This window comes from Streptomyces sp. NPDC042336 (assembly GCF_055581985.1).
This window is the reverse complement of record NZ_JBVJEA010000022.1, coordinates 1-57,229: the sequence shown is the minus strand read 5'-3', so window position 1 is coordinate 57,229 and position 57,229 is coordinate 1. Positions and strand designations below refer to the sequence as shown.

49 protein-coding genes and 6 pseudogenes (1 of these 55 cut by a window edge) are annotated in these 57,229 nt (G+C 69.2%); 31 read left to right on the top strand and 24 right to left on the bottom strand.

Annotated features, from left to right (window positions below; translation table 11 throughout):
- Positions 1-498 carry the 3' portion of a TetR/AcrR family transcriptional regulator gene (locus tag ACZ6IM_RS33160; protein ID WP_311584972.1) on the top strand. 99 nt of this gene lie to the left of the window's left edge, so the window shows 498 of its 597 coding nt (coding positions 100-597); its start codon lies beyond the left edge, outside the window; it ends in the stop codon at positions 496-498.
- A 135-nt stretch (positions 499-633) separates the two neighbouring features.
- Here ACZ6IM_RS33160 and ACZ6IM_RS33155 read toward each other — a convergent pair whose 3' ends face one another.
- The 3 genes from ACZ6IM_RS33155 to ACZ6IM_RS33145 form a co-directional block, all read right to left on the bottom strand.
- Complete coding sequence (locus ACZ6IM_RS33155; protein WP_469561728.1) at positions 634-1,248, bottom strand: TetR/AcrR family transcriptional regulator; 615 nt, start codon at positions 1,246-1,248, stop codon at positions 634-636.
- Complete coding sequence (locus ACZ6IM_RS33150; RefSeq protein WP_469561725.1) at positions 1,248-2,096, bottom strand: oxidoreductase; 849 nt, start codon at positions 2,094-2,096, stop codon at positions 1,248-1,250. Before ACZ6IM_RS33150 ends, ACZ6IM_RS33155 begins: the two co-directional genes overlap by 1 nt.
- Positions 2,097-2,501: 405 nt before the next feature.
- Entirely contained in the window at positions 2,502-3,068 is a 567-nt protein-coding gene (locus ACZ6IM_RS33145) for a TetR family transcriptional regulator (protein ID WP_402678245.1), read from the bottom strand.
- Positions 3,069-3,174: 106 nt separating this feature from the next.
- On the opposite strand from ACZ6IM_RS33145, the gene ACZ6IM_RS33140 reads away from it, so the two are divergent.
- Entirely contained in the window at positions 3,175-4,119 is a 945-nt protein-coding gene (locus tag ACZ6IM_RS33140) for an NADP-dependent oxidoreductase (RefSeq protein WP_469561722.1), read from the top strand.
- Positions 4,120-4,122: 3 nt separating this feature from the next.
- On the opposite strand, the gene ACZ6IM_RS33135 is transcribed toward ACZ6IM_RS33140, so the two are convergent.
- Both ACZ6IM_RS33135 and ACZ6IM_RS33130 read right to left on the bottom strand, forming a co-directional pair.
- On the bottom strand, positions 4,123-4,818 hold the full coding sequence (locus ACZ6IM_RS33135) for a hypothetical protein (RefSeq protein ID WP_469561720.1): 696 nt from the start codon (positions 4,816-4,818) through the stop codon (positions 4,123-4,125).
- Positions 4,819-4,913: 95 nt separating this feature from the next.
- Positions 4,914-5,117, bottom strand: a complete 204-nt coding sequence (locus tag ACZ6IM_RS33130; protein ID WP_469561717.1) for a hypothetical protein — start codon at positions 5,115-5,117, stop codon at positions 4,914-4,916.
- Between the two features lie 336 nt (positions 5,118-5,453).
- Here ACZ6IM_RS33130 and ACZ6IM_RS33125 point away from each other — a divergent pair, with 336 nt between their 5' ends.
- The 5 genes from ACZ6IM_RS33125 to ACZ6IM_RS33105 all read left to right on the top strand — a co-directional run bounded on the left by ACZ6IM_RS33125 (position 5,454) and on the right by ACZ6IM_RS33105 (position 11,582).
- Positions 5,454-6,149 carry a TetR/AcrR family transcriptional regulator gene (locus ACZ6IM_RS33125; RefSeq protein WP_469561714.1) on the top strand — a complete coding sequence of 232 codons (696 nt, stop codon included), beginning with the start codon at positions 5,454-5,456 and terminating at the stop codon, positions 6,147-6,149.
- A 228-nt stretch (positions 6,150-6,377) separates the two neighbouring features.
- Entirely contained in the window at positions 6,378-7,520 is a 1,143-nt protein-coding gene (locus tag ACZ6IM_RS33120; protein WP_402678241.1) for an FAD-dependent oxidoreductase, read from the top strand.
- 73 nt (positions 7,521-7,593) lie between these two features.
- The gene (locus ACZ6IM_RS33115; protein ID WP_469561711.1) at positions 7,594-8,346 is read left to right on the top strand and encodes an alpha/beta fold hydrolase; all 753 of its coding nucleotides are present in this window, start codon (positions 7,594-7,596) and stop codon (positions 8,344-8,346) included.
- 1,424 nt (positions 8,347-9,770) lie between these two features.
- Positions 9,771-10,442, top strand: coding sequence for a hypothetical protein (locus ACZ6IM_RS33110; protein WP_469561709.1), 672 nt, complete (start codon positions 9,771-9,773; stop codon positions 10,440-10,442).
- Between the two features lie 6 nt (positions 10,443-10,448).
- Positions 10,449-11,582, top strand: a complete 1,134-nt coding sequence (locus tag ACZ6IM_RS33105; RefSeq protein WP_469561707.1) for a hypothetical protein — start codon at positions 10,449-10,451, stop codon at positions 11,580-11,582.
- Positions 11,583-11,759: 177 nt separating this feature from the next.
- Here the strand turns inward: ACZ6IM_RS33105 and ACZ6IM_RS33100 are convergent.
- A pseudogene (locus ACZ6IM_RS33100) lies at positions 11,760-12,083 on the bottom strand (transposase); the annotation flags it as partial.
- 413 nt (positions 12,084-12,496) lie between these two features.
- Positions 12,497-13,030, bottom strand: a complete 534-nt coding sequence (locus ACZ6IM_RS33095) for an EF-hand domain-containing protein (RefSeq protein WP_402678237.1) — start codon at positions 13,028-13,030, stop codon at positions 12,497-12,499.
- A gap of 330 nt (positions 13,031-13,360) precedes the next feature.
- Here ACZ6IM_RS33095 and ACZ6IM_RS33090 point away from each other — a divergent pair, with 330 nt between their 5' ends.
- From ACZ6IM_RS33090 to ACZ6IM_RS33075, 4 genes are all read left to right on the top strand, one after another.
- Positions 13,361-14,116 carry a (5-formylfuran-3-yl)methyl phosphate synthase gene (locus ACZ6IM_RS33090; protein ID WP_402678236.1) on the top strand — a complete coding sequence of 252 codons (756 nt, stop codon included), beginning with the start codon at positions 13,361-13,363 and terminating at the stop codon, positions 14,114-14,116.
- A 14-nt stretch (positions 14,117-14,130) separates the two neighbouring features.
- On the top strand, positions 14,131-15,234 hold the full coding sequence (locus ACZ6IM_RS33085) for an NAD(P)-dependent alcohol dehydrogenase (RefSeq protein ID WP_402678298.1): 1,104 nt from the start codon (positions 14,131-14,133) through the stop codon (positions 15,232-15,234).
- Complete coding sequence (locus ACZ6IM_RS33080; RefSeq protein ID WP_469561702.1) at positions 15,231-16,151, top strand: class I SAM-dependent methyltransferase; 921 nt, start codon at positions 15,231-15,233, stop codon at positions 16,149-16,151. The genes ACZ6IM_RS33085 and ACZ6IM_RS33080 overlap by 4 nt, the downstream gene beginning before the upstream one ends.
- A gap of 337 nt (positions 16,152-16,488) precedes the next feature.
- Positions 16,489-16,860 carry a transposase gene (locus ACZ6IM_RS33075; protein ID WP_402678234.1) on the top strand — a complete coding sequence of 124 codons (372 nt, stop codon included), beginning with the start codon at positions 16,489-16,491 and terminating at the stop codon, positions 16,858-16,860.
- An 80-nt stretch (positions 16,861-16,940) separates the two neighbouring features.
- On the opposite strand, the gene ACZ6IM_RS33070 is transcribed toward ACZ6IM_RS33075, so the two are convergent.
- From ACZ6IM_RS33070 to ACZ6IM_RS33055, 4 genes are all read right to left on the bottom strand, one after another.
- Positions 16,941-17,507 (bottom strand): IS5 family transposase, encoded by a 567-nt coding sequence (locus tag ACZ6IM_RS33070; protein ID WP_469561699.1) that lies wholly within the window; start codon positions 17,505-17,507, stop codon positions 16,941-16,943.
- 319 nt (positions 17,508-17,826) lie between these two features.
- Entirely contained in the window at positions 17,827-18,729 is a 903-nt protein-coding gene (locus tag ACZ6IM_RS33065) for an SDR family NAD(P)-dependent oxidoreductase (RefSeq protein ID WP_469561696.1), read from the bottom strand.
- Positions 18,730-18,802: 73 nt separating this feature from the next.
- Positions 18,803-19,366 (bottom strand): TetR/AcrR family transcriptional regulator, encoded by a 564-nt coding sequence (locus tag ACZ6IM_RS33060; protein ID WP_469561693.1) that lies wholly within the window; start codon positions 19,364-19,366, stop codon positions 18,803-18,805.
- 326 nt (positions 19,367-19,692) lie between these two features.
- Positions 19,693-20,028, bottom strand: coding sequence for an EthD domain-containing protein (locus tag ACZ6IM_RS33055; RefSeq protein ID WP_469561690.1), 336 nt, complete (start codon positions 20,026-20,028; stop codon positions 19,693-19,695).
- 67 nt (positions 20,029-20,095) lie between these two features.
- Here ACZ6IM_RS33055 and ACZ6IM_RS33050 point away from each other — a divergent pair, with 67 nt between their 5' ends.
- Both ACZ6IM_RS33050 and ACZ6IM_RS33045 read left to right on the top strand, forming a co-directional pair.
- Entirely contained in the window at positions 20,096-20,470 is a 375-nt protein-coding gene (locus tag ACZ6IM_RS33050; RefSeq protein WP_469561687.1) for a MerR family transcriptional regulator, read from the top strand.
- Between the two features lie 39 nt (positions 20,471-20,509).
- Positions 20,510-20,629, top strand: a pseudogene (locus tag ACZ6IM_RS33045) (DUF475 domain-containing protein); the annotation flags it as partial.
- 266 nt (positions 20,630-20,895) lie between these two features.
- Here the strand turns inward: ACZ6IM_RS33045 and ACZ6IM_RS33040 are convergent.
- The 6 genes from ACZ6IM_RS33040 to ACZ6IM_RS33015 form a co-directional block, all read right to left on the bottom strand.
- Positions 20,896-21,864, bottom strand: a complete 969-nt coding sequence (locus tag ACZ6IM_RS33040) for a carbohydrate kinase family protein (protein ID WP_469561684.1) — start codon at positions 21,862-21,864, stop codon at positions 20,896-20,898.
- Between the two features lie 180 nt (positions 21,865-22,044).
- Complete coding sequence (locus ACZ6IM_RS33035; protein ID WP_469561681.1) at positions 22,045-23,511, bottom strand: glycoside hydrolase family 32 protein; 1,467 nt, start codon at positions 23,509-23,511, stop codon at positions 22,045-22,047.
- 76 nt (positions 23,512-23,587) lie between these two features.
- A complete protein-coding gene (locus ACZ6IM_RS33030; protein WP_402678499.1) occupies positions 23,588-24,460 on the bottom strand; it encodes a carbohydrate ABC transporter permease in 873 nt (290 codons plus the stop codon).
- 1 nt (position 24,461) lies between these two features.
- The gene (locus ACZ6IM_RS33025) at positions 24,462-25,397 is read right to left on the bottom strand and encodes a carbohydrate ABC transporter permease (protein ID WP_402678498.1); all 936 of its coding nucleotides are present in this window, start codon (positions 25,395-25,397) and stop codon (positions 24,462-24,464) included.
- A gap of 65 nt (positions 25,398-25,462) precedes the next feature.
- Complete coding sequence (locus ACZ6IM_RS33020; RefSeq protein ID WP_469561677.1) at positions 25,463-26,767, bottom strand: ABC transporter substrate-binding protein; 1,305 nt, start codon at positions 26,765-26,767, stop codon at positions 25,463-25,465.
- Between the two features lie 146 nt (positions 26,768-26,913).
- Positions 26,914-27,948: a LacI family DNA-binding transcriptional regulator gene (locus tag ACZ6IM_RS33015; RefSeq protein ID WP_193777900.1), complete on the bottom strand. Its 1,035-nt coding sequence runs from the start codon at positions 27,946-27,948 to the stop codon at positions 26,914-26,916.
- Positions 27,949-28,217: 269 nt separating this feature from the next.
- Here ACZ6IM_RS33015 and ACZ6IM_RS33010 point away from each other — a divergent pair, with 269 nt between their 5' ends.
- From ACZ6IM_RS33010 to ACZ6IM_RS32985, 6 genes and pseudogenes are all read left to right on the top strand, one after another.
- Positions 28,218-31,151, top strand: coding sequence for a glycoside hydrolase family 32 protein (locus tag ACZ6IM_RS33010; protein WP_469561675.1), 2,934 nt, complete (start codon positions 28,218-28,220; stop codon positions 31,149-31,151).
- A gap of 105 nt (positions 31,152-31,256) precedes the next feature.
- Positions 31,257-34,142, top strand: a complete 2,886-nt coding sequence (locus tag ACZ6IM_RS33005) for a GH32 C-terminal domain-containing protein (RefSeq protein WP_469561673.1) — start codon at positions 31,257-31,259, stop codon at positions 34,140-34,142.
- A gap of 646 nt (positions 34,143-34,788) precedes the next feature.
- On the top strand, positions 34,789-37,002 hold the full coding sequence (locus ACZ6IM_RS33000; protein WP_469561670.1) for an MMPL family transporter: 2,214 nt from the start codon (positions 34,789-34,791) through the stop codon (positions 37,000-37,002).
- Positions 37,003-37,097: 95 nt separating this feature from the next.
- Positions 37,098-38,339 carry a sensor histidine kinase gene (locus ACZ6IM_RS32995; RefSeq protein WP_469561667.1) on the top strand — a complete coding sequence of 414 codons (1,242 nt, stop codon included), beginning with the start codon at positions 37,098-37,100 and terminating at the stop codon, positions 38,337-38,339.
- Positions 38,336-39,064, top strand: coding sequence for a response regulator transcription factor (locus ACZ6IM_RS32990; RefSeq protein ID WP_469561665.1), 729 nt, complete (start codon positions 38,336-38,338; stop codon positions 39,062-39,064). The genes ACZ6IM_RS32995 and ACZ6IM_RS32990 overlap by 4 nt, the downstream gene beginning before the upstream one ends.
- Before the next feature lie 246 nt (positions 39,065-39,310).
- Positions 39,311-39,388, top strand: a pseudogene (locus tag ACZ6IM_RS32985) (5-formyltetrahydrofolate cyclo-ligase); the annotation flags it as partial.
- Between the two features lie 101 nt (positions 39,389-39,489).
- On the opposite strand, the gene ACZ6IM_RS32980 reads toward ACZ6IM_RS32985, so the two are convergent.
- Positions 39,490-40,023: a hypothetical protein gene (locus ACZ6IM_RS32980; RefSeq protein WP_469561822.1), complete on the bottom strand. Its 534-nt coding sequence runs from the start codon at positions 40,021-40,023 to the stop codon at positions 39,490-39,492.
- Positions 40,024-40,213: 190 nt separating this feature from the next.
- Positions 40,214-40,423: pseudogene (locus ACZ6IM_RS32975) on the bottom strand (transposase); the annotation flags it as partial.
- A gap of 439 nt (positions 40,424-40,862) precedes the next feature.
- Here ACZ6IM_RS32975 and ACZ6IM_RS32970 point away from each other — a divergent pair.
- The 3 genes from ACZ6IM_RS32970 to ACZ6IM_RS32960 all read left to right on the top strand — a co-directional run bounded on the left by ACZ6IM_RS32970 (position 40,863) and on the right by ACZ6IM_RS32960 (position 43,161).
- Positions 40,863-41,204, top strand: a complete 342-nt coding sequence (locus ACZ6IM_RS32970) for a PadR family transcriptional regulator (protein WP_469561662.1) — start codon at positions 40,863-40,865, stop codon at positions 41,202-41,204.
- Positions 41,201-42,157: a hypothetical protein gene (locus tag ACZ6IM_RS32965; protein ID WP_469561660.1), complete on the top strand. Its 957-nt coding sequence runs from the start codon at positions 41,201-41,203 to the stop codon at positions 42,155-42,157. Before ACZ6IM_RS32970 ends, ACZ6IM_RS32965 begins: the two co-directional genes overlap by 4 nt.
- A gap of 197 nt (positions 42,158-42,354) precedes the next feature.
- Complete coding sequence (locus tag ACZ6IM_RS32960) at positions 42,355-43,161, top strand: phosphatase PAP2 family protein (RefSeq protein ID WP_469561657.1); 807 nt, start codon at positions 42,355-42,357, stop codon at positions 43,159-43,161.
- Between the two features lie 145 nt (positions 43,162-43,306).
- Here the strand turns inward: ACZ6IM_RS32960 and ACZ6IM_RS32955 are convergent.
- Positions 43,307-44,298 (bottom strand): annotated as a pseudogene (locus ACZ6IM_RS32955) (aldo/keto reductase).
- A 117-nt stretch (positions 44,299-44,415) separates the two neighbouring features.
- Here ACZ6IM_RS32955 and ACZ6IM_RS32950 point away from each other — a divergent pair.
- The 9 genes and pseudogenes from ACZ6IM_RS32950 to ACZ6IM_RS32910 all read left to right on the top strand — a co-directional run bounded on the left by ACZ6IM_RS32950 (position 44,416) and on the right by ACZ6IM_RS32910 (position 52,999).
- Positions 44,416-45,036, top strand: a complete 621-nt coding sequence (locus ACZ6IM_RS32950; RefSeq protein WP_469561654.1) for a TetR/AcrR family transcriptional regulator — start codon at positions 44,416-44,418, stop codon at positions 45,034-45,036.
- Positions 45,037-45,396: 360 nt separating this feature from the next.
- On the top strand, positions 45,397-46,413 hold the full coding sequence (locus tag ACZ6IM_RS32945) for a zinc-dependent alcohol dehydrogenase family protein (RefSeq protein WP_469561651.1): 1,017 nt from the start codon (positions 45,397-45,399) through the stop codon (positions 46,411-46,413).
- A 26-nt stretch (positions 46,414-46,439) separates the two neighbouring features.
- Positions 46,440-46,850, top strand: a complete 411-nt coding sequence (locus ACZ6IM_RS32940) for a cupin domain-containing protein (RefSeq protein WP_469561648.1) — start codon at positions 46,440-46,442, stop codon at positions 46,848-46,850.
- 146 nt (positions 46,851-46,996) lie between these two features.
- On the top strand, positions 46,997-47,680 hold the full coding sequence (locus ACZ6IM_RS32935) for an SDR family NAD(P)-dependent oxidoreductase (RefSeq protein ID WP_469561645.1): 684 nt from the start codon (positions 46,997-46,999) through the stop codon (positions 47,678-47,680).
- The gene (locus ACZ6IM_RS32930; protein WP_469561642.1) at positions 47,677-48,213 is read left to right on the top strand and encodes a cyclophilin-like fold protein; all 537 of its coding nucleotides are present in this window, start codon (positions 47,677-47,679) and stop codon (positions 48,211-48,213) included. Before ACZ6IM_RS32935 ends, ACZ6IM_RS32930 begins: the two co-directional genes overlap by 4 nt.
- A 39-nt stretch (positions 48,214-48,252) precedes the next feature.
- Positions 48,253-49,515: an MFS transporter gene (locus ACZ6IM_RS32925; RefSeq protein ID WP_469561639.1), complete on the top strand. Its 1,263-nt coding sequence runs from the start codon at positions 48,253-48,255 to the stop codon at positions 49,513-49,515.
- A 44-nt stretch (positions 49,516-49,559) separates the two neighbouring features.
- Complete coding sequence (locus ACZ6IM_RS32920) at positions 49,560-50,327, top strand: glucose 1-dehydrogenase (RefSeq protein ID WP_469561636.1); 768 nt, start codon at positions 49,560-49,562, stop codon at positions 50,325-50,327.
- Between the two features lie 410 nt (positions 50,328-50,737).
- Positions 50,738-51,443: pseudogene (locus tag ACZ6IM_RS32915) on the top strand (IS701 family transposase); the annotation flags it as partial.
- Positions 51,444-51,763: 320 nt separating this feature from the next.
- The gene (locus ACZ6IM_RS32910) at positions 51,764-52,999 is read left to right on the top strand and encodes a SpoIIE family protein phosphatase (RefSeq protein WP_469561633.1); all 1,236 of its coding nucleotides are present in this window, start codon (positions 51,764-51,766) and stop codon (positions 52,997-52,999) included.
- A 445-nt stretch (positions 53,000-53,444) separates the two neighbouring features.
- On the opposite strand, the gene ACZ6IM_RS32905 is transcribed toward ACZ6IM_RS32910, so the two are convergent.
- The 4 genes from ACZ6IM_RS32905 to ACZ6IM_RS32890 form a co-directional block, all read right to left on the bottom strand.
- Complete coding sequence (locus ACZ6IM_RS32905) at positions 53,445-53,669, bottom strand: hypothetical protein (RefSeq protein ID WP_469561630.1); 225 nt, start codon at positions 53,667-53,669, stop codon at positions 53,445-53,447.
- Between the two features lie 764 nt (positions 53,670-54,433).
- Positions 54,434-55,324, bottom strand: coding sequence for a hypothetical protein (locus ACZ6IM_RS32900; protein WP_469561627.1), 891 nt, complete (start codon positions 55,322-55,324; stop codon positions 54,434-54,436).
- A gap of 230 nt (positions 55,325-55,554) precedes the next feature.
- On the bottom strand, positions 55,555-56,319 hold the full coding sequence (locus ACZ6IM_RS32895) for an IS5 family transposase (protein ID WP_469561624.1): 765 nt from the start codon (positions 56,317-56,319) through the stop codon (positions 55,555-55,557).
- Positions 56,320-56,470: 151 nt separating this feature from the next.
- On the bottom strand, positions 56,471-57,004 hold the full coding sequence (locus tag ACZ6IM_RS32890; RefSeq protein WP_469561621.1) for a VOC family protein: 534 nt from the start codon (positions 57,002-57,004) through the stop codon (positions 56,471-56,473).
- Positions 57,005-57,229: the final 225 nt, after the last annotated feature.

Genomic DNA, 57,229 nt, shown 5'->3' with positions numbered 1-57,229 from the left:
GTCGGCTACGGGAAAATGTCATTGGAAGCCGTCGCCCGCCGCGCCGGCACCGGCAAGGCGGCCATCTACCGGCGCTGGTCGTCCAAGGAGGCCATGACCGTCGACCTCCTCGTCCAGGTCTCGGTGACCGCCGCCGACACCCCCGACACCGGCAGCCTGCGCGGCGACGTACTGGCTTACCTCACCAAGACCGAACAGGCACTGCGTCATCCGCTGGTGTCCCGCATCCTGCCCGACCTGCTCGCCGCTCGTGCATACCACCCGGGCATCGCCGCCACGTTGGGCGAACGCATCGGCGAAGAGCGCCGCGAGAAGGTCGGTACGATCCTGCGCCGGGCCGTCGAACGCGGCGAGCTGCCCGCCGACACCGACCTGGACCTCGGCCTCGACTTCCTGGCGGGCCCGCTGTACTGGGCCACCGCAGTCCGGCAGGCCCCCACCGAACCGGGCCTCCTCGACCGTATGACCGACAAGGTCATTGCCGCCCTCGCTGCATAGCCGCACGATTCCCATCAGCGGAATCGCTGCCCGGTTCAGATCTGTGGCCACTTGACCGGGACCGGTGTCCACTTCACGGGGTGAGGGCCGACCGGGAATGAACGGTCGACCCTCACCGTGTCCATGGCAGATGCGTCAGGCGATCAGGCCGGCGCTGGTCAGCCAGATGTGTTCGCAGGTCGCCGACGCCTCCTGAAGCTTCTCGCGGGATTCCTGCGAGGCGTGGTAGAAGGTCCGCTCGATCATCCAGCACAGGGCGCGCGCCATCGCCGGGGCCTGGTCCGGAGCGGCGCCGGCCTGGACGCCGGCGCGCTCCAGGACGGCAGTGATGGCCGCGATGAACAGGTCGGCCGTGTGCTTCCACAGCTCGCCGATCTCCGGCACGGTCAACGACAGGTCGATGGCCGTGCGCATCACCGGGCCGTGCTCGTTCCACAGCTCGACCGTGCGTTCCAGGGCCGCTGCGATGGCCTGGCGCGGCTCCTCGGTCCGCGCGGTGGCTTCGGACCGTTTCCACAGGTGCTCGACAGTTCGGGCCACGAGCGCCGTGACCACTTCCTGCTTGGAGCCGAAGTAGAAGTACAGAGCACCCCGGGTGATGCCCGCGCCCTGGGCGATGTCTCCGACGGTCATGGCGTCGTAGCCCTGTTGCACCAGCAGAGCCTCGCAGGCGTCGAGGATGGCCCGCTCCCGAACGTCGCCCTTGCGTTCGGTGGTACGACGGCTCCGCCCGGGCTGGTCACCGGCCATCAAAGCTGAGCACCCTCGGCAAAGTCGGTCGTACGCGAGAGCGTCTCCCACGCACGGATGTCGTCGTCCACTGCCGTGCGCGCGGTGGTGACCAGTCGCAGCGCGTCCGAGCCCAGGAGGAGGTGGGCCGGCGGCTTCTCGACCGACGCGATGTGCACGACCGCTTCCCCTGCCTTGGCCGGATTGCCCAGCTGGTTCCCGCTGGCCTTCTGCCGCGCCTCGCGGATGGGGGTGAACAACTCGTCGTAGTCGTCGATGGACTGCGCGGCGCGTGTCATGGACCGTCCGGCCCAGTCAGTGCGGAAGGAGCCGGGCTCGATCGCCGTCACGTGGACCCCGAACTGCGCGACCTCCTTGCCCAGCGCCTCCAACATGCCCTCCAGGGCGAACTTGCTGCCGCAGTAGGCGGACATGCCGGGCACCGCCATCAGCCCGCCCATGGAGGTGACGGCCATCAGGTGTCCCCGGCGGCGCCGGCGCATGTGGGGCAGCGCCGCCCGCAGAGTGGCCGCCGCCCCGAACACGTTGACCTCGAACTGCCGCCGCACCTCGGCCAGCGGGGTTTCCTCGAAGGTCCCCTCCAAGCCGTACCCGGCATTGGCGATGACGACATCCAGCGGGCCGACACTGCTCTCGACCCCGGCGACCACGCCGGATACGGCGTCATCGTCCCTCACGTCCAGGATGCGGCCGTGAGCGCGCCCTGGCCTGAGCTCTTCGAACGACCGCAAGTCCTTCTCGGAACGGACGGTACCGACGACGGTGTGCCCGACTGCCAGGGCGGCCTGGGCGAAAGCGCGCCCCAGGCCCGTGCTGACGCCGGTGATGAGCCAATTCTGCTTCGCCACTGTTCCGCCTCCAGGGAGGTACCGAGGGAGCCAGTCTCCCTCTTCAGCAAAAGTCTACACGGTGTCGATTTTTATAGTCGCGACGTCGATTCTGGTAGTACCTGCAGAAGCGGCCCCTGGCGGCGAGCCTGGCCCACGAACGGGCGTCGACCACCCGACAGAATTTCGACCTGGACGAGGCCGGGGGCGCGCACCATCGTGGAGCCCACCGAGACGGCCCAGCCGGGGCGCTCGCGGGCTCCGCCTGGCCGTGAGTGCGGTGAAGACCCTCCTCCACGCGCCATCGATGGCACCCGCGGCCGAGCGAAACCGCCCAGCCGCATCGGCCACGAGCCTTGTTGACAGATGACGGGAAGGGCTGGGTGGGCTGTTCGACGTCGACAGGTGGGCGGACCGGTATGTGGTTCAGCGATCGGCGGCCAGGGTCCGCAGCCGGTCCAAGGTCTCGCGGATGACGTATTGCAAGTCTTGATCGTCAGCGGCGGTGACCCATCGCGAGAAGGCGACGCGGAACACGGCGATGCTGGTCTCGGCGGCCAGGGCGGCCTCGATGTCGCCGACGCCTCGCCGGCGCAACCTGTCGGCCAGGGCGGCCGACAGGGACGTGAGCTTGATCAGCTCTCGTTCGCGGAGATCTGCGTTGGCCATGATCACGGCCTGTCGCTTCCGGGCGAGCTCCCGGTCACCGCCCACCATCCGGGCCACGCTGTCGAGTACGGCCGCGACAGAAACCAGCGCCGACGCCGTGGTCGGCACCCCCTCGAGAGCAGCCAGCGACTTCTCTTCCAGCACGGAGGAGGCGTCGAAGAGGACCTCGCGCTTGTCGGCGAAATACCGGAAGAACGTGCGGGCAGTGACGCCCGCCCGCTCGGCTATGTCCGCCACCGTCGTCTGCTCGAAGCCGCGCTCCAGATAGAGCGACAGCGCTGCCTCGCGCAGCCGGTCACCTGCCCCAGGCTTCCACCGTCCCATGCCGAGAGTGTAGGTGACGTCATCTCGTGACACCCCGCTCTACTTGCCGTGATGTCACTCGATGACATCATGATGGTAGAGTCATGTCGCTCGATGACATCACTTAGTGGAGGCCCTGATGAAACGCATTCAGTACCACCAGTACGGCGGACCCGAAGTCATGCGCCTGGAAGATTTCGAGCCCGCCCGTCCTGGCTCCGGCGAGGTCCTGGTACGCGTGCGGGCAGCCGCGGCCAATCCGATGGACTGGGGTATCCGCAGCGGCGCCATGAAGATGGTTACGGGGCGGAAGTTCCCGCGCGCACTGGGCTACGACTTCGCGGGCATCGTCGAGGCGGTCGGCAAGGACGTCACCCGGCTCGCCGTCGGCGACGAAGTGCTGGGCGGGGCGTCCATCAAGGCATCGGGGGCTTTCGCCGAGATGGTCCTCGCCGAGGAGCGGGGCGTCGTGAAGAAGCCCGCGCACCTCTCCTTCGAGGAGGCCGCCGCCACCCCGACCGTTGGCCTCACCGCACTCCAGGCCGTGGTCAAGAAGGGAAAGCTGCAGCGCGGCCAATCGGTCTTCGTCAACGGCTGCCTCGGTGGAGTCGGCCGAGCCGGCGCCCAGATCGCGCTGGCGCACGGCGCCTCGGTGGGAGGCAGCTGCCGAGCCACCGCCACGCACGACGCGCGCGACCTCGGCCTCGACCCTATTGTCGAGTTCGGCTTCGACCCGACGGGGCTCAGCGGGCGATTCGACCTCGTCCTCGACACCGCGGACACGCTGCCGACTGATGCCGCCAAGAAGATGCTGAAGCCGGGCGGGCGCATCGTCAGCATCCACCCCACACCCGCGAACATGGCGAAGAGCGCACTGCCCGGCCCGTACAACGTCTTGATCACCAGGCCCGTCACAGCGGATCTCGAGGAGGTCGCACGCGCCGCCGGACGCGGCACCCTGCGGGTGCCGATCGCTCGCACGGTGCCGCTCATCGATGCCATCGAGGCGCTGACCGAGCTTGAGCGCGAGGGCACACCCAAGGGCGGCAAGCTCGTCATCACGACCGGCTGACCCTCACATCCGCCCGACCCTCGCCTCTCGATCAGAGGAACTCTTCGAATGACTGCACAGATACGGTTGCTCGGCGGCACCGGGCGCAGCGCCCGTACCATCGCAGCGCAGCCGGCCCGGCTCGGCCTGACAGCCGTCCTCGTCGGCCGGGACGCGAATCGCCTGCACGCCACAGCACAGCAGACCGGCAGCGAGTCCCTGCCGGCCCCGTCCCTTACGGCCGCTGCCGCGGAGATCCGGCAGCGACACCCCGCCGTGGTCATCAACACGGTTGGCCCGTTCACCACGACGGCCCCGGGGGTCGTCGACGCCTGTCGCGCCGTCGGCAGCCACTACACCGACCTGGCGAACCATGTCGCGGCGCTCCGCCGCGTACGAGACGCACGACGCGGCCGTCCAGGCGGGGCATACGGTGATCACGGGTGCCGGGTTCGGCGTGACCGCCACCGAGAGCGTCGTGGTGAAGCTCTGCGAGGGACGGCCCGCTCCCCTGCGGGTCCGGGTCGACATGGCGCCCTCGATCGCGATGGAGGAAGGCACCGCTGGTGAAGCCTTGATCGGCACCCTCTTGGCAGTCTCCAAGGCCGTCGGATCACCGATGGCCACCTGGCACCCGCCCAGATCTTCAGCGACGCGGAGCGCCTCACACTGCCGGACGGCTCGCAGGTCACCACCGCGAGCATGCACCACCGCGAGCATGCCCGTCGGGCGAGCTGCTTGCGGCCCACCGAGCGAGGCGACGCCCGCCGGGGGCTCCGCTGTCCTCCGCGGGTGCGGGCGGGCTGCTGTGGTGTCTAGAGGTCCTGGACGGCACGGAGGGCGGCGTCCACACGGGTCATGACCGCGGCATCGACCGGGCCGAGGAGCTTGGCACCGTCGAACCGGTCGACGCGCAGCTGTGCGATGTTGACTGCTACGGCGGTGCACGGGAGCGGGTCGCCGATGACGACGGACATGGCGGTGCCGGGGTAGCGGCCGCTGTCGTGCAGGACGATCACGAGGACGGCACCGTAGGCCTCTTCGAGGCCGGTCAGGCTGATGATCAGGACGGTGCGGCCGTCGGGGAGCGACTAGACCTCGCCTCCGTTCACAGGGCGTCGCCCTCGCCCGCCAGGTCGTCGCCGAGACCGATCGTGGCGAGCTGCTTCACGGCATCGAGCGTGGCGGCTCGGCCGGCGGCGCGCACGACATACGCGTTCACGCTCAGGCCAAGCCGCTGGGCGACGGCGCGGTGAAGGCGCAGCGCAGCGCCGTCCCGCGGTGGCGAGGAGGGGCGACGACAGAGGGCTGTCGGGGCAGTCCCACTCAGCGAACATGTTCGTTACGATCGGCTTGTGACTGTGGAAAGAGAGCCGATCAGCCGCCGGGACCGTCCGGCCAAGCCCGCCTTGTCCCGGCGTTGGATTGTGGATACCGCCGTGCGGATCATGCGGGCGGAGGGCTTGGGGAAGGTCACGATGCGTCGCCTGGCGCAGGAGCTGGACACCGGCCCCGCGTCGCTGTACGTATACGTCGCCAACACCGCCGAGTTGCACGCGGCCGTTCTGGATTCCCTGCTCGGCGAGGTCGACCTGACCGGGCGGGACTGCGGTGGGGGCTGGCGCGAGCAGCTCCGAGCCGCCATGGCGTCGTACACCCGGGTGCTGTTCGAGCACCCGCAGCTCGCGCGGGCCGCGCTCGTCGCCCGCCCGAGCGGTGAGAACTACCTGCGCCTGGTGGAGCGCATCCTTGATCTCCTCTCGCAAAGCGGCGCCGACCGCGAGCAGGTCGCCTGGGGGGTGGACAAGCTGCTCCAGGATGCAACAGCCACGGCTGCCGAGCACTCCGCCCGTGAGCACGACCCCGCCTCTGAGGACGACTGGAACGCCACCGTGCGTGCCCTGCACGCCGTGGACCCCGCCACACATCCGGCGATCACCGCGCACATGCCCGCCCTGATCGGCGGCTCAGTGCCGGACAGGATCCGCTGGAGTTTCGACGTCCTCGTCAACGGCATCACGCACACACCCGTCCCGGGCGCAGGGAGCTGAACCCGGCGCGAGGGGCGCGCCTGACGCCTGACGCCTGACGCCGGCAGAAGACAGAGAAGTCCTCCTCGCCGGCTGCCGCTACCTTGCAACGAACTTGTTCTTAACGAACATGTTCGTTACGGTGGCAGTGGCCGAGGTACTCCTTGCCGCCCCGGCAAGGAGCCTTGCGGCGTCGGCGGCGATGACCCGACGCACCGAGGTATTCCCTTACTGTCTCCGGAGGCTGCCTTGAGCACCAGTCATGTCCCGATAGCGATCATCGGCGCGGGGCTGGGCGGCCTGACCGCCTCCCGCGTCCTGCACGTCAATGGCATCGAGTCGGCGATCTTCGAGTTGGAGGCGTCGGCGGCGGCCCGTACGCAGGGCGGGATGCTCGACATCCACGAGATCAACGGGCAGAAGGCCCTGCACGTCGCTGGCCTCCACGACGACTTCCTCAAGATCGTCCACGAGGGTGGTCAGGCCATGCGCCTGCTCGGCCCCGACGGCACAGTGCACGTGGCCGAGGAGGACGACGACACCGGCGGCCGGCCGGAGGTGGACCGCGGCGACCTGCGCGACCTGCTGCTGGGCTCCCTGCCCGACGGCACGATCCACTGGGGCCGTAAGGTCACCGGGGCCCGGGCGCTGGGCGACGGGCGACATGAGGTGACGTTCGCCGACGGCTCGGCCATTACCACCGATCTCCTGATCGGTGCGGACGGCGCCTGGTCCCGGGTCAGGCCGCTGGTCTCCAGCACCTGGCCTACATACACCGGCATCTCCTTCGTCGAGACCGACCTGTTCGACGCCGACATCCGCCACCCGCGCAGCGCCGCGGTCATCGGCAGCGGGTTCTTCATCACCCTGGGACACGAGCGCGGTGTCCTCGCCCACCGGGAGACCGACGGCAGCCTCCACGTCTACACCGCACTCAAGGCCGACGAAGGCTGGCTGGACACGGTTGACTTCACCGACCAGGCCGCCGCCAAAGCCGCGGTCCTCGCCCACTTCGAGGACTGGGACGAGGGCCTGCGCGCCCTGGTCGCGGACGCGGACACGATCACCCCGCGCCGTATCCACGCCCTGCCCGTCGGGCACCGCTGGGACCGCGTCCCGGGCGTGACCCTGCTCGGCGACGCCGCCCACGTGATGTCTCCCTTCGCCGGGGAGGGCGCCAACCTCGCCATGCTCGACGGTGCCGAACTCGCCCTGGCCATCGCCTCCCACCCCGGTGACACCGAGGCCGCCCTGGCCGCATACGAGGAGGCCCTCTTCCCGCGCAGCGAGAAGTCAGCCGCCGAGTCCGCCGCCAACCTGGACACGATGTTCGGCGAGCGGGGCCTGGAGCAGATGGTCGCCTTCTTCACGTCCGGCCCGGCAGCCCAGTGAGGCCCGCCCCGACGGCCACCGTTCCCTCAGCCACCGGCCCCCTCAGCCCTCTCCCCGCATCCAGGAGCACCTCATGACCGCACCCCTGCAGCGCACCGTTCCGATACGGCCCGGCCTCGACCTCGAAGTGCGCGAGGCCGGAACCAGCGGCAGCCCGGTCCTCGTCCTGCACGGCGGCCCTGGCCCCTCCAGTATCACGCCCCTGATCGACCACCTCGCACCGGATCACAGGGTGGTCGCGCCGACCCATCCGGGCTGGGCGGGCACCGTACGGCCCGAAGACCTGGACTGCGTGCCCGCCCTCGCCGCTGCCTACCTGGATCTGCTCGGCAACCTCTCGCTGACCGACGTGACGGTGATCGGCACGTCCTTCGGCGGCTGGGTCGCCACCCAGAGCGTCCTGGAGGACCGCGAAGGCCGGATCTCCCGGCTCGTCCTCATGGACGCCATCGGCCCCGTCATACCCGGCCAGCAAATCACCGTGCCCCCCGAGCCACCGGCTCCGGCGGCCGGAGGACCGGCGCCGCAGGGCAGACCCTCCGCGCAGTCGATGGCCGCTCTGCGCGTCTTCGCCGGGCCGGCCATGGGAGATGCTGGCATGCTCCCCCGCCTTTCCACCGTCACCTGCCCGGTCCTGGTGATCTGGGGCGCCGACGACACAGTCGTCACCCCCGACTTCGGCCGCGCCTACGCCGCGGCGTTCTCCCACACGCGGTTCGAACTCATCCCCGGCGCAGGACACCTGCCCATCCGCGAGCAGCCCGATGCTGTCTTCGCCCATCTCGACTCCTTCCTCGCCCCCCGACCCCCGGCCACCAGCCGCTGAACCCTGCCCTCTGGTTCCCCGTCCGCGGTCGGGACAGCGTCCGCACACGCAGCACCTCGCCCAGCCGGTGTGTCTCGCTCCCGTGGTAGCGCAAGCACGGCGCGTCCCCGGCCCAGCTCGAACCCGCACCAGCGCCGCCCGCACTGCGCGAGGAGACGCGAGAGCGCGGGTCTGGAATCAGAATTTCCGGCGCTGTCCCTGACGGCCGGCGACGCCGAACGCCCTGGACTGCTGGGCTACGTCAAGAGACTGCGGTTCATCCGGATCGATGCGTTCGACACCGACGCCGCGGTCACCGCCACCGAACTGCTGCGCTTCGCACTCCTGGGCCGCCGTCCACGCCATCCACGCCGCCCGCCCCTCCGCCACTCATCCCGCCGGGCGGTACCTGCTCACTTCAACGCCGAAGGCGTACGGGGGAACCGGCGTCGAAACGGCGGTAAAGGTGCGGCACGTGAGTCCCCCAGAGCTGATCGAAGTTCTCAAGGCATCATCCGGCTACGTGTAGGCGTCGTGAAGGGCCTGCCGCCGACCTGTGACTGGTCAGCGGGATCCCAAAGTGGTGGGGTGATGGCCGTACCATCGCACCACCAGCAGCAGCCTCGTCGGGCAGGGAGTACAGCTCTGCCCGAAACTCCTTCGGCTCCCCACCCCCCAGACGAAGCAGTCCGTGCCGCGCCAGCCGCCCCGCGGGACGCAGGGCTGCATCGTCGGCCTCTACGCCCTGGCGCCGAGCGTCTACCCGGCACCGCTGCGGGCGACAGGTACGGGAGCAACGATCAGGGTCGGCCGCGTAGGTGCCATCATCGCACCCACCACGGCGGGCCGGCTGCTGAACGCGGGCTGGACACCGCTGGGCTTGTCACCGGACACGTCTTTGACGCGGGTCACAACCACGCGGAGAAAGTACCCGACGAGATGGCCGACGTGGGTCCTGCCGTTCCTGGCGGCCCTACCACTGACCGACGTCCGACCGCCGCCGCAGAAGCCCCTCCCCCGGCCTGCCTCCACCCGTGCGGGGACAGACGGCGAAGCGGATCGATTGCTCCTGTCCGAAACCGTGCGCGCCGGTGTCCGCCGCGCCGCGGAGGGTGGTGCAGCACCCTTCGGGGTTCTCCGACGTCCCAGTCAGGCCGTCGACACAGCGGCACAGTCGGAACTGCTGTCCGCGCGCTGCTACGCGACTGCAGCGCCCTGTCAACGATGAGGCAGGCGGTCACGCCGGCGTGTACCGGGCGCTTCATGACCGTAGCCCAGGAGAGGTTAGTGGCGATGCCTGAGTCAAACGCCGGGCCGGCAGGGCGACGGGCAAACACCTGAATGCTCCGGTGACGGGTGAGCACGTGATCAGCAGTCGCCTGGCATGAACGAGTTTGCGCGATTGGGCAGACTGAACAGTCGATAGGACAGTACGGTCGTGCCCCATGGAAGCAGAAGAAGCTGGGCGTGCAGTTCGAACCGTCCATGAGGCTGCTGGCCACGCGTTAGAGCAGCTCAAAGATATCGACGTCTCGAGAGAGGAAGCGGATGCCAAGTTGGCCTTGCTCGGCGGCGTGATAGACGAATTCAACGCCAGCATGCGGAGCGTTCTGCCCGTTTGGGCCGAGATGACCTCCGGTGGTTTCAGTTCTTCGTACCCAGGAGACCCCTCACACCTATGGGTTGCTCTCGGCGCGTTCCTCGCACTAAACGAAGACCGCTCCGGGACGCTCGCTGACAAACGCTTCCGGATCTGGGATCTTATGGGCTGTCTCAAGAAGGAACTCGCCGTCGCGCTTGCCGAACTCGATCCGCCCTTCCCGCAGCCTGACGCCAGCGCCCGTGAGAGTGCCGGTTCGTCGGGGTTGATCGGCTCGCGCCCCCCTGGTCCGGCGTTCCATGAATATGTACCGGAGGGCCAGAGGCACCGATGGCGTAAATTGAGAGACAGTGGACGAGATTACGCCGAGGCTGTCGCCGAGGAGCAGCGTGAGGTCCCAGCGCCGCCAGGATTGAATTCGGCACACTCGGTTCCCGGGAACATCTCCGGCCCTTACGACGATCTGCGCGAACCGTGGTATCGCCGTCTAGTGCGCCGCAACCGAGGCCAGCGGTAGTCAGCGGTGACCGGGCTGATTCAGAGCGCCCTCGGCGGTGGGCGTGCGTTGCTGGTCGGCTGGATCCTGCCCAGCCTGATCAACGTACTGGTGTTCGGGTTCGTGGTGGTGCCGAACCTGAGCAGGTTCGCAGCGCTCGGAGCTGAGACGGGCCGGGCTGCGATCTTCGGACTGGTTGCCACTGCGGTCCTCGGCCTGGTCCTGGCTGCGTTGCAGACGCCGCTGTACCGCGTTCTCGAGGGTTATCTCGGTTGGCCCCAACGGTTGGCCGCGGCGCGACGTCGGCATCATCTGGCCCGCAAGCACCTTCTGCGCAACCGCGTGGACGCCGTGACCTTGGCCGGGCAGGAACGTGCTGGCTGTCTGGCCGTTGCCGACCAGCCCGTGCTCGCTGCCTTCCGCGCCCACCCGATCATCAGCCGCCACCTCGCCACGGACGTCAACAAGGGCGAGGTCTGGTTCGCACTGCTCAACGAGCGGCTGCACCGTTACCCGTTGGATGATCGGCAGGTCGCCCCGACGCAACTCGGGAACGCCATTCGGCGTTTCGAGGAGTACGGTTACGACCGCTTCCGGCTCGACTCACAGGTGCTCTGGCACGAACTGAACGCTGCCGCCCCGGATTCGGCACGCCAGCAGACCGATGACGCCCGCATGAGCGTCGACTTCTTCATCAGCTTGCTCTACGGGCACCTGATCGTCGTCGCGGCCGCCATAGTGGACCTCGCCGTCGGCAGCGCGTCGCATCCTTGGCTGGTCGCAGTGATGATCGCGGGCCTGCTGCCGCTGACGATGCTCTGGTATCGCCTGGCGGTCGTGGCCACCGACGAGTGGGCGGGCGCAGTCCGGGCCATGGTCAACCTCGCGCGACACCCGCTTGCCGCAGCGCTCGGACTCACCCTTCCCCAACGGCTCGAGGACGAACGCGCCATGTGGCGCCTCGCGAGCAGTCTTGTCGACACCGGCTTCCGTCCTGGGCTGTCCGCCCTGGACGCCTACCGAACTGCCCCCTCGGAACCGAGCGCGGCACCCACCCCGCCCCAGACCCAGTCCACGCTACCGGCGGCGCGTTCATCTCCAGCGGCGCCACCAGCCGCTGCCGACACACCACCCAGCGGCGGCGAGCCCGCAGGGCCGTGATATCGCCTTCGTCGTCTGGCGAGGTCCGATCGCATGCCGGTGTCATGGGGTGCTGGTCGTGGCCTGAAGTACGCCGAAGGCGTTTCCCCCTGGAGCGTCAGTAACCGCGCGGCCTCGCGAACGCCGCTCGGCGGTCCGTATGAACAACCGGCACCCGGCGGATCAGCCGGGCGATCTGTGCTGATGGGCCCGGCAGATGGTGGAGTCCACCGAGACCGTCCACTCCACGTCGTCATCCGCGTCGGCGGTGGCCGGGGCTGCGGCCAGGATCCGTGCCCAGGTGCCGTCGACGGCCCGCCTGATGAGACGTTTGTAGGCCGTCCGGAAGGAGCCGAGCTCCTCCGGCAGGTCCCGCCAGGGCGGACAGGTGCGGTACTTCCACGCAATGGCCTCAAGGGTGGGGCGGTGATCGGCCCATCGCCGACCGCGGACCGGATCGGCCGGCATCAGCGGCTCGATCCGGCCCCACATCGCATCAGTGATCACTAACCGGATGGACACATCCGATCAACTGACCAGCCCACCAAAGAGACACGCTCTAGTCGCGCCTGTCTCCCGCCCGCACGCAACCCCGGGCGCACTCGGAGGGGCACGCACCCTCACGCGGACGGACGAGCGCGTGCGATCCCGAATCAGGCACCCGGGAACGTCATGTCCATACGGACCGCGACCGCTGGCGCGCTCTGGTCAGCGCACGAGAGGACCGTCTCCATGCCGGGCCTTGAAGCAGCGCGGGTCAGGCGTGGTGCAGCGGAGTGATGTCCGAAGCCGAGTGCCGCTCGGGCTGTTCTGTCATCGCCCTCAGAGGGCGGTGCGGTGTGCCCGAGGACAGGTATCTCGGCGGGACGTGTCGTCTGCCGTGTCAGACGTCCTCGGGGGCTCGGGGTACGGCACGCAGCGGGCCACGGGCCGGGTCAGGCTGTCGGGGCGGCTGCCAGCAGGTCCGCGGGGACACCACCCTTGTCCGGCGCGTAGTAGTTCTTGATCTCGGCCTCCCAGACGTCCACCCGGATCCGGTCGGCGGCGTCGGGGCCGAACGCGTTGAAGAGGGCTTCGATGTTGGGCAGGTCGAAGCCGACTCCCCTCATCATTCCGATGAACACCGGGCGCGTGACGGTCCCGCTGCCGTCCACGTCGCCGAAGCGCGCGAAGCCCGCCGCGAACGCGTCCACGGCGCCGCTGAAGCGTTCCGGTGACAGGACGCACTCCTGGAACTCGTCGTAGGTGATCCGGCCGTCGCGGTTGGTGTCGAGTTCCTTGGCCAGCGTCTCCCAGTAGCGCTGGAAGCCGGCGCGCATCGCCTTGGTGCTGGCCTCGTCGGCGTCGGGCACCGCCGCGGCCACCCGGTCGCTCATGAGCGTGAAGTCGTCGGCTTCCAGGACCCCGTTGCCGTCGGCGTCGAACAGGGTGAAGACCAGTTTCACGCGTGTGACTGCTTCGGTGCGCATGTGTGTGCCTCTCTTGAGTCCGGGAGACGGCCGTGTGTGCCAGCCGGGCAGCAACTATGCGGGCCTGCGGACCCGGTGTCCCGGGAAGACTGGCTGGTCAGCATAAAGAGTGAAGATGGCGCGACGTCGGCATGAACGGGACGCGGAGCCGGTTGAACCGGCGCGCACGGCGCATTGGTCCGGGGTGTAGCACCTCCCTCGGTTCTCGCGCGCCCTACCGGTGGTCGCGGGCGGCCGCTGATGATGAGCGGACCGCAAAAGACGCAAGCGCGTTCGCACACTCCCGCCTGCTCCCCCAGGCGCTGAGGGGTGTGCGGGAAGGAGCACACGTTGTTACTTCTGATCTCCCCGGACAGCGTCGAGGAAGCCCTCGAGTGTGCGAAGGCGGCGCAGCATCTCGACATCGTCGACGTGAAGAGACCCGCCGAGGGCTCGCTCGGCGCCAACTTCCCGTGGGTCATCAAGGACATCCGGGGAGTGGTCCCCTCGGACAAACCGGTGTCCGCCACCGTCGGAGACGTGCCGTACAAGCCGGGCACCGTGGCGCAGGCGGCCCTTGGCGCGGTGGTCTCGGGCGCCACGTACATCAAGGTCGGGCTCTACGGGTGCACGACGCCCGCGCAAGGTGTCGAGGTCATGCAAGGGGTCGTCAGGGCGGTGAAGGACCACCGGCCGGACGCCTTCGTCGTCGCCTCGGGCTACGCCGACGCCCATCGCATCGGCTGTGTCAACCCGCTCGCGCTCCCCGACATCGCTCTGCGCTCGGGCGCCGACGCGGCCATGCTCGACACCGCGATCAAGGACGGGACACGGCTGTTCGACCATGCACCGGTGGAGGTCTGCGCGGAGTTCGTGCGGCGGGCCCATGAAGCCGGACTCCTCGCCGCTCTCGCGGGCAGCGTGAAGGCCGCCGACCTCGGTGAGCTGACCCGCATCGGCACGGACATCGTGGGTGTGCGGGGAGCGGTCTGCGAGGGCGGTGACCGCAACGCCGGCAGGATCCGGCCGCAGTTGGTCGCCGCCTTTCGCGCGGAGATGGACCGGCACGCCCGGGAGCACGCGGCCCCCGCCGTCACCGCGGGCTGACCGCTGACATGGCGATGAAGTTCGACGCGGCGGTTCTGCGTTCCCCCGAAGACCGCTTCACGGTCGAGGAAGTGCTGCTGCACACCGGACCGGCCGACGACGAAGTACTGGTGCGGATCGCGGGCTGTGGGATGTGCAGGACCGATCTCGCCGTCCGGCGACCGGGCGGCCGCTCACCGCTGCCGGCGGTGCTCGGCCACGAGGGTGCCGGGACCGTGGTGGAGTCGGGCGGGCCGCACACCGGCCTGACCACCGGCGACCACGTCGTCCTGAGCTTCGACTCCTGCGGCCACTGCCCGAACTGCCGGGGCGCCGCCCCCGCGTACTGCGACTCGTTCGCCGAGCTCAACCTGTTCGGCGGGCGCAAGCAGAACGCCGCCAGGTTCACCGACGCGGCGGGGGAAAGCCTGGCCCCGCGCTGGTTCGGCCAGTCCTCGTTCGCCGAGTACGCGCTGGTACCGGCCCGCAACGCCGTACGGGTCGACCCCTCCCTTCCTATCGAACTGCTAGGACCGCTTGGCTGCGGATTCCTCACCGGCGCCGGGGCAGTCCTCAACTCCTTCGGCGCGGCGCCGCACGAGACCGTGGCCGTCTTCGGCGCGGGTGCGGTGGGCCTGGCCGCGATCATGGCCGCCACGGCGGCCGGAGCGGTGACCGTGGCGGTCGACCACTACCCCGAACGGCTGGCCCTCGCCGAGCGCTACGGCGCGATACCTCTGCCCGTCACGACATCCGACCTGTCCGCCCGCATCCGCCGACTGACCGACGGCGGCGCGCACTACGCCCTGGACACCACGGCAGTCCCCTCACTGATCAACGACGCGCTGCGGTCCCTGCGACCGACCGGCCACCTCGGCCTGATCGCACGGCTGCACACCACCTTGCCGATCGAGCCGGGAGCGCTGGACCGCGGCAGGCGCATCTCACACATCTGCGAGGGGGACGCGGTGCCGGGCCTACTGATCCCGCGGCTGATCGCCCTGTGGCAGGCAGGCCGGTTCCCGTTCGATGAGCTGATCCGTACGTACCCGCTCGCAGCCATCAACGAAGCCGAACGCGACTGCGAAACGGGTCGTGTCGTCAAACCCGTCGTGGTCCCGCGGGAGCGGAGCCGATGAGCACATCCGTCAACGGAGGAAGCGTGGTCGGAACAACGAAGCACGATGCCGGCGTCGCGAGCGGGGTGGGGAGGACCGCGCTCCTGGTCGCCGCCGCGCGAGCCATCGAAACACATCGCGACGACAGTCTCGCCCAGGATGTCTTCGCGGAACACTTCGTGCTCGCCGCGCCGGCCTCACGCGGCTGGCCGACCCGCTCGTGCCAGGTACCGGACGGGGACGCGAACCCTCTGTGGGGACGCTTCGCCCGCTACTTCGGCCTGCGGACGAGGGTCCTCGACGACTTCCTCCTCCAGTCGGCGCACACGACCGACGCCCGTCAGGTCGTCCTGCTCGGGGCAGGGCTGGACACACGTGCCTTCCGGCTCGACTGGCCCGCCGGCAGCGTCTTCTTCGAGATCGACAGGGAGGAGGTGCTGGCCTTCAAGCACAAGGTGCTCGACGGCCTGTCGGCCACACCGAAGGCGGCGCGCATCCCGGTCCCGGTGGACCTCCGCGCCGACTGGGTCGCGGCGCTCGCCGCCTCCGGCTTCAACCCGGACGCACCGAGCGTCTGGCTCGCGGAGGGGCTGCTGTTCTACCTCCCCGCCGTCGCCGAGTCAGCCCTCATCGCACAGGTGGACCGGTTGAGCGCGCGGGGCAGCGCCCTGGCTTACGAGGTGAAGCTCGAGCCTGACCTGATGACCTACCGCGACAGCCCCCTCTACACCGCGACGACCCAGCAGACCGGCATCGACCTGCTCGGCCTGTTCGCGAAGGAACCGCGCCCCGACTCCGCCGGCGCGCTGGCGGGCAACGGCTGGTCCACATCGATCCACACGCCCTTCGAATTCACCCACCGCCACGGACGCGGCCCGCTCCCCGAGGAGAACGACGCCTTGGCGGGCAATCGGTGGGTGTTCGCGAACAGACCCTGAGCTTGTTCCTTAACCTCTTGCTGGTCTGGCCAGTCTCCGACGAAGACCGGGTAGCTGCCGGGAGTCGTGGCACAGTCCTGCAGGTAGTGGCTAGGTCGCGGACCGCATTGGCTTGGACGTCGTCAGTACAGCGGTCCAGGAGGTCTGGGATCTCGCGAAGTGCGGCTTCGGCCCCTTGCTCGGACGTAGAGGCGGCCTTCGTCTGACCATGTGCTCCGACCAAGGTGCACGTGACCACGACGAAGGCCGTGAGGGTGAGCCTGCTACCTGAAGCTGTTCCAGAGGAGCGTTCGCGAAAGCGTCACGCTTTCGGGACGAGTTGTACGCGTGTCTGACCATGCGGAGCGATGAACTGTTCGTCCTGGCGGACGCGGTGTTGTGTGCTCCGGGTGCGGTGCACTCGGCAGTGGAGCTGACGTTGGCGCCCGAGCACCGGCGTGGGCATGGCGCGATGTACGACGGCCTCAACGAGGGACGGATCAAAACCGACCGGCTGCGGCAGGTGCTGGCTGGCCCGCCACTGCCCCGGTTCCCGGACGGGCGCCTGGTGCTAGCGGTGGACGTCTCGCCATGGCTGCGGTCGGACTCGCCGTGCTCGCCGGACAGGTTGTTCTGGCACGTCTACGCCCATGCGAAGACCGCCTCCCAGTGCATTCCGGCTGGCCGTACTCGTTCGTCACCGACGCCGGATACGCCGTCACCCGTTTAGAGGCCCTGACAAAGGCGTTGGACGTGGCGGTGGGTGATCAGGCAGGTGGCGAGGCCGAGGAACGCTTCATGGATGTCGTCTTAGCGGAAGATACCCAGGCCGGTGCCGTGTGGCTCGCCCCGCCTGGCGATCACGGGCCGGATGCCGATCGGCCAGAGCAGACGGCGGTTGATGTCGTGGTCGTAGCCGCGGTCCGCCAGCAGAGCGTCCGGCCGCCGACGGGGCCTGCCGGATCGGCCCGTGACGGGTGGGATCCTGTTGAGTAGGGGCAGCAGCTGGGTGACGTCGTTGCGGTTGCCGCCGGTCAGCGATACCGCGAGCGGGATGCCCTGGCCGTCTAGGACGAGGTGGTGCTTGCCGCCCGGCCGTGCGCGGTCGACCGGGCTCGGCCCGCTTTTGGGCCCCGCCGGGCAGCCCGCACGTGCGAGGAGTCGATCACCGCTCGTTCCCAGTCCAGCTGGTTCTTCGACCGTAACTCGTTCAGCAGCAGCTGGTGGAGCTGGTCCCAGACCGGCCTCGTTCCAGGCCGCAAGGCGCCGCCAGCAGGTCATGCCCGAGCCGAAGCCGAGCTCCTGGGGCAGGTACTCCCACTGGATGCCGGTGTGCAGGACGAAGAGAATCCCGCTCAGCGCCTGGCGGTCCGGCACGCGGTCTGCCCTCGGCCTTCTTCGTACCCGGCTTCGGCAACAACGGCTCGACCAGCGACCACAGTTCATCCGACACGATCCACGGCCGCGACTGACGGCTTCCCATGCCCAGACATACGGGCAGAGAGGACGACAGTCTCACGGTCAGCAGCTTTTGTTAGAGCCAGTAACAGATGTTGCTGGACCAGTTACGGGAGGCTCACTGGCTGCACTTCTCTCGTGACATGCTCGACGCCTCGCGAGTGCAGGCCAGGCCCGGCGAAGCCTTCCGCACGGTGGCCCGAGTCGGGTCGCCCGGGGGGCCACGCAAAGTCCTTCCTCAGACGTGCACTGTCCTCAGTAGGGCACGGGTCTCGGCGACTACCCGAGCGTTGAACGCCGGGTCGTGCACCTGTGCGGAACCTCGCATTGGTCGTCCCTTCTCGTCGTAGTAGACGCCGGTGGTGTCCGATCCGTCGGTGAGTATCCGGGTGATCATGCGAGCCGCGGTGCCCGGGTTGGTCCAGTACTTGATGAGCGGGGCCAGTGGTGAGAGCACGTACTTCGACAGCAGACGCAGGAACAGGCCGGCGTCACGGCTGAGATTCGTGCCGGGGGCGAAGCCGGGCTCGATGGCGTTGAACCGCAGTCGGGGCGTTTCGCGGGCGAAGGCGAGCACCGTTGCCAGGTTGCACTGCTTGGACGTGGCGTAGGCGTCTCCGCCGGGCAGTTTCGAGCCGCCGGGCTTCCACTCGCCGCGGGTGCTCGCCTCGGCGGAGATGTACCGGGCGCCGCGGAACCCTGACATGGTGGCGGGCTTGCGCTCCGGATCCTCCACGGCCGAGACGATGAACACCACCTGTGTGCCGTCTTCGAGGTGGGGCATGAGCGTCTCGGTGAACACGAAAGGCCCGATGTGATTGGTCGCGTAGGCGATGTCCCAGCCGAGGGCGTTCGTTCCGGGACGGCTGGGGAAGATCCCGGCGTTGTTGAGCACGCCAGTGATCGGAAGGCCGAGCTCGATGATCCGAGCGACGGCGCCTCGCACGCTCGTCAGGTCCGAGAGGTCGCAGAGGACGGACAGGGCCTTTCCGCCTCTGCCTTCGATGCTGCTGCGCACGTCGTCGAGCTTGGCGGCGTCGCGCCCGACCAGCACGACGGTGCCGTTTTTGGCGAGTTCGAGGGCGGTGCGCCGACCGAAGCCGGAGGTAGGGCCGGTGACGACGTAGACCTTGTCAGGCATGGCTCTCCTTAGATGTCTGACTAGTCAGTCATTAATGGGCGTGCGTGAGCACGAGGAAGTGGGCCCGGGCGGGTCAGCCGATCATGCGCCAGAGTGCGTCGAAACCGGACCGCTTGTGCTCGTCGGCGCGGTCGGGGTCGCCGATCATGTAGTCGATGGTGGCCTCGGCCAGGGCATTGGACAGCGTGAACACCAAAGCCGCCGGGGCATCGCGCATCGGGCCGTTCGCCCGGCTGCGCTCCAGAATCTCTCCGATGCCCGCCATGGTCCGGTTTGCGGACTCATGGGTGGACGTCGTGATCTCGTCGGAGACCTGGAGCTGGGCCAGAGTGCGGCGCTTCAGGGGATTGTCCGTTGCCCAGTCCATCCAGCGTGACCACATGTGCAGCATCTGGGTGCGCGCATCGGCTGCGGGGAGGCCGCCGAGTGCGGCTGCCCCCATCTCCCCCTTCAGCTCCAGGTAAAGCTGGTTCAGTAGATCCGCTTTGGTGTCGAAGTAGGTGAACAGTGACCCGTTCGAGACGCCGGCCTCCTTCGCGATGGCCGCCGTCGCCGCCCCCAGCCCCTGGGCGGCGATGATCCGTGTGGCAGCGGACATGATCGCCGCGCGCCTGTCGTCGCTCCTCGGTCTGGGCATGAGGACAGCATGTAGGAGAGTGATCGGTCAGTCAAATATCGGAGTCACTCTTCCCTCGGCGTACACCGCAGCAGGCATCCCCACCAAGCCACCCGCCTGGGCTTCGGGCGGCTCAGGGACGGTTGGTCTTGGTCACAGCCGAGACCAAGGGCCCACCGGCCCGAACCCGTCCGGCTCACAGCACGCCGACGCCGGCCAGACAGTCTCGCCCCAGTACCACGGCTAGGCCGTTGCGTTCGGATCTCTGGTCGTAGGTTCGGGTGTCACCGTGCACGTGGGGGCCGGCCGTGGGAGCTGAGCGGGCACCCGTCTGTCGAGTCGGGCCGTCAAACGACCTTCCTCTCCTCGGTGACCATCACGGCCACCGATTCCATGTCGATGAAGCGTGCTTCGTCGGGGTTGACCAGCGTCCGGTAGTTCTCGGAGGCGAAGAAGGCGTCGTGATCCTCCCAGTTCTCGAACCAGATCTCCGTCAGGCCGTCGTAGGCCCGGGGCGGATAGTTCTCGGCGGGGACCGGGTGGGACACGGTGTACTTGCGCACGTAGCGCTCCGCCTCCGGGATGGAGGTGAACAGCGGAGCGTGCCGGTTCCTGTGGTGTTCGACGAAACGCTCGTACGACATTCCCTCGACACGGTTGATCATGAAGATGAGCTTCAGCATGGAGTTAACCTAAAAGCTCACATCAATGTGAGGGGCAAGTGGGACATCGGCATGAGAGGAGTCCGGCATGCGGATCGGTGAACTGTCAGCCCGGACGGGAGCCAGCCGCCGGTCGCTGCGCTACTACGAGGAGCAGGGCCTGCTCGTCAGCTCCCGCTCACCCACCGGACAGCGCCACTACGAGGACGAGCACGTTCAGCGGGTGCGCCTCATACAGGCGTTCCTGGCAGCAGGCATGCCCAGCAGCACCATCGCCGAGATGGCGCCCTGCATGTCCGAGCCGACCGAGGACAGGGCGCGACAGGCACTGAAAATCATGGGCCGCGAGCGGGCCCGGCTGTCCGAGGCCATCGACGGCCTCGCTGCCGCCAGGGCCGCGCTGGACCACCTCATCGAGGACAATCAGGCATACCTGACACGGTCGGCGCACGACGGTCCGTGAACCGGGGATGATCGGATCAGCGCGCCGGCCACAGGAAGACACCTGCGTTCGCTCACGGTCTACCTGGTCCGCGAGGGCATCCTCGACGACTACGACTGCCTGGAGCACGGCGCCCAGTACGCCATCGGCGCCCTCACCGCCGTCCTCCTGGTGACCATCAGTACGAGATCAACGAACAGCAACGAACAGCAACACCCACCCCTGGATGGTGCACATAGTCTCGGGTGCCGCCGTACGAGGACGGCCGGGACTCGGCGGACTTCACCGGCGACTACGGCGACGGCGTCTACCTCGAGCGGTCCCATCAGCACGGCGCCCGTGTGCACGGGGGGCGCGGGGCACAGCGCCCTCCGTGTCGGAGCGCCTCGACGAGCAATAGCTCATTCCCTCAGTTGCGTTGCCGGCGAATGGCGCCAACGTTCCGGTCAGCGTCGAATCGCAGTGGCGAGATCGTCCGCCCAGGGTGGATTCGCACCGGCGACCGAAACCGTCAGGGTGGCGACCTGGGCGGCGAACGAGCAGGCGTCAGCGACGTCTTCGAGGGTCAGCTCGTTGAGTCGGCCGCCCAGGTGTCCGGCATCGGCAAGGCGGTGCAGCAGGCCCGCGGTGAAGGAGTCGCCGGCACCGACGGTGTCGATGACCACCGCAGGACGGGCTGGGACGGTGACGCGCGCACCGTCGAGGGACGCGAGGGCGCCGCGTCCGCCGAGGGTGATGACGACGAGGCGCACGCCTGCGGTGTGCCAGGTGTCGCAGGCTTCTTCGAGGCCGGCACCCGGCGCCAGGAAGGTGCAGTCGTCTTCGCTGAGGCGGAGGATGTCGGCGACGGCGCACCAGTGGGCCAGCCGTTCGCGGTAGGCGGAGGGCGGTACGAGCAGGGGGCGGACGTTGGGGTCGATGGATACGGTGGCGCGCTCGCGCACCTGAGCGAGGTGTTCCTCGATTCGGCTGCCGCCGGGCCGGCGGATCAGCGCGAGAGAACCGGTGTGCAGGCAGACCGCGTCGTCGTTCAGCGTCGCGGCGAGGTCGCTGTCGGTCCACTGCCAGTCGGCGGCGCCGTCGGCATGGAAGCCATAGGTGGCTTGGCCGGTCGCGTCGAGGTCGGCGACGGCGAGCGTGCTGGGCTCGGAGGTGGTCACGCTGCTGGTCAGGTCGACGCCGGAGGCGTTGAGGCGGGCGCGGAAGAGGGTGCCGAAGGCGTCGTTGGAGAAGCGTCCGAGGAAGCGGGTGGGGGTGCCGAGCCGGGCGAGGGCGACGGCGGTGTTGGCCGGACCGCCACCGGCCAGCGCCCGAAGGGCCAGACCGCCGGTATCTGACCGGTCGCGGTCCTCGAAGATGTCGGCGACGCATTCGCCGAGGACGTCGACGCTGCCGGGGGACCCGGGTCGGGCCATGGTGGCTGTCTGCCTCTCAGGTAGGGCGCGGGGCCGTAGCCCCGCGCCACGGAACGCAGCCCGCGGGCCCGTAGGGGCGTGGGGTGCTGCGATGGCCATGTCTGCCGCACACGGTGCGAGGTCCCGGGGCCTGTCGATGTGCGGGTGGGTCAGCCTTCGGGCCGCGTACGGCCCAGGGCATCAAGCAGGCTGTGCTGTCCGAGGCGCCGACTGGGGTTCCTGCCGGATGTCCTGCGAGGCCAGGTTCCAGGCCGCGACGGCGAACTCGCTGCGCCCTGCCCCTGTCGTACGGGCCTGCAGCCGCCACGGTCCGTCGGTGGACGGGTAGAACCTCAGGGTGAGGACCTGCTCGTCGGCCAGGTAGACCTCGGCTATCGAGCGGTCCACGATCACACGGAGTTCGACGGGGACGCCGGGGCGTGCCGCGGCCGGGCACGGTGCGGTGTAGGCCCCTCCCCGTGCCCGCGTGTCCGATGAGGCGTGGGTGCGGTCGACGGCGAGGCGGCCTGCCGTGGGGTCGAGGCTGATGTCGAGGTACTCGGAGCCGCAGGTCGACGTGATCAGGCGCAGCCCGCTGGTACCCGTGGTGTCCGGGACGAGGGTGGCGGTGAGGTCGAAGGTGGGGCTGACCTGGCCGAGTTCGGCGGGCTCGGTCCGGATGACGTGTCCGGTTCCGTAGAGGACGCGGGGACCGCGCAGGGCCAGCAGTTCGCGGGCGGGGCGCTGGGCGACCGTGCCGTCGGCCGTGAGGCTGACCTCTCGGGGGAGCGTGAGGACGCCTGCCCAGCCCGCTTCGTGCGCCCAGGCGTCGCTCCGGGCTTCCCAGGCCCAGCCCCACATCAGCCAGCGGTCCTCTCCCGGGGCCTTCAGGAGGGCGGGGGCGTAGAAGTCGGGACCGTGGTCCAGCGGCACGAGGGCCGTGGCCGCCGTGAAGCGTCCGTCTCTCTCCTGGCCGATGAGGACGCTGGTGTGGCTGGGTCCGCCCTGAGGGGTCCAGTCGCTGAGGATCAGAACACCTTGGTCGCCGAACGTGGCGTACTGGGGGCACTCCCAGCCGACCGGGCCCGAGCCGGTCGCGGCGTCGCTGGTGTGGAAGGGGCCGCGGTAGGTCCAGTGTTCCAGGTCGTCGGACTCGTACAGTTGCGCCGCGGCGCGGCCGTCGTCGAGGGCGGACCCGACGAGCATCCGCCAGCGCTCGTCCTGCCGCCAGACGTAGGGGTCCCGGTACATGGTGGTGCCGGCGGGCGGTTCGGGGATGAGCAGGTGGGGACGTTTGGTCCAGGTGCGGCCGTTGTCCGACGACTCGGCGGTCGTGACCGGCTGCCACCAGCGGTCATCGCGGTGGGCGGAGTAGAAGGCCAGGATGCGGCCGCCGGTGGAGACGGCGTTGCCGGAGTAGCAGCCGTCGGCGTCGTGCCCGCCGGGCGTGGGGGTGAGGGCGACGGGGAGGGGTTCCCAGGTGATCAGGTCGGGGCTGCGGTAGTGGCCCCAGTGCATGTTCGCGTGCTGGGGGCCGTGCGGGTTGTACTGGAAGAAGACGTGGTAGTGGCCGTCGTGGAAGACCAGGCCGTTGGGGTCGTTGATCCAGTTGCGGGGCGGTCGCAGATGAACGGTGGGCAGGTGGGGGTCGGCAGGCGACGTGGACACACGGGGCCTTTCTCAGGGCGTGCGAAGCGCACGGAAGTCATGAGGACGAGGCGGGATCGCAAGTGCGGTGCGGGGGTCAGCCCTTGACGCCGGTGGAGGCGATGCTGTTGACGAACGACCGCTGGAACGCCACGAACAGGGCGAGGATCGGCACGGTGATCATGGAGGAGTAGGCCATGATCTGGCCCCAGCCCACGTTCAGCTGGAAGAAGTAGGAGATGCCGACCATCACCGGTCGCAGCTCTTCGCTCTGCACGACCATCAGCGGCCACAGGTAGGAGTTCCAGGCGGGCAGGAAGGTGAGGATGGCGACGGTGGCGACCGCCGGGCCGGACAGCGGCATCACGATGCGCCGGTAGATGGTGAACCAGCCGGCGCCGTCCATGATGGCTGCCTCGTCGAGTTCCCTGGGGATGCTCTGGAAGAACTGGTGGAAGAAGAAGATCGAGAAGGCGTTGGCGACGAACGGCAGGATCTGCACCTGGTAGGTGTCCATCCAGCCGGTGGTCCACTCGAGCTGGAAGCCGTTCACGCGGAGCAGCGGAAGCTGGTTGACCCACCACACCAACGGCAGCGCGAATGTCTCGAACGGCACGATGAGGGTGGCGATGACCACGGTCAGGACGAGCTTGCGGCCGGGCCACCGCATCCGTGAGAGCGCGAAGGCGGCCAGGCTGTTCACGACGATGCCGAGCACCACGGTGACCGACGAGATCAGCACGGAGTTCAGCAGGAACCGTGCCGCCGGGACCCGCTCGAACATGTCGCTGTAGTTGTCCAGCGAGAGGGCTCCGACCGGCAGGAAGGCGCGCAGTGAGCCGAGGTCGCCGAAGATCTGGTCGTCCGATTTGAACGACGAGACCAGCATGAAGAGGAGCGGCAGCGCGAAGACCAGGGCCAGGACGACTCGGCCGGCGTGACCGCTGAACTGCTTGAGGAGGGAGGTCATGTCAGTCCTTCTCCCGGGTCAGGAAGCGCTGGACGAGCGACACGGTCAGGACGAGTACGAAGAAGATCAGCGAGATGGCTGCCGCGTAGGCGGTCTCCTGCTGGTCGTAGCCGGTGCGTACGGCCTGGTAGACGACGGTGGTGGTGGAGTCGAGCGGGCCGCCCTGCGTCATGACCCTGATCTGGGTGAAGAGGCTGAACGCCGCGATCGTGATGGTCACGAGCACGAAGGTGCGCGTGGCACGCAGCCCCGGCCAGGTGACGTGGCAGAAGCGGTGCCAGGGTGTGGCGCCGTCGATCTCGGCGGCTTCGTACAGCTCGGCGGGGATGGTCTGCAGGCCGGCCAACCAGATGATCATGTGGAAGCCGACGCCTTGCCACACCGACATCAGGATGATGGCGGGCATCGCGGTGGAAGGGTCGCCCAGCCAGTCCGGGCCCTGGAAGTGGCCGAGGGTGAGTGTCGAGATGACGTGGTTGACCAGACCGTCCTTCCGGTAGAGGAAGGTCCACAGGAGGGACACCACGACCATCGAGGTGACGACGGGCAGGAAGTAGACGGTGCGGAAGAAGTTGACACCCCGCACCTTCGCGTTGACCAGCAGCGCCAGGACCAGGGCGAGGCCGGCCTGGAGCGGGACGACGACGACGGCGAAGTACGCGGTGTTGCGCAGGGACTTGTAGAAGACCGGGTCTTCGAAGAGCCGGGTGAAGTTGCGCAGGCCCACGAAGCGGGCCGGGGTGGGCGAGATGAGCCTCGCGTCGGTGAAGGCCAGGGCGAAGGCGAGGGCGACCGGTACGACGAGAAAGACGATCAGCAGCACGACGGCCGGGGTGGCCATGCCGAGGGCGGTGAGGCTCTCACGGCGACGGGTGTTGGTCGTTCGGGTTCGCCGGACCGGGCGCAGCCGCTGAGGGGCTGCGGTCTTGGTGGTCACGGTATCTCCAGGGAGCCGGTCCGGTTCGGGCGGCGCGGTCGGGGACCGAACCGGACCGGGGCGGGTCAGCCTGCGTAGTTGTTGTTCGTCTTCAGGTTGTTGTCGATGTTCTTCGCGGCCTGGCCGAGAGCGTCCTCGGGGTCGGCGCCGGCCAGGATGTCCTGGGCCGCCTTCTGGAACTCGGTGGAGATGTACGGGTACGCCGGGGTGACCGGTCGCACCGTGGCGTACTCGCGCGCGAACTGGACGAGTACCTCGAACTTGCCGCCCGGCTGGTAGTCCGCGATCTGCTGCGCGGCGGCGTCCGTGGCGGGGATGGTGCTGGTGGCCTTGGCGTAGTCGACGAAGTACTTGGTCTGGCGGGAGAACTTCAGCCACTCCTGTGCGCCGTCCTTGTTGGAGCAGGTGGAGCTCATGGCCCACTGCCAGGAGGCGCCGCCGATCTTGGGCCCGTTGCCGAAGTCGACCGGCGGGATGATCGCCAGGTCGTCGCCGAGCTTCTCGGCGTTCTTGGCCGCGTTCCAGCTGCCGTCCCACTGGATGGCGCTCTTGCCGGCCAGGAAGTCCTTGTTGGGGTCGGCTCCGGACTTCTTCGCCATGTGGCCCTTGGTCACCAGCGAGCGGAACCAAGTGCCCCACTCGACGGAGTCCTTGCCGTCAAGGGTGCCGGAGGCGGTCTTGTAGCCGTCGCGGTCGATGAGGTCGCCACCGAAGCTCTGCAACTGCGGGGAGTAGGCGTACGGCCACCACTCCCCGCTGCCACCGGTGCCCATCTCCAACGGGTACGCGAACTTTCCGCTCTTCTTCAGCTTGGCCAGCGCGGCGTCGAACTCGTCCTTGGTCCAGGGCTTGTCCATGGTGGGAATGCGGATGCCGTGCTCGTTCAGGACGGACTTGCGGGCGAAGAAGGCCAGGGAGACGTCGTAGAAACCGAAGGAGTACAGCTGGTCCTTGTACGTTCCGACGGTGCTGGCGAGCTGGTCTTTCACCGGTACCTCGCTGCCGGAGACGTCGATGGGGGCCAGATAGCCGCCCCAGGCCCAGTTCGCCACGTTGGGGCCGTCCACGTCGAGCAGGCAGGGCAGCTTGCGGGCCGAGGCGGCGGCCACCACGGAGTTGTTGTAGTCGGTCTGCGGGAACGACTGGAGCTCGACCGTGTACTTGTCCTGGGAGCCGTTGAAGTCCTTGATGATCTTTTTGACGACATCGAGTTCGGCCGAGTTGCCGGCGTTGTGCGTCCACAGGGTCAGCGTGTCGCCGCTGGCTCCGGACGAGCTCCCGCCGCTGCCGGACGCGCACCCGGCTACGAGCGCGGTCGCCGCCGCGGCGGCTACACTCGCAAGCGCGAGGCGCCTTCTTCTGAACACCACGAGGTTCCTCCATCTCACGGAGGCGGGTCTTGCAGGACCCGCCCTTGGCGGCCGGTTGCGACGGTCGCCGTTCTTGGGGGCCGTCCCGCCGTCCGCGCCGGAATCATCGGAGCGGGCGGCGGGACGGCTGTCTTCGGATGCCGGTGTCACTCCCCGGCGGGGGCACCGAGGGAGGCGCGCTCCCGCAGTGGCATGGGCACGCGGTGTACGGCCGCTTCGAGCGGCCCGCCGCGGAGGATCAGCTCCACGGCGAGGCGTCCGAGCTGATAGTGCGGCAGCTTCAGTGTGGTGAGGGCCGGACGCAGCACGGACGCGATGTCCTGGTCGTCGAAGGAGATCACCGACACGTCGCCGGGCACCGACAGCCCCGCCTCACCGAGCGCCTGGTAGGCGCCGAAGGACACCCGGTCGGCCAGGCACACCAGCGCCCGGGGGCGGGTCCCAGCCGCCAGCAGGGCGGACACCTCCCGGTAGCCGTCCAGCGTGTCCCAGTCGCACTCGATGACGCCGTCCAGGTGGGCGCCGCCCTCGCGCAGCACTTCCTCCAGGCCGCGCATGCGCTCGTTGCCGGCGATGATTCCCTCGGGCGTGGCCGGGACGGCCTGGTGGCCGCCGATCGCCCAGATGCCCCCGGTGTGGCCGGCCGCGAGCAAGGCGCGGGCCGCGTCCCGGCCGGCCTCCAGTTCGTCCGGGACGACGGAGGGGGCGTCGAAACCCGGGGCCAGGCAGTTCAGCAGCACCACCGGGCGGCCGAACAGCTCCTTCGGCGGGGTCACGTAGCGGGTGAACATGGATGCGTAGATCACGGCGTCGACCTGGCGGTCCAGCAGGGCGTGGACCAGGGACGACTCGGCGGCGCGGTCGCCGCCGGCCTCGGTGATGAACAACAGGTGGTCCTGCTCGCGGGCGGCCTCCATGGCGCCGCGGATGACGTCGCCGGCGAACGGCGTGGTGGTGATCCGGTCCGACACGAGCCCGATGGTCTGCGTGGACTTCGTCCGGAGGCTGCGCGCGGTGACGTTCGGACGGTAGCCCAGTCGCCTGGCCGCTTCCAGAACCCGCTCCCGGGAGGCGTCCGAGATGCGCATGTCGGTGCGGCCGGACAGGGCGAACGACGCGGTCGTCGGCGACACGCCCGCCTCACGGGCGACGTCGGCCATGGTCACGCGGCGTTCGGACATCAGTGGATCAGCTCCGCTCGGCTAAATCGAATTAGCAGGACGCGATGAGAGTGCTCCACCTGTCATGCGCTGTCAACACCCCGGACATCTCGCCTACGTAACAGTGGCGTTTTACGATGATTCATCCGCTGTTGGGCAACGCGAAGTTGAGATCCGTGTGCGTTAGCTCTTGCTTTAGCGGAGACGGCGCGCGAACCATGCCGATCCATCACCTAAATCGAATTGGCACACCGTCAGGTCGCCGTCCGTCACCCATCCCAGGAGCCAGCATGAGGAGAAGAACCGCGCTCGCGGTCGTGTCCGCCGCCGTCGGCGGCGCCGTCGTGCCCCTCTCGTTCTCGCCCGCTTTCGCCGCCGCCGGCGGTCGGTCCGGCCCGCAGAAGCCCACCGCCCGCTGGGACTTCGACGAGCGGTCCGGCGCGGTCGCCCGCGAGGCGGTCTCCGGATCGGCCACCCCGGTGGAGTACGTCTTCAACGACGCCCGGTACAAGCCCGACAGCGACCCTGTACGCCGCCGTGGCGTGCGCGGCCGGGCCCTGTACTTCGACGGCTGCTCCACCTACGTCACCGCCGAAGGGCCGGGCAGGGTCGACCTCGCCGGCGGCGTGACCGTCGATGTGTGGATCGCCCCGTACGCCTACGAGCACGGCATCGACGGCAAGCCCCAGGCCCTGGTCAACCAGCACGACCCGGGCGCCAGGACCGGCTTCCTGCTCGGCCTGCGCCGCTTCGGGCAGATCGTCTTCCAGCTCGGCTTCGGCACCGACCTGATCGAAGTCAAGGGCGCCCCGGACCGTCCGGCCGCCAAAGGCCGGTGGAGCCACGTCGCGGCCACCTACGACCCGGCCGACCGCCGGCTGCGCCTCTACCTCGACGGCCGCCTGATCGGCACCGCCACCACCCCGGACACGGCCCCCGAACCGGCGCCCGGCGAGCCTCTCCTCATCGGGAAGCACAACCACCCGACCCTGCTCAACGGCGAGTTCCACGCCAACATGTACATGGGCCTCATGGACAGCCTCGTCATCCGCCCGGGCGCCCTGGACGACGCGACGGCGCAGCGCGAGCACGCCGAGAAGACCGCCGCCCTCCCCGGTCACCGCGTGCCCCGCCCGGACCTGGCCCCCCACCGGACCCGCTTCGACGGCGACCGGCACCGCCCCCAGTTCCACATGCTGCCGCCCTGGCACTGGATGAACGAGCCGCACGCGCCCGTGTACTTCAAGGGCAAGTACCACATCTTCTACCAGCACGACCCGCTCGGACCGTTCTGGGGCCAGATCCACTGGGGACACGCCGTCAGCACCGACATGGTGCACTGGCGCGACCTTCCCATCGCCCTCGCCCCCGCCGCGGACTCGCCCGGCCCGGACGGCATCTGGTCGGGCTCCGCCTGCGTCGACGGCGACCGCGGACCGGTCCTCTTCTTCACCGGCGGCGACGACCGCCTGCCCTACCGCCAACGCACCGGCCTCGCCCTGTCCACCTACCAGGCCGACGGTGACACCGACCTGCCCACCTGGACGATGCGCTCCGAACCGGTCACCGAAGCCCCGGCCGGACTGCCGGCCTGCCCGGGAACCGCGTGGGCGGAGAACTTCCGCGACCCGTTCGTCTGGGAGGAGGACGGCGTCTGGTACCAGCTCGTCGGCAGCGGCATCGTCGACTACGACGGCGCTCAGGTCACCCGCAAGCATGGCGGAACCGCTCTCCTCTACACGGCCCGCCGGCCCGAGGGGCCCTGGACCTACCAGGGTCCGCTGCACTGGAACGACCTCGCCAGGGTGCCCGAGCCCGGTGAGGTGTGGGAGCTGCCGGTGCTCCTCCCGCTTCCCGGCCCCCGCGGCCGGCGCACCGGAAAGCACATCCTGCTGATCTGTCCGTGGTGGGAGGGGTTCAACCCGAACGCCGTCAAGCACACGTACTACTGGATCGGCACCTTCGACAAGCGCGAGCACCGCTTCGTGCCCGACCATGACAAGCCCCGCGAGTTCGACTTCGGCGAGCACTTCACCGGCCCCTCCGGCTTCGTCACCCCCGACGGCCGCTCCGTGGTCTTCAGCATCACCCAGGACCGCCGCACCGAGCAGCAGCACGCCCAGTCCGGCTGGGCCCACAACGCCGGCATGCCCGTGTCCCTCTCCCTGCGCCAGGACGGCACCCTCGGGGTCGAACCGATCGCCGAGGCCGCCGGTCTGCGGGGCCGGCGAGTCGCCCGCATCCGGCAGACCTCGGTGTCGGAAGCAAACCGGCGGCTCGCCGGGGTCTTGGGCGACCTGCTGGACATCAGCGCCGTCATCGAACCGCGCGGCGCGCGAACGGTCACCCTGGCGGTCCGGGCGAGTGCCGACGGCGCCGAACAGACCCTGTTGACCTACGACACGGCCGAGCACCGCTTCCTGATCGACCGCGGTCGCTCCAGCCTCGACCCGGACGTCCGCAAGGGCGTCCACGCAGGCAACGTCGCACTCGACGGCGGGCGCCTCACGCTCAGGGTCCTGCTCGACCGCTCGATGCTGGAGGCGTACGTCAACGGCAGCCACAGCATCACCAGCCGGGTCTATCCCACCCGCGAGGACGCCACCGGCCTGCGGCTGACGAGCGAGGGCGGATCGGCCCGCGTCGTGTCCCTGGACGTCTGGCGCATGAACGGCGCCTACGACACGCCGGCCGTGCCCGCCGCATACGACCCGCCCCGCCCGGCGGACGTCGACGCGCTGCCCAACCACGACTTCGCCACCGGCGACCTCACCGGATGGACCGTCGTCTCCGGCACGACCTTCGGCGACGCCAACGTCACCACCCGCACCGACTGGGGCTGGGGCGGCCCCTTCTACCAGGCCGAGACCGAAGACGACCCGGCAGGCCACCACCTGTGGGGCTTCAACCCCTCCAAGGGCGGCGACAGCGCCACCGGCGTCCTGCGCTCCACCACCGTTGTCCTCGGCGGAGACGGCGTGATCGACCTGCTCGTTTCCGGCGGCAACGACCCCGACCGCCTCTACGCGGCCGCCGTCCGCGCCAACGACGGCAAGGTCCTGGCCAAGGCCACCGGCCGCAGCACCGAGCAGTACCGCCGCGTCGTCTTCGACCTCTCCGCCCACATCGGCGACCGGATCTACATCGAGGTGGTCGACCGGGCCGACGGGGGCTGGGGTCACATCAACGTCGCCGACGTCAACGTCCCCGTCCGGCGCTCCTGACCCCCGGTTCCGCCCCAGGTACGCACCGGCCCGGACCGTGCCGCGTCCGAGGGCCGACGTCCTTTTCCACCCGATCAACCCAACCCCACACCCACGGAGGTTCCCATGCGAACCCGTGCACCATCGAGAGCCGCGACCAGGCACAGCCTGGTGCGTCTGCTGCTCGCACTCGCGATATGCCTGGGCCTGACGTCACCCCTGATGACGCAGACCGCCGACGCGGCCGAGACCAGCCTGTCCAACCCCGACTTCGAGTCCGGCGACCTCAGCGGCTGGACCACCACCGGTACCGCCTTCACCGGAGCGGTCACCGACGACCCGGGCTGGGACTGGGGCTGTTGCTTCAACCAGCAGGGCTCCTACCACCTGTGGGGGTTCGCCACGGGCGGTGACGCCGCCACCGGGACGGCGACGTCCGAGCCGTTCACCCTGACCGGTACCGGCATGGTCAGCGCCCTGGTCTCCGGGGGCCGCAACGAGAACGACCTGTACGCGGCCCTGACAACCCTCGACGGAACCGTTCTGCACAAGGCCACCGGGACCGACGACGAGGCGTACCGACGCGTCACCTGGGACGCCCGCGAGCACCTCGGCGAGCAGCTGCGCGTCACCGTCGTGGACAAGGCCACCGGCGGCTGGGGCCACATCAACCTCGACGACGTCCGCGTCGGCACCGACCCCGCACCCGATCCCTCCCAGCGGGGACTCGCCGCCCACTGGGACTTCAGCGAGGGGAAGGGCACCACGACCAGGGAGAAGGTCAGCCAGGCCGCCGACCCCATCAGCTACGTCTTCAACGACGCGCAGTACAAGCCCGACAGCGACCCGCTCTGGCGCCCGAAGGACGAAGCCGACGGCGTGCTCTCCGGCGCCCTGTTGTTCGACGGCTACTCCACCTGGGTCACCCGCGCCGCAGCCCAGACGCAGCTGCCCACCGACGGCCTGACCGTCGAGGCGTGGGTCGCGCCACGTGCGTTCGAGTGGGGAGACGAAGGCAAGCCGTCCGCCGTCGTCAACCAGCAGGACAAGGCGGCCAAGCGGGGCTTCTCCCTCGGTGTCGGACGGCACGGCAGGTGGCAGTTCGGCATCGGAACCGGCGACGCGTGGCACGAGGTGACGGTCCCGAAGCAGGCGGCCCTGGCCGCGGGCGAATGGGCACACCTGTCGGCCGTGTTCGCGCCGGGCGAGGGCGCGATCAGACTCTTCCTCAACGGCGAACAGGTCGCCCAGACCACCGTCCCCACCGGCGCACGGCTGGCCACGGCCGACGTCCCCCTGATCATCGGCCGTCACAACCAGCCCGCCATCATCAACGGCACGTTCGCCGTCAACATGTTCAACGGGCTCATCGACGAGGTGAAGATTCACGACAGCGCACTCACTCCTGCGTCGGTCACCGCCGGTCACCAGAAGGACGTACAGAGCTTCGCGGGCGGAACCACCCCCAAGGCCCGGATGGAGATGGACCGCTCCCGGTACGACGGTGACCGCTACCGTCCCGGCTACCACTTCACCGCCCCGAACCACTGGATGAACGAACCGCATGCCCCCATCCAGTACAAGGGCAAGTACCACCTCTTCTACCAGCACAACTCCCACGGTCCCTACTGGCACAACATCGCCTGGGGGCATGCGGTGAGCGAGGACCTGGTCCACTGGCGCGACCTGCCCGTCGCCCTCGCGCCCACCGAGGACGGCGTGGCCCCCGACGGGGTCTGGTCCGGTGACGCCGCCTACGACGAGAACGGCGTGCCCGTCCTGCTCTTCACCGCCGGCAACGACTCCCAGCGCCCCAACCAGGCCACCGGCCTCGCCCGCCCCGTCGACCCCGACGACAGCGACCTGGTCGAGTGGAAGATGCACCCCACCCTCGTCACCAGCCAGACCGCCGACCTGAACGTCGGTGCCGGACGCAAGGTCCGCTTCGGTGACTTCCGCGACCCCTTCGTCTGGAAGGAGGCAGACACCTGGTTCCAGCTGATGGGCTCCGGCGTCCAGACCACCGACGGCAAGGACGTCGGCGGCACCGCGCTCCTCTACACCTCCAAGAACCTCACCGACTGGACGTACTCGGGCCCCCTGATGACCGGTGACGTGGCGGCCCACCCCAAGACCGGCCAGGTCTGGGAGCTGCCCACTTTCCTGCCCATCGGCAAGGACGCCCAGGGCCGCGAGCGCCGGGCCCTGCTCGTCAACCCGGCCTTCCCCGCCGGTCCCGGCGAGTACAGCAGCAAGTACGTCTACTACTGGGTGGGCACCTGGGACTCCCAGGCCCGCCGCTGGACACCCGACACCACCGAACCCCGGCTCATGGACTACGGCGACCACTTCACCGGACCCAGCGGAACGGTGGACGACAAGGGACGCTCCCTCGTCTTCAGCATCGCCCAGGACCGCCGCACCGAACGCGCCCACTTCGACGCCGGCTGGGCCCACAACGCGGGCCTGCCCATCGAACTGTCCATGCGGCCCGACGGCGACCTCGGATTCCGCCCCGTGGAGGAGGTCTCCCGCCTCCACACCGGCGAACCGCTCCTGGACATCAGCACGCCGACCTCTCTCACCGACGCCAACACCCGACTGGCCGGCATCAGGGGGGACATGCTCCACATCAAGCTCACCCTGGAACGCGGCAGCGCCGACACCTTCGGCCTCGACGTGCTCCGCAGCCCGGGAGACGAAGAACGCACCCGCCTCTTCTACGACGCCCCCGCCGGACAGCTGGGCGTCGACCGGACACGCTCCGGGAACAACTCCAGCGCCGAACCCGGCTTCGGCATCCACAAGGGTCCGCTGGCCCTCTCCGACGGCACCCTGACGCTCGACGTGTTCCTCGACCGCTCGATGGTCGAGGCGTACGCGAACAACCACAGGTCCATCACCACCCGCGCCTACCCCTTCCGCCAGGACTCCCTCGGCCTGCGCCTCTTCGGCGAGGGCAGCACCGTCAAGTCCATGACCGTCTGGAAGATGGGCAACATGACCGACTGATCCAGGCGCTCGGCCTCACACCGGGACGACAGCCCGGCCCGTAGCCTGGCCGCTGCAGCCCCGAGTCCTGGGCTCGGGGCTGCAGGCGTTCAACTGCTGCGTAGTGTGCGGCTTGAACATCGCTCTGCACGGGTCGGCGATCGCGAGAGGGTGACACACCTGCACGGCCAGGCGCGCGGTCAGCCGAGCCACACCGTACTCGTCGGCCAGATGTTATTCCGAGAGACGGGGCCTGTCCGGCGCCGGCTCTGGACTCACGCGAACCCCTACGGCCGGTTCGAGCTCGACATGAACTCTCAACTCGCCCTCACTACGGCCGCGGGGGCCCGAAGTCGCTGTTCGACGCTGCGGTGGGATGGCTGCGCGAGCGACGGGGGCTGCTGCCAGGCGTGAGCACGCTGGCCTGTCTGGTGGCCGTTGTGCGGGAGGCGGCGAATCAGCGGCTGAAGAACTCCTCCAAGTGGGGCGACCCGCGGGCCTGCCCCGCGACCTGAGGCCGACCCGCTCTCGTCCCCGGGTGGGACCCGCGAAGGGCGCAGTACTGCGGATTCAGTACCGCGCAGTGTCGGCAGCCGGACGACGACAGGACACCCCCCTCTTCAGGAGTCTGGAGGCACCTTCGAGACCTGGATGTGGAGACCTCCCCGTGGCTGCTTTTCTGTATCGAATTGGCCGCTTGTCCTTCAGGCGACGCTGGACCGTCGCCCTTGTCTGGGCCGCCGTGCTGGCCGCCGTAGGACTCGCCGGCATGACCGCGCCGGAGGCGGAGGAGGAACCCTTCTCCATGCCGGGGATCGAATCGCAGGAAGCCTTCGACCTGATGGAGGAGCGGTTCCCCGGCGCCGCCGCCGACGGCGCCACCGCCCGCGTCGTCTTCGTCTCGCCCAACGGCGAGAAGGTCACCGCCACCGAGAACAAGAAGGCCGTCAAGGCCGCGATAGCCGAACTCGGGGACGGCACGCAGGTCGCGAGCACCGTCGATCCGTACGAGTCCGGCGCGGTCAGCGAGGACGGCTCCACCGCGTACACGACCGTGACTTACAAGGTCGACGCCTCCGGACTCACCGACGCCAGCCGCAGCCACCTGGAGGAGTCGCTCGAGCACGCCCGTGACTCCGGGCTCGCCGTCGAGGCGGGCGGGGACGCCATGGAGGAGATGGGCGGACCCAGCGGCACCGCCGAGGCGATCGGCATGTCCGTCGCCGCGGTCGTCCTGCTGCTCACCTTCGGCTCACTGGCCGCCGCTGGACTCCCACTGCTCACCGCGCTCATCGGCGTCGGCATCAGCCTGTTCGCCATCACGGCCCTGGCCGGCCCGCTGGGCCTGACCGACACCACGAGCACCGTAGCGATCATGCTGGGCCTGGCCGTCGGCATCGACTACGCCCTGTTCATCGTCTCCCGCTACCGGGAGGAGCGCGCCAAGGGGCGGACGCCCCAGGAGGCCGTCGCCCTCGCCACCGGCACCGCGGGCTCCGCCGTGGTCTTCGCCGGGCTCACCGTCGTCATCGCGCTCGCTGGTCTCTCCGTCGTCGGCATCCCGATGCTGACCGAGATGGGCCTGGGCGCGGCGGGCGCGGTCGTTGTCGGTGTCCTCATCGCGCTGACCCTGGTCCCGGCCTTCCTCGGCTTCTGGCCCAACGCCGTACTGACCCGCAAGGACCGAAAGGCCCGCCGAGCGGGCGGTACGCCGCGGGAGACGCGCAAGGTCAACGGCGGCGCCCGCTGGGCGAGTTTCGTGCTGCGCCGCCCGCTGCCCGTGCTGCTCGCGGCCGTCGCGGGCCTCGGCGCCCTGGCGCTGCCGATGACCGACCTCCGGCTCGGTATGCCCGGCGACGAGGCCATGTCCACGGAGACCAGCCAGCGGCGGGCCTACGACGCGCTCGCCGAGGGCTTCGGGCCCGGCTTCAACGGACCGCTGACCGTGGTCGTGGACGCCAAGGACGCCGACGACCCGAAGGCCGCGGCCGAGACCGTCTCCGAGCGGATCGGCGGCACCGAGGGCGTGGTGTCGGTGTCCCCGGCCCAGTTCAACGAAGCCGGTGACACCGCCGTCTTCTCCGTCGTCCCCACCACTGCGCCGACCGACCAGGAGACCAAGGACCTGGTCAGCTCCATCCGCGGCGACCGGCCCGGCGTCGAGTCCGAGGCCGGGGCGACCTTCGAGGTCACCGGCACCACCGCGATGAACATCGACGTCTCCGAGAAGGTGCAGTCCGCGCTGGTGCCGTACCTGCTCGTGGTGGTGGGGCTCGCCGTGATCCTCCTGCTGGTGGTCTTCCGCTCGATCCTGGTCCCGCTGAAGGCGTCCGCCGGCTTCCTGCTCTCGGTGCTCGCCTCGCTCGGCGCGGTGGTCGTGGTCTTCCAGCAGGGCCACGGCGCCGACCTGCTGGGCGTGGAGACCACCGGCCCCATCATGAGCCTGATGCCGATCTTCCTGGTGGGCATCGTCTTCGGCCTCGCCATGGACTACGAGGTGTTCCTGGTCTCGCGGATGCGCGAGGCGTACGTCCACGGCGAGCGGCCCGCCCAGGCCGTGACCTCCGGGTTCCAGCACAGCGCCCGGGTCGTCGTGGCCGCCGCGCTGATCATGATCGCGGTGTTCTCCGGGTTCATCGGGGACGGCGACGCCATGATCAAGATGATCGGCTTCGGCCTCGCCTCGGCCGTCCTGCTCGACGCCTTCGTGGTCCGGATGGCGATCGTCCCGGCCGTCCTCGCCCTGCTCGGCGAGCGGGCCTGGTGGCTGCCGAAGTGGCTGGACCGGATCCTGCCCCGGGTCGACGTGGAGGGCGAGGCCCTGACCCGCCCGACCGAGCCCGAGGCGCAACCGGCCGAGAAGGACCTGACCCGCGCCTGACCGGATACGCGGGAGCCGCCCGAGGCCGTCCCAGCGACCAGGGCGGCTTCGCATCGTCCACCATGGATGCCAGCCCCTCACCGAGAGAGCCGACCATGAGCAGCAGCCTGGAGCGCTACACCGAGCGCGTGGAACAGTACGCGTCGCGCTTCCCGCGCTTCCCCCGCTTCCTGGACTTGACGATGGTGCTGGCCCTCATCGGCTGCGCCTTCTTCGGCACCCACCTCAGCCTCCCCGGTGTCAACCGCCCGGACACGGGCAAGTCGCTGGAGATCATGCTCGGCCTGTCCTGCTTCGTCCTGCTGAAGTACCGCACCCACACCCGCACGGTCGTGGTCGTGGTCGCCGGGGTCACCATCGCCGCCATCGCGCGCGGCTACCTGCTCACCCCGATGCTGCTGGCCCCGCTGCTCGCCGCGATGTACTGGCTGGCCGTCCTGTGCGACCGCCGGACCGTCCGCCTGTACGCGCTCGTCGTCACGGTGGCCCTGCTGACCGTGAACCTGTTCTCCGACGGCATGCGCGACCTCTCCCCTGTCCTGACCGTGGTCGGCCCGGTGTTCTGGATGGCCCTGCCGCTCGTCGGCGGCAGCCTGGCTCGGCTGCGCGGCGACTATCTGGAAGCGGTCAAGTCCCGCGCCGAGCACGCCGAACGCACCCGTGAGGAGGAGGCCCGGCTGCGGGTCACCGAGGAGCGCATGCGCATCGCCCGCGAGCTGCACGACGTCGTAGCCCACCACCTGGCTCTCGCCAACGCCCAGGCCGGCACCGCCGCCCACCTCTCGCGCAGCAACCCCGAGCAGAGCCAGAAGATCCTCGACGACCTCACCGGCACCACCTCCTCGGCGCTGCGCGAGCTCAAGGCCACCCTGGGCCTGCTGCGCCAGGACGACCGCCCCGAGGGCGAGGGCCTGGAACCGGCGCCGGGACTCGCCCGCCTTCCCGAGCTGATCGACTCCTACCGCTCGGCGGGCCTGGAAGTCGTCGTCCACCAGGAGGGTGTGCGCCACCCGCTGACGCCGGGCGTGGACCTGACCGCGTACCGGATCGTGCAGGAAGCCCTCACCAACGTCGCCAAGCACGCCCCCGAACGCGCCGCCCACGTAAGCTTCACCTACGCCGACTCCCGGCTGCTCATCACCGTCAGCAATGACGGCCCGGCCACCGCCACCGCCGTCAACGGGGCATCCGGCGGCTTCGGGTTGCGGGGCATGCGGGAGCGCGCCCAGTCCATCGGCGGCGACCTGTGGGCGGGCCCCCGCCCCGAGGGCGGCTTCGAGGTCACCACCGCGCTGCCGCTGCAGCCGTCCGCCGCCGTCGAAGGAGAGTCTCCATGACCGTGAAGGTACTGCTCGCCGACGACCAGGCCCTGCTGCGGGCCACGTTCCGCATCCTGATCGACTCCTGCCCGGACATGGAGGTCGTCGGGGAGGCGTCCGACGGGGCGGAGGCGCTGGAGCTGGCCCGCACCCACCACCCGGACGTGGTACTCATGGACATCCGCATGCCCGGGACGGACGGCCTGTTCGGCACGGCGACGATCTGCGCCGATCCGGCGCTGGCGAGCACCCGGGTGCTGATCCTGACCACGTTCGAGACCGAGGACTACGTCGCCCAGGCGCTGCGGGCCGGGGCCAGCGGCTTCCTCGGCAAGGACGTCACCGCTGACGTCCTGCTGGCCGGCATCCGCACGGTGGCCTCCGGGGAGGCGCTGCTCTCCCCCGGCGCCACCCGGACTTTGATCACCCGCTTCCTCACCTCCCCGGACCCCCGCACCCACCTGGCACCCCCGGAACAGCTCGCCGACCTCACCGGACGGGAACGGGAAGTGATGGCTCTGGCGGCCGAGGGCAAGTCCAACACGGACATCGCCGGGCTGCTGGTGGTCAGCCCGCTGACGGTACGAACGCACATCCACCGCGCGATGACGAAACTCAACGCCCGCGACCGGGCACAGCTCGTCGTCATCGCCTACCAGACGGGCCTGGTGCAGGCGGGAGGGGACAGCGGGGCCCCGCCGAGGCAAAGGAGCTCCAATACACGCGACGGCATTGCCGGCTGAGGCTTCGTCGGCGCCGGCCTGTCCGAACGGTGACCGAGCCGCGGCCGGACCAGCCCGCCGACAGCAACCCGGCTGCGCCGTCGGACTCGGGGCCGGTCAGCCGTTCCGCTTAAGGGAGCCGCGTGACCTGGAGGCCCACCCAGCCGGCACAGTTTCCTACGGCCACATCACCCGCTTGTCCCAACGGCAGTCGGTGCCCGCATACGTGCGGCGGGAGCACGGCGAGGCACCGGATGAGGCCGTCCGGGACCCGTCGACCTTGAGGTCGCGCTGTTGATCGAGGCGGGCCTCGTCACGGATCGGACGGTGATCGTCGCACCTGTCCTCCCGTTCAACTGCCAGGTGGCAAATGATTTTTACCGCAACAGATGCGACAACTCGGGCTAGTACTCCGGCCGTAGTTCGTGATCATGGCGAGTCGCCGGTCATGGCCCGTAGACGAGATCCGTACCCCCACTGGCCTCAATCAGCCAGGACAGCGAACCGCTGCCGAAGGGCCAACCCGTGGTGGCCACCTGCACCCAACCGCCCGACTCGTCGGTTCCCGCGTGCCACCACCACCAGCTGCGGTCATCTCCCATTCCCTCCTCGGTCGGGTCGAAGTAGTACAGCCATCCCGAGAGCGTCCACGGTCCCTGATCGACGGCCGCTCTCTCCTCTGGCGTCATCGCCCGCCGTTGACGCAGCCACACCTCCATGCCGAAAGGCTCGCCGTGCTCCGGTTCCGGAGTCTCGGGCGCGCACCGCTGGATGAACCAGTTGGGCAGCAGCTGCGGCCACAGTTCATCTGCCGGCCACTCAGCCATCGGCGCGACCACGCACGTGAGTACCGCACGCGCATTGGCTATGACCTGGGCCGGATCCTCGGCAGTGAACCGGCAGCGCACGCGAAACACCCGGGGCTCGTCGTCATCCTCAACCCCTGGTCCAGACCGAAGACGCCGCAGCTCACCTGTCATGATTTCCACGGTGAGGAAGTATGCATCGGCACCGACCTCGCGACATCTCGATATCGCCACCGGGCAGGAGACACGAGCCTCCGCGGCTGAATAGTTGCTCGCCGCCGGTAAGCGGCAAGCTCGGGCGCGGGCTTGGTGTCGGCGTCGCCAGTGTGACCAGCACAGGCGGTGTGCGACGTCGTGGACCGGGCACGTAGGCGCGCACGTTGTTGCGGACCGCGTCGGCGTCCCACTTCGCACGATGCAGCAGGTGCTGCATGCCGTCCGGAGTCGCATCGCCCCCGTGCTCGGCCAGCGTCCGGCAGTTCTTCCTCGGCACGTCCGACAGCAGGCCAAGCACCAGCGCCGTTGCGCGACGTCGGGGTTCGCCCCGAACAGACCGGCCCGCCACGCGGCCCATCAGCTGGTCGACAAGACAAGGCTGGCCCGCGCCCATTCCTCGTCACGGCCGGCCAGCGAGTCATGCGGCCCTCGGTCCGCGTCAGAGCTGAAAGCTCAAGGCAGAGCTGAGAGGTGATCCGGACAACCGGCTCGGACGACGAACAGCAAACGGCCCGGTGGCCGCAGTCGAGCCGGCCCACAGCGGCCATCGGCCAGCAGCCACCTTCACACGGGAGGTGGAATTTTGCAGGTCAGGCCGCCCCGAAACCGTCCGAGCCCTTCGTCGGGGACACAACGAGCCAACCGTCCGACAGTGGCATGTTCCGCCGGACACCCCCGAGGAGACCGCCGTCGCGCCCGCCAGCCGGGAGAGGGAGACGCTCGCCGCAGGCGTGGAGACGCTGCCGGGTCACCCAAGAGTGGCAGATATATTGCGTACCTCGATATATGCTCGGCGCATGACCAGACAGAATCCGCCCTTGACGGAACCGCAGTACTTCATCCTCGCTGCGCTCATGGATGGCCCGTTGCACGGTTACGGCATCATCAAGGCCGCCGAGCAGGCCACCGACGGGCGGCTCCGGATCGCTGTCGGCACCCTCTACGGCGCGCTGGAGCGGTTGGAGCGAGCCGGGCTGGTGGCCCCCGGCGACGAAGAGATCGTGGACGGGCGGGCGCGGCGCTACTACCGCCTCACCGAGGACGGCACCGAGGCGCTCGGCAGGGAGGCACTGCGGATGCAGCAGGCGGCGGCCTTCGTCATCGGCCACTCGCGGAATACCGGAGCAGCCCCGGCATGAATCGTCTGCTGCTCGCGGCCTACCCCGAGCCCTACCGTTCCCGGCACGGAGATGAAGTGCTGGCCTGCCTGGCCGAGGCGTATCCCGGCCGCTCCTGGCCACCGCCGCGGGAAGCTGCCGCCTTGGTGCGCGCCGGGGTGCAGGCCCGCGCCCGTGCCACCGCTGATGACACCACTCGGCCGTGGTGGCTGGACGGCATCCACATGGCCGCCCTCGTTCTCGCCGCGCTGGCGCTGGTCCCGTACCTGCAGGATGTGTGGCACTGGGCGCTGCACATCGACCCCGGACAGCACGCCATCGCCTTCCGCTTCTCCGGCTGGTACCCGTGGGCCGAAGGCCCCGGGCGGATACGGCTACTGCCCTACGGGCTGCTCCCGCTGGTCTGCCTGATCGCTCTGCTGCGGGGCAGAGTGTGGGTCGCGCTGCCGGCCGCGGCAGCCATGATCTGGGCCGGCGCCACGTCCCACGGCCGTACCCTCTTCGGCGACGAGGGCAAGGCGGGCCTGGGCTACTACGGTCTCGGCACCCCGATAACGGCCCGTGACCTGGCGCTCTCGGGGGCACTGTGCGCCGCGTGCGCCGTGCTGGCGCTCTGCCGTCCCAGCCGTCTGCGACGCCGCTCGTACCGCTGGCTGGCCCCCCTCGTGCTCGCCTTGTTCGTTGCCGGGAGCCTGCACATCATCTCCGTGAGTCCGACCTTCCAGCGCGGCCTGTTCGCCCTCGAAGTCACCGCGCTGATCGCGGCATGGGTGGCGACGGACGCCACCGGCGACCACCGGTGGCTGATCCCCGTCGCAGCGGTCGCGATCATCCGCACACAGGCGATCGTCGCCCGGCCGGACGCCTTCATGCAGTCCTTCCCGGACCTGGTCGTCCTCATCCTGCTGACCGCGCCCCTCCCCGCCCTGGCGTTCACTGCCCAGCGGCGGCAGGGACTGGCACGCACCGAATAGGAACGGACCCCGGTGGGCCGACCGAACCCGGTGGCTCCCGAAATGCCGCAAGACGCGCGTGACCGCCCCCCAACGGAAGAAACAGAGAGATGACCCAGCACCATTCTTCATCCCTGCCCGCGCACCGTCCGGGGACCTCAAAGCAGGCGCCCGAGGCCCCCGACGACCCCAGCCCGTCGCGTACGACACGGCCGTGGATGCCGGCTCTGCTGTACTCCCTGGGGTTCCTGACGGTCTACCTGCTCGCCGTCTGCACTCCGTGGGGGCAACGAGCTGAGAACGCCCTGTTCGGTCTCGGTATACAAGGGGGCGAAGAAGCATGGATCTACCCCCTGTCAGGATCGGCCTACGGCTCGACGCCCATCCCGCCGCTGGAACTGAGCGCCGAGCCCACCGTGATGGCGGGCCTTGCCGTCATCGTGGCCCTCACCCTGGTGCGGCGGTGCTGGCGGCCGGGGTGCGCGGCGCTTGGGGTCGTCATTCTCACGATCGGAGGCAAGGAGGTGTTCAAATCGACCATGCCCCGCCCCGATCTGGTAGGCGCTCCCGAGAATCTCCTTGATCAGGGTTTCCCCAGCGGGCACACGGCCATCCCCGCCGCGCTGACCCTCGCCGCCGTCCTCGTGGTATCCCCCCGCATCCGCCCCTACGTCGCCACGGCCGGTGTGCTGTGGCTCGCCTGCATCGCCGCCGCCACCGCGACCATGGGCGGCCACCGGCCCAGCGAAGTACTGGGAGCCACACTGCTGGCCTGTGCCTGTTACTGCCTCGCAACCTGGCTGCTGCCGCCGGCCGCCGCGCCAGGCGCCACGCGGACCCCTCGTGCGCTGCCCGTCGTCACCCTGACGTCGGCACTGGCCGTCGCCCTCGTTTGCGGCGCACGGAACGACACCCTCACCAGGTCACTGGTCTCCGCGGCGACGGCCTTCATATGTGCGTTCCTGGTCTGGTACGCCGCAGTCGGGCGGCCCGCACAGACCGCACGCCGCACCCGTCCCGCATAGTGCAGGTCCGGGCGATAGACGATGACGAGGTCTGCCGCGGATGATCCGCAGGGGCATCGGGGCCGGTGGTGACCTGGCGGCGGGGCCAGATGGTGTCGCCCTTGGCCGCCGCGCCCGGCCTCCCGTGCGCGGGTGATGGCGAGGGTCAGTCCGTGGTGAAGCTGTGCAGTGCCGCAGCGGGGTATCGGCCGCCTGCCGAGCCGTGGGGAAGTATCTCAGTGATGCGGGCCAGATCGGCGGCGGAGAGCTGGACGTCGAGGGCGTCGGCGTTCTCCTCAAGGCGCTTGGCACTGCGGGTGCCGGGAATGGGCACGACGTCCTCGCCCTGGGAGAGCAGCCAGGCCAGCGCGAGTTGGGCCGCAGTGATGCCCTTGGCGGCGGCCAGACTCTTGAGCTGTTCGGTGGCGTGCAGGTTGTAGGTGTAGTTCTCGCCCTGCCAGCGCTCGTCCCAGCTGCGCATGTCGTCTCGGCGTACTCGCTCGCGGGCTTGACCTGGCCTGTGAGGAAGCCGCGGCCGAGCGGGGAGTAGGGCACCAGACCGATGCCGAGCTCCCGCAGGACGGGAAGGATCGCATTCTCCACCTCCCGCTCGAACAGCGAGTACTCCTGCTGGAGCGCGGAGACCGGGGTGACGGCGTGGGCACGGCGGATGTACTGAGGGCCGACGTTGCTCAGTCCGAAGTACTTCACCTTGCCTTCGGTGATCAGTTCACCGACCACGCCGGCGACCTCCTCGACCGGAATGGTGGGGTCGGAGATGTGCTGGTAGAAGAGGTCGATGTGGTCGCTCTGGAGGTAGCGCAGGCTGTTCTCGGCGACCTTGCGGATGTTTTCCGGGCGACTGTCGAAGGCGGAGCCGATCGGCTGGGCGGTCACGTCGAAGCCGAACTTGGTGGCGAGGACCACCTCGTCGCGGAATTCCTTGACCGCCTCGCCGAGGAGGACCTCGTTGCTGCCGGTACCGGCGCCGTACAGCTCGGCGGTGTCGAAGAAGTCGATCCCGAGTTCGTGGGCGCGGCGGATGGTCGCGATGCTCTCGTCCTTGTTCGAGGGACCGTAGGCCATGGACATGCCCATGATCCCCAGGCCGAGCGCCGAGACGCGCAGACCCTGAGAGCCCAGATTGCGGTGCTGCATGAGTTCACTCCCTCTGTGTTCGCCGGTTACGGAGGTCAAACCGAACCGTTCTGTTTGACTCTATGGCCGATCGTCCGCGATGCCAAACCGAACGGTTCGGTGCTTTATCCTGGGGCCATGTCCCAGTCCCGCGACTCCGGCCAGACCGCAGCGCCCGCAGCCGCCGGCAGCGACACCCGCGAGCGCATTCTCACCGCTGCCATGGAGGAGTTCGCCCGCCACGGCATCGCCGGCGCCCGCGTGGACCGCATCGCCAGGCTCGCCAGGACCAGCAAAGAACGCGTCTACGCCTACTTCCGCGGCAAGGAAGCGCTCTATGCCGCCGTGGCCGCCCGGGAGTACGTCGTCATCGCCGAGGCCACCCAGATGGACCCGTCCGACCTCCCTGGCTACGCGGGCCGCCTGTTCGACTACTTCGTCGCCCGACCGGACCACCACCGCCTGATCACCTGGGGCCGCCTCGAACTGCCGGGCACCGCGGCCGTTGCCGACGATCCCACCCAGGCAGTGATCGCCCGCAAAATCGGCCAGCTCCGCGAGGTGCAGCAGGCTGGACAGCTCGACCCCGCCTGGGACCCGGCCGACGTCCTCGCCCTGGTCAATCAGATCGCCATGACCTGGGCGGCACAACCCGAACTCCGCGAGGCCGCCGTCGCACACGCCGTGGACCCCACCACCGCCGCCCGCCGCGCAGCGGTGGTGACCGCTGTCGAGCGGCTTTTCCCCCGAGCGCGCTGAGGTCCCCGGGCCGGCGGCAGCCCTGCCCGACTTTCGCGAACGGCGCGACCGCCCTTGCCTCTCGCCAAGGGGCACATCCTGCTGACGAATCGGCGCCTTTGGGCCGGACGGTTGTCCGTGCTTTTGAGGGTACGTCCCGCACGCGGCCATTACGTCCCGCAGGCGGCCATAGGGACGCACTGCCGGTACACCCCTTGTCAGTGACTCGCTGCGCGCGTGAAGAGGGCGTTACCTGGAAGGCGTGGTGCTTCTCCTTCGGCCACCAATGCGGCGAAGGCGCAGCTCCACACCCCGCTCGGGCGGTCCGCCGACCGAGGCTCTGGGGCCCGTACCTGCAACCCGTAGGCAAAGGAACCTCTCATGCGCGGCGCAGTGATCCACTCCCCTGGCGACATCCGCTTCGAGACTCTGGAAGAACCGAAGATCGAGCACCCGACCGATGCGGTCATCCGCACCGCGGTGACCTGTGTGTGCGGGTCGGATCTGTGGCCGTACCGGGGGTTGGAGCCGACCGATCACGCCCATCCGATGGGCCACGAGTACGTCGGCTTCGTGGAGGAAGTCGGGTCCGAGGTCACCTCGGTCAAGCCGGGCCATTTCGTGGTCGGCTCGTTCGCGACCTCCGACAACACCTGTGCGAACTGCCGCAACGGGTTCCAGTCGAACTGCCTGAACCGCGAGTTCATGTCCACCTGCCAGGCCGACTACGTCCGGATCCCCAACGCCCAGGGCACCCTCGTGGCCACCGACGGTGTGCCGGACGAGCGGTTCTGGCCGGGGCTTCTGGCCGTCTCGGACGTGATGGGCACCGGCTGGTGGGCCGCCGATGCCGCCGAGGTCAAGCCCGGCTCGACCGCCGTCGTCGTCGGCGACGGTGCGGTCGGCCTGTGCGCGGTGATCGCCGCCAGGGAACTGGGTGCGGAGCGCATCATCGCCATGTCCCGCCACGAGTCCCGGCAGAAGCTCGCCCGGGAGTTCGGCGCGACCGACGTCGTCACCGAGCGCGGCGAGGAAGGCGTCGCCCGGATCAAGGAGATGACCGGCGGGATCGGTGCGGACAGCGTCCTGGAGTGCGTCGGCACCGCCCAGGCCATGCAGCAGGCCCTCCACTCCGCCCGCCCCGGTGGCAACGTCGGCTTCGTCGGCGTCCCGCACGACGTCGCCATCGCCGGCCAGGAGCTGTTCTTCTCGCACGTCGGCCTGCGCGGCGGCCCCGCCCCGGTACGCCGCTACCTGCACGACCTGATCGACCGCGTCCTGTCGGACCGGATCGACCCGGGGAAGGTCTTCGACCTCACCCTGCCCCTGGACCAGGTCGCCGAAGGCTACAAGGCCATGGACGAGCGCCGCGCCATCAAGACGCTGCTCAAGCCCTGACCTCTTCTCTTGGACAAGGTGCGACTGTGCGGATCACCCGCAGCCCGATCGACACCGTCAAGGGTCCGGCGGACTGGTTCACCGGCGAGGTGTGCATCGACGCCGTCGCCGCGGCGCCCGCCCCCTCCCGGGGCACCGCGTCCCTGGTGCACTCCGTGCCCGGCGCCCGCGCCCACTGGCACCGCCACCGGCTGGGCCAGACCGTCTTCGTCACCGAAGGGATCGGCCTGTACCAGCGCAGCGGCGACCCGGTGGAAGTCATCCGGCCCGGCGACCGCCTCCTGTCCGAGGCCGACGAGGAACACTGGCACGGTGCCGCCCCGAACCGGCTCTTGGTCCACCTGGCCCGCAACGAGGGCGCCGACGACCACGACGTCGTGGACTGGCTGAGCCCCGTCACCAACGCCGGATACGCCGCAGCCCCGGCCACCGGCTGAATCCGGGCACCCGGTTCAGGTCGCCGTGGGCTGCACGACGTCGACGAACGCGCGCCATCAGACCCACGCCTCGCGCATCCCACCGCTCTTTCCACGGGCCACCCTGATGCGGCCCGCCCGCCCCCACGTTGTTGAGGAGAACTACCGTGACCACCTTCGCCCTCGTCGGCGCCGGCCCCGGCCTGGGGCTGGCTGCCGCCCGCCGCTTCGGCAAAGCGGGCCACAGCGTCGCCCTCCTCTCACGCAGCGCCCAGCACCAGGACAACCTGGCAGCCGAACTGGCGAGTGAGAACATCCATGCCCGCGGCTTCACCGCCGACGTACTCGACGCCGCCTCCCTCACCGCAGCCCTGCGCGAAGCCGCGCACGCGCTGGGACCCGTCGAGATCCTCCAGTACAGCCCGGTACCCCGCGTCGACTTCATGAAGCCCGTCCTGGACACGACCGCAGCCGACCTGGACGACCCGCTGGACTTCTCCGTAAAGGGGCCGCTCACCTGCGTGAACACGGTCCTGCCCGGTATGCGGGAGCTGCGCCGGGGCACGCTGCTGTTCGTCAACGGCGGCAGCGCGGTACGCCCGCACCCGGACCGGGCCGGCACCTCCATCGCATTCGCCGCCGAGAGCGCCTACGCGGCGATGCTCCACACCGCGCTCGCCCCGGAGAACATCCACGCCGCGCAGCTCATCGTCCCCGGCGCGATCAGCCCCGACTCCGCGACCTCCAGCCCCGAGGCGCTGGCCGAACGGCTGTACCGCCTGCACACCGGCCGTGAGGGCTTTCGCCACTACGCCGAGCCCATGCCCGACCCGCAGGGCGGCACCCCATGACCTACACCCTTCGCCGTGCCGTGATCGCCACCGCCGTCACCGGCGTACTGCTGGTGACCGCGACCGCCTGCTCCGACGACTCGCCCGCCGAGCAGGCGGCCACCGACTCCGCGTCGTCGTCCGCGTCCGGGCAGCCGCAGACGTCGATGGCGGCAAGCGCGTCCGGCTCAGACAGGAGAACTCCGATGGACATCCGCGTCACCATCGACGGCCGGCCCGTCGACGCGGCGTTGAACGACAGCCCCGCCGCCCGTGACCTCGCCTCCCTGCTCCCGCTCACCCTGGATCTGGAGGACTTCCACGGAACCGAGCGGATCGCCGACCCGCCCAGGAAGCTGACCACCGACGGCGCCCCCGAACCGACCGCGGCAAAGGCCGGAGACATCGCCTACTTCGCGCCCTGGGGCAACCTCGCCATCTTCTACAAGAACGGCCCCGCCGCCTCCGGAGATCTGCTGATCCTCGGCCACATCGACGCCGACGCCGACCAGTTGTCCGGGGCCGACCGGATCACCATCGAGGCCGCCTCCTGACCTCGCCCAGCCCCTCCTCGTACGGAAAGAAGTCTTCGCATGCCCTCCGTCACCGGGTCCGCCCCCGAGTCCGCTCCAGGCCGACTGCCGTTCGTCGTCTGGGTGCTGGCCGCCGGCACGTTCCTGATGGGCACCACCGAGTTCGTCATTGCCGGACTGCTGCCCGAGATGGCCGCCGACCTGAACGTCAGCGTGTCGCACGCGGGTCTGCTGATCACCGCGTTCGCCGTCGGCATGATCGTCGGCGGGCCCACGATGGCCATGGCCACCCTCCGTCTGCCCCAGCGCCACACCCTCGTCGGCGCGCTCGCCGTCTTCGCCCTCGGGCACGTGGTCGCCGCGCTCAGCACCTCCTTCGCCGTGGTGCTGGTCGCCCGGGTGGTGACCGCACTGGCCACCGGGGCGTTCTGGGCCGTCGGCTTCGTCATCGCCACCACCGCCGCCGGGCCGGCGAGCGCCACACGTGCGGTCGGCGTCATGATGGGCGGCCTCACGCTGGCCAACGTCGTCGGCGTACCGATCGGCTCGTTCGTCGGCCAGTACACCGGATGGCGCGGCCCGTTCTGGGCGCTGGCGCTCCTCGCCGCCCTGTCCGCCGCGTTCGTCGGCCGGTTCATCCCGCGCACCGAGCAGCAGGCCGGGGTGTCGGTGCGGGCCGAGGTGCGGGCCCTCGGGCAGGGACGGCTGTGGCTGGCGCTCGCCGCCGCGGTGCTGATCATGGGTGGGGTGCTGGCGACGTACACGTACGTCACTCCGCTGCTCACCGACCGGGCGGGCATCCCCGCCGGGGCCGTGCCGCTGGTGCTGATCGCCTTCGGGATCGGAGCGCTGGGCGGTACCGCGATCGGCGGGCGTCTGGGGGACCGTCGCCCGATGGCCACGACGATCACCGCGTCGGCGGCCACCGCCCTCATCCTGCTGGCCCTGATCCCGGCCTCCAGCAGTCCGGTGGCCGCCGTGGTCCTGGTCTTCGGCATGGCCGCGGCCGGGTTCACCGTCAACCCGGTCGTCACCTCCCTGGCCGTCCGCTTCGCCGGGGATGCCCCCACCCTCACCTCGGCGCTGACCACCTCCGGCTACAACACCGGCATAGCCGCGGGTTCCCTCGTCGCGGGCCGGGCCCTGGACTCCTCGCTCGGCCTGACCGGACCGGCCCTGGTCGGCGCGGTCTTCGCCGCACTCACCCTGCTGCCGCTCATCGCCCTCGCACTCAGCGGCACCGGCCATCGCACGCGGATCGTCGCCCAGCGCGCTGCTGCGGCCCCTGCGCCGGACGACGCCTCCACACCGGCACCCCACTGACATCCGCCCGGACGAACCCGTTCCGCCATCGAGGAGAGACCCGCATGTCCGTCACCTACGACTTCACCGGCCAGGTCGCCTTCGTCACCGGCGCCTCCTCCGGCATGGGCCTGGCCACCGCCCGCGCCTTCGCCGCCTCGGGAGCCGCCGTCGCCCTCGCCGACATCAACGGGGACGCCGTGAACGCTGCCGCCCAGCAACTCGCCGAGGCGGGCCATCAGGTCCTCGCGCTGGTCTGCGACGTCACCGACGAGGCCCAGGTCGCCGCCGCCGTCGACCGCACGGTCGGAGTCTTCGGCCGGCTCGACATGGCCTACAACAACGCCGGGATCATGCCCCCGCCCACGGACGCCGCAGACGAGGGCGCCGAGCAGTTCGACCGCGTCCAGAACATCAACCTGCGCGGCATCTGGGCAAGCATGAAGCACGAACTGCGCCACATGCGCGCCCAGGGCAGCGGGACGATCGTCAACTGCTCCTCCCTCGGCGGCCTGGTCGGCAACCCCGGCCGCGCCGCCTACCACGCCACCAAGCACGGCGTGATCGGCCTGACCAAGAGCGCCGCCCTCGAATACGGCTCCCGGGGTGTCCGGATCAACGCCGTCTGCCCCGGCACGATCAGCACTCCCATGGTCGACACCATGGTCGAACGCGGCGAGCTCGACCGCGGCCAGGCCGAAGCGGGCCAGGCCATCGACCGGCTCGGCACCGCAGACGAGATCGCCCAGGCCGTGCTGTGGCTGTGCAGTGACGGCGCCGGCTACGTCACCGGCATCGCCCTGCCCGTCGACGGCGGCTACACCGCCCAGTAACCACCCCGGGCCGGGTACGACACGACGCCCGCGCCCCACTCACCTACGAACCGAACCCGCGTAAGCGTCCTGGCCGCCAGGAGGCCACCCGGCCATGACCGCTCCCGCGCGGGCGCAACCGCTGTGCTGCTGGCCCTGTCCAGGACGCGAAGGTCTCCGCACATGCCCACCGAACCCGTCCCGCAAGAACCCGTCGCCATACCCGCCGACCCGAAGTCGCGCAGAGCGCCGACCCGACCGATGTCGGCGGGTCGGTCGGCAGTGTGGCGCAAGCATCCGGGAACGGCGTCGGTGCGCCGGCACACCATGCCGGTCCCTGAGCCGCTGAAGCCCGAAAACACCGCCATCGTGTTGATCGACCACGCGGTCGGCTTCGCGAATCTGTTGTGCTCCGACAACCTCGGCACACACGTCAACAACGTCGTCGCACTGGCCAAGACCGCGATGCTCTTCGAGACCAAGGTGGCCATGGCCAGGGCGATGGTCCGCCGTGCGATCGCGGACTGGATCCTGCTTCGGTGGGTGACCGCGGGTGCCGCCTACGGGTGCAGCAAAGGCTGGCGCTCCGAGCTGGAGCGGGCGGACGTCTTCCACGTCATGGCCACCATCCGGCACGACACCGCGGTCACCCGCTGGGCACTCGACCACACCGTCCACGACCTGTTCAACGGCCTGCTGCGGCAGAAACGAAAGCGCCGTTCCTGCGGCAACGGGGCTCACAGCCTGTGGATCTACGACTGGGCACGCGTCGCAGTGCCACCCTGGCACCGACCCGACCGCTGCCACCACTGGGGTGATCGCCCGCCGCAGCGTCACCCGCCCGCAGGAGATCTCCTACTACATCACCTGCTGCCCCGCCCAGACCACCCTGGATGACCTGATCCGCATTGCGGGCAGCCGGTGGGCCATTGAGGAGTGCTTCCAGAGCGCGAAGCAGGAATGCGGTCTGGACGACCACCAGGTCCGCCGCTCCCTGGCTGGCATCGCCCCGTGACCCCCGCCATGGCTGCCCACGCCTGCCTGACCGTCCCGAGAGCCCGAGAACTGGAGTCGGACAAAGCAGAAACGACTCCTCCCAGCTCATCCACCTCGGCCTCGGCGAGATGCGACAGCTGATCACCCGCTTCACCGACCGTCGGCCCAGGCCTGTCGAGCACACCCTGCACTGGCCGACCTGGCACCGACACCGACAACACCAGGCCCGCAACAGTCACTGCAGACAACGCGGACACATCCCCTGACCTGGCCATCAGCCACGGCAAGCACCGTTGCAGTACAGGCGCTGTTTCTCCGATCACGGGCGAAGCCAGACCATGAAGGGCCCGTCCTGCGGCACACGGCGTGACTGCCCTGACATCCCCCATGGCCGTTCAAGATTTGACCCCCCACCTGGCAGTTCGCAAGGTGGTAGATGAGGGCGGAAAGGGGCCGCAGCTGTGAGCAGTGCGCCGAGCGAACTTCCCCGGCTGCTGACGGCAGCGGAGACAGCGGCACCGGTGGACGCCGTCAGCGTCATCGCCGAGCATCTACGACGACGTTTCACGGCAAGAGAGATCTCCTTCCTGATCGTGGACCTGACAGGGAAGGCAGTGGCACGGCTGTCCACCTCAGATGTGGGCGGCGGGCGGGAGGCGGAGCGGATTTCCCTGTTCGGCAGCGTCTACGAGCAAGTGCTCCGCACCCAGCGTCTGTATCAAGAGGTGACTGGCCAGGGGCAGCGGATGATTGTTCCGGTCACCAACCGAGGGGACGCCATCGGGCTGCTGGAACTGCTGCTGCCGGCCGCCCCCGACGAAGGCGTCCTGGAAGGGGTCGGGGAAGCCGCCCACGTCCTGGCCTACATCGTGATCGCCAACGGGCGCTTCACCGACCTCTACACCTGGGGCAAACGCTCCAGACCCCCCACACTGGCCGCGGAAATCCAGTACCAGTTGCTGCCCCCGTCCCTGTCGTGCGAAGCCGCGCAGTTCGCACTGTGCGGAAATCTCGAGCCTTCCGAAGACCTCAGCGGCGACACCTTCGACTACGCACTGGACCGCGACACTCTCCATGTGTCGGTAACCGATCCCATGGGACACGATATCGCCGCCGCCCTGGCCGCCACCGTCCTGGTGAGCGCCCTTCGCGGCGCCCGCCGCGCGGGAGCCAGCCTCACCGAGCAGGCACACCGCGCCGACCGGGCACTGGCCGACCACGACCGCGGCCACGCCACCGGCCAGCTACTGCGCATCAACCTGCACACCGGCCTGGCCCAGCTCGTCAACGCCGGCCACCCCTGGCCCCTGCGCATGCGGAACGGAACCGTGGAGGAGATCCCCTGCGAAGTGGACCCGCCCTTCGGGTTGTCCGTCATCGAGCCCCACCCCTACCGGGCCCAGACCATCGACCTTCGCCCCGGTGACCGTCTGCTCATGCTCACCGACGGTATGCTCGAACGCCACGGGGAGGACATCGACTTCCCCCGGCTGTTGCAAAGCACCAGGGGCCTCCATCCGCGGGAAACCACACTGATCCTGACGTCCGCGGTCCGTGACGCCGCCGGCGGACGGCTCGAAGACGACGCCACCGTGATGTGCCTGGACTGGCACGGCACCCGCGAGACACAGCGACACGTCAGCTCCGGCGCGGACACCCGGCAAGCCTCCGCCAGCCGCCACAAGCAGGAACCGTGACCCGGGACCCCCCCCCGACGTCCGAGCTCGCCCCCGCCACTCCCCCGAAGGCGTCCTGAACCCTCACACGCAGCCGACCACCGGGACGCCTCAAGAACCCGTGCCAAGGAGACAGTACGAGATGTCTGGAGAACCGTCCCAGTGCGGTTCAGCGGCAGCTCCGGCTGGCGGGTCGGGGCCAGGAAGAGATACCCCGTGCGCGTCCGATGGCGAGTAGCGGGTGCACAGGTCCGCGCCCACGATTCAGTGCGTGGAGCCGCATTCAGTGCGGCGCATGAGGTGGTCCAGGTAGGCGGCGTAGTGAGCAGCGTATGGGTAAGCGCCCCAGGCGATGTCCATGCGTGCACTTTCCCGTTACCGTCCCCCCTTGTCGCGGACGCACTACGCCGCTGCGTATACGCCGGTGTGCAATCGCACGTCCCATGGCTCGAATGAGGCGGCTGGGTCAGGCGGCACGGAAATCGTGAGCCCGGCCGCCGCGCCACTCCACCCACCGCCGGTCATCCAGAACGGCTTCCGCGTCCTCGATGCCGGCGCCCTCGAGGAAGACCACCAAGTCGTGATCGCTGTAAGCGGTGCCGAGAATCTCATCCCGGCCGTGCCGGTGCACGCTGACCCGTCGGCCCCCGGAGACCGAGGGCCGCTGCACGACGATGGGCGCACGGCTCACCCCTCCAGGGTGCTCCTGCCGGCCCGGAAACGCGAGCAGAGCGGGAGGTTGCAGCAGGGGCTGCTATCGGCGGAGCCGCTGCAGCTCTGGCGGCGGTGATTGCAGGGAGAGCGGCACGCGGCCCAGGCGAAACGCTCCCTGGCCGCCAGCTCCATGCCACTCATGCTTCGGCGGCAGCAAACGTGTGCAGCCCCCGGCGGGCCGCCCGTCCGAACCTCTGAGCAGAAATGATGAAACTGCACTGACACGAACTCGCATTCGTCGAAGTTCGATGGCGCACGATCAGGGTTCGATGACGCAGGACAGTTGTCCTGGCTGCCACGAGCGACCGTCTCGAACGAAGAATAGAACACCAGCCGCTCCGTTCCCGGTATGTCTGCTTCCCCGACCGCCGCTCGTAGGCCCGCAGCGATGCCCTCCCTCATCTCCGGGAGACGAGAGCGGCGACGGACCGGCATCCCGTGATCCCAGCACAGACCCCCCAGCGCGGCCCTGCACCCGGGAAGCCACGAGGCGCGCGGGCGCATCACCGTCCAGCAGGGCGCATACGTACTCGATGACTTCCGCGGGCGTCAGCATCGGCAGCCTCTGGCGCAGTGTCCGCACAGCGTGCATGCGTCCGTGCGTAGCGGCGACTCCGCAGAGCACACCGGCCGGCAGGCCACGTATTCGAGCGCAGTAGTCGTCCTCCCACTCCCCGGTTGCCGCGGGACGACGCGGATCCCTCGGCGCTGCCGCCTTCTCAGCTGTGCCGAGGGAGGGCTTCACTCGATGAAGACCTTCACGGAGTCGGCGCTCCCGCCGTTTCGGTTGACGCCGATGAAGAAGTCGCTCCCAATGTGGGTAACATCTTCGATCTCGTCGGTCAGGTTGTTCCCCGGAATTCCGATATCGCTCTCCACGTCACCGCCGGACCAGTTGTACTGGTACACCCAGTTCCATCCGGTTTCGGGTGTTGAAGTGTTGATGGACTTGGTATTCCAGATGTAGTTCTCGGAGCAGTCAATGCCTTGGTCGGAACGATTGTCGTGACTCGTCAGGTTGCTCTTCACCAGCGTCCAACCGCTCGTCAGCGAACCGGCACCGGGATGGGTCCACAGGTTACCGGCGCGGCGGGCAGCATATTTCCCGGCTCCGTCGGCCGCCGTCGCGCTGTAGCAGAAGCCACTGATATTGCCGATAGGCAGATGGACTACCTCGCTCGCGCCAACAGATCCCGCCGAGTTCAGATGGATGATCGTCACGGCGTCGCTCGGGTACGCCGATTGACTTCCTTGGGTGGCAATCAGGACAGGACCCTGGCCTCGATAGTCCGGATGGTAGGCGAGGTCGTTGCCATGGCCGAGTGCGGGTATGGAGGTCGGCGCCCCGGCGCAGGTCCAGCTGGCACCGTCCCAGGTTGAGCCGTCGCGCAACCATCTGGACAGTACCGGCTCTTCCCCGCCCGCCTTGGTGAAAATGATGTAGAGCTGACCGTTGGGCCCCGCGACCATGCCTTGCATGACAGTACGGCCTGCCCTGCATGCACTGCTGTTCGGGATGTTCAGCCGTTCCGTCCCACTCCTGTCTGTAGCGGCGTAGGCGGACGTTGTCGAGGAAATGGCGATTCCGGTCAAAAGTGCCAGTGCGGACGCGAAGCTCAGTAGTTTCTTCACTCGGCACCCCTCCTTTGTGGATAACGGGAGGAGGCTAGCATTTGACGCCCACCTTGCATCCGAGATGGCGTCAACTTGCCGCAAAGTCAATGGTTATGACAGCCAGCCAGCGACGCATGCTGGGCACATCGTTCAGGGTGGCGGATCCCGCTCTCGCGCCCTGTCCCGGACCTCGCGGGCCGGGCCGACGGGCCGCACAGGCGCCCGGATGCACTGAGCGTTTTCCGTCCTCAAGCTGAGCTGACCTGATGCAGGCAGAGGACGGCCTGGACGAGGACCGTGATGCGGGTGGTCGAGCAACGGAGCCGACGAAGGAGTCGCCAGGACTTGAGGGTGGCGACGGCTTGCTCGACGAGCGCCCGCATCTTCGCGTGGGATCGATTGACGGCCTGCTGCCCTGCAGAGAGCGTCTCCCACCGGCCGCGGTAGGGAACACGGACCGTGCCTCCGGCGCCCTGGTAGCCCTTGTCTGCCCAGCAGTTGACGTCGGCTGTGGCAAGCGTGCCGATGATGCCGTGCTCGCGGGCCGCACGGACGTCGTGGACGGCTCCGGGCAGGGCCGGCGAGGCCCACAGCAGGCGGCCGGAAGGATCTGCGATCACCTGCACGTTCATCCCGTGTTTCTTGTGCTTGCCCGAGTAGAAAGGCCGGTCGGCGGCGATTCGGTCGATCGGCAGCAGCGTCCCGTCCAGCAGGACGAACGCCTTCATCGACACCGCCCGGACCGCCTCGGCGAGCGTCGGGGCAGGGGCGGCCAGAGCCTCAACTGCCTCGGTGACGTAGCGGTAGGCAGTGGTGGTGCCCACGCCGAACCCGGCCACGAGCTGCACATACGGATGACCGTTGCGGAGATGGGCGAGGGCGAGCAGAGCCTGCCGACCTGCGCTCAGGCGCCGCCACCGGGGGGCGAGACCACGGCAGTGTTCCCGCAGACGGACGGAGAGGAAGCGGAGGGCAGAACTGGACACGTCCAGCCCGGAGGGGTGAACAATCACGTGAAGCCTCTAGTAGAGACGGATTTCTTGGTCGAAAACCCATCTACCAGGGGCTTCACCCCTGTGTCAGGCCCACCCGCAAGCTGCCGAAGCAGAAAGAAGACGCTCCTTGGCTACCGGTCTGGCGCATGCGAACCCCGACATCGCGGGTTTAGCTGGTTGTCCTGACGGGTGCACTGCTGCGCCCGTGGCGTCGACCGCTGAGCTCGGCGTCGAGCGTCTCCTGAGCCACGCGCATGACCTCGGCGTATACGGGGTCCTGCAGCCGCTTCCACATCTCGCCCTCAGAGACGTCCTCAACGCAGCTGACCACCCACCAGATATTGCCGAAGGGGTCCTTGATGCGCCCTCCGCGCTGTCCGAAGGCGTCGTCGGCCAGGGAAGTGACGACATAGCCGCCCGCTGCGACGGCCTGGGAAAACGCCTCGTCCGCATCGGCGACAAATACGCGCAGCAGGCTCGGCATGGCGGGCCAGTCCGTGTGTCGGTCGAAGGCCAACACGACGGTGTCGCCGACTCGGATCTCAGCGTGACCGATCAAGCCCTCCTCGGTCGACACCCGCCCGAGTTCCTCGCCCCCGAATGCCTGGGTGACGAAGTCGAGGAAAGCTCCCGTGTCGTCGGTGACGACCCAGGGCGCCACGGTGGTGTAGCCCTCCGGCGCGGGGCTGGTCTGCTCGGGCATCGCGGTCCTTTCGCTGATGTTGGTTGCCAGCAGCGACGCTAGGCGTGAGCTAGGTCGGCTTCTGTCCTAGACAGCAGTGAGCTGGAACGCGGGCCTTGACCCCGAATCCTGGACACGGGTTACGCGGCTGGTGCCAGCGTAGTTGGTGTGAGTTGGAGGGCGTCCTCGAAGGCGATCGGTGATCGTTGTCCGAGGCGGGAGTGTCGGCGTCGGGTGTTGTAGCGG

What these genes read in the sequence shown, in the direction of transcription:
- ACZ6IM_RS33155 (WP_469561728.1), bottom strand. Translation starts at nt 1,248, where the DNA reads ATGGCCGGTGACCAGCCCGGGCGGAGCCGTCGTACCACCGAACGCAAG.
- ACZ6IM_RS33145 (WP_402678245.1), bottom strand. Translation starts at nt 3,068, where the DNA reads ATGGGACGGTGGAAGCCTGGGGCAGGTGACCGGCTGCGCGAGGCAGCG.
- ACZ6IM_RS33135 (WP_469561720.1), bottom strand. Translation starts at nt 4,818, where the DNA reads ATGCTCGCGGTGGTGCATGCTCGCGGTGGTGACCTGCGAGCCGTCCGG.
- ACZ6IM_RS33115 (WP_469561711.1), top strand. Translation starts at nt 7,594, where the DNA reads ATGACCGCACCCCTGCAGCGCACCGTTCCGATACGGCCCGGCCTCGAC.
- ACZ6IM_RS33110 (WP_469561709.1), top strand. Translation starts at nt 9,771, where the DNA reads ATGGAAGCAGAAGAAGCTGGGCGTGCAGTTCGAACCGTCCATGAGGCT.
- ACZ6IM_RS33095 (WP_402678237.1), bottom strand. Translation starts at nt 13,030, where the DNA reads ATGCGCACCGAAGCAGTCACACGCGTGAAACTGGTCTTCACCCTGTTC.
- ACZ6IM_RS33085 (WP_402678298.1), top strand. Translation starts at nt 14,131, where the DNA reads ATGAAGTTCGACGCGGCGGTTCTGCGTTCCCCCGAAGACCGCTTCACG.
- ACZ6IM_RS33080 (WP_469561702.1), top strand. Translation starts at nt 15,231, where the DNA reads ATGAGCACATCCGTCAACGGAGGAAGCGTGGTCGGAACAACGAAGCAC.
- ACZ6IM_RS33075 (WP_402678234.1), top strand. Translation starts at nt 16,489, where the DNA reads ATGCGGAGCGATGAACTGTTCGTCCTGGCGGACGCGGTGTTGTGTGCT.
- ACZ6IM_RS33065 (WP_469561696.1), bottom strand. Translation starts at nt 18,729, where the DNA reads ATGCCTGACAAGGTCTACGTCGTCACCGGCCCTACCTCCGGCTTCGGT.
- ACZ6IM_RS33060 (WP_469561693.1), bottom strand. Translation starts at nt 19,366, where the DNA reads ATGCCCAGACCGAGGAGCGACGACAGGCGCGCGGCGATCATGTCCGCT.
- ACZ6IM_RS33055 (WP_469561690.1), bottom strand. Translation starts at nt 20,028, where the DNA reads ATGCTGAAGCTCATCTTCATGATCAACCGTGTCGAGGGAATGTCGTAC.
- ACZ6IM_RS33050 (WP_469561687.1), top strand. Translation starts at nt 20,096, where the DNA reads ATGCGGATCGGTGAACTGTCAGCCCGGACGGGAGCCAGCCGCCGGTCG.
- ACZ6IM_RS33040 (WP_469561684.1), bottom strand. Translation starts at nt 21,864, where the DNA reads ATGGCCCGACCCGGGTCCCCCGGCAGCGTCGACGTCCTCGGCGAATGC.
- ACZ6IM_RS33030 (WP_402678499.1), bottom strand. Translation starts at nt 24,460, where the DNA reads ATGACCTCCCTCCTCAAGCAGTTCAGCGGTCACGCCGGCCGAGTCGTC.
- ACZ6IM_RS33015 (WP_193777900.1), bottom strand. Translation starts at nt 27,948, where the DNA reads ATGTCCGAACGCCGCGTGACCATGGCCGACGTCGCCCGTGAGGCGGGC.
- ACZ6IM_RS33010 (WP_469561675.1), top strand. Translation starts at nt 28,218, where the DNA reads ATGAGGAGAAGAACCGCGCTCGCGGTCGTGTCCGCCGCCGTCGGCGGC.
- ACZ6IM_RS33005 (WP_469561673.1), top strand. Translation starts at nt 31,257, where the DNA reads ATGCGAACCCGTGCACCATCGAGAGCCGCGACCAGGCACAGCCTGGTG.
- ACZ6IM_RS32995 (WP_469561667.1), top strand. Translation starts at nt 37,098, where the DNA reads ATGAGCAGCAGCCTGGAGCGCTACACCGAGCGCGTGGAACAGTACGCG.
- ACZ6IM_RS32990 (WP_469561665.1), top strand. Translation starts at nt 38,336, where the DNA reads ATGACCGTGAAGGTACTGCTCGCCGACGACCAGGCCCTGCTGCGGGCC.
- ACZ6IM_RS32980 (WP_469561822.1), bottom strand. Translation starts at nt 40,023, where the DNA reads ATGACAGGTGAGCTGCGGCGTCTTCGGTCTGGACCAGGGGTTGAGGAT.
- ACZ6IM_RS32970 (WP_469561662.1), top strand. Translation starts at nt 40,863, where the DNA reads ATGACCAGACAGAATCCGCCCTTGACGGAACCGCAGTACTTCATCCTC.
- ACZ6IM_RS32965 (WP_469561660.1), top strand. Translation starts at nt 41,201, where the DNA reads ATGAATCGTCTGCTGCTCGCGGCCTACCCCGAGCCCTACCGTTCCCGG.
- ACZ6IM_RS32960 (WP_469561657.1), top strand. Translation starts at nt 42,355, where the DNA reads ATGCCGGCTCTGCTGTACTCCCTGGGGTTCCTGACGGTCTACCTGCTC.
- ACZ6IM_RS32950 (WP_469561654.1), top strand. Translation starts at nt 44,416, where the DNA reads ATGTCCCAGTCCCGCGACTCCGGCCAGACCGCAGCGCCCGCAGCCGCC.
- ACZ6IM_RS32945 (WP_469561651.1), top strand. Translation starts at nt 45,397, where the DNA reads ATGCGCGGCGCAGTGATCCACTCCCCTGGCGACATCCGCTTCGAGACT.
- ACZ6IM_RS32930 (WP_469561642.1), top strand. Translation starts at nt 47,677, where the DNA reads ATGACCTACACCCTTCGCCGTGCCGTGATCGCCACCGCCGTCACCGGC.
- ACZ6IM_RS32925 (WP_469561639.1), top strand. Translation starts at nt 48,253, where the DNA reads ATGCCCTCCGTCACCGGGTCCGCCCCCGAGTCCGCTCCAGGCCGACTG.
- ACZ6IM_RS32920 (WP_469561636.1), top strand. Translation starts at nt 49,560, where the DNA reads ATGTCCGTCACCTACGACTTCACCGGCCAGGTCGCCTTCGTCACCGGC.
- ACZ6IM_RS32890 (WP_469561621.1), bottom strand. Translation starts at nt 57,004, where the DNA reads ATGCCCGAGCAGACCAGCCCCGCGCCGGAGGGCTACACCACCGTGGCG.